The organism is Acinetobacter sp. YH12040, from assembly GCF_013420005.1.
Taxonomy (GTDB): domain Bacteria; phylum Pseudomonadota; class Gammaproteobacteria; order Pseudomonadales; family Moraxellaceae; genus Acinetobacter; species Acinetobacter amyesii.
On the sequence record NZ_VOZB01000013.1, the window covers coordinates 1 to 57671 of the forward strand.

At 37.5% G+C, this 57671-nt stretch carries 42 protein-coding genes and 8 pseudogenes (1 of these 50 running past the window's edge); 24 read left to right on the plus strand and 26 right to left on the minus strand.

The window, feature by feature from the left end; genetic code table 11:
• Positions 1–703 precede the first annotated feature (703 nt).
• Complete coding sequence (locus tag FTT99_RS13615; RefSeq protein WP_180161608.1) at positions 704–2095, plus strand: hypothetical protein; 1392 nt, start codon at positions 704–706, stop codon at positions 2093–2095.
• Between the two features lie 93 nt (positions 2096–2188).
• On the opposite strand, the gene FTT99_RS13620 is transcribed toward FTT99_RS13615, so the two are convergent.
• Positions 2189–3121, minus strand: coding sequence for an Abi family protein (locus FTT99_RS13620; RefSeq protein ID WP_180095405.1), 933 nt, complete (start codon positions 3119–3121; stop codon positions 2189–2191).
• A 96-nt stretch (positions 3122–3217) separates the two neighbouring features.
• Complete coding sequence (locus FTT99_RS13625; RefSeq protein WP_257225954.1) at positions 3218–3757, minus strand: helix-turn-helix domain-containing protein; 540 nt, start codon at positions 3755–3757, stop codon at positions 3218–3220.
• Between the two features lie 247 nt (positions 3758–4004).
• On the opposite strand from FTT99_RS13625, the gene FTT99_RS13630 reads away from it, so the two are divergent.
• The 3 genes from FTT99_RS13630 (at position 4005) to FTT99_RS13640 (ending at position 8164) form a co-directional block, all read left to right on the plus strand.
• Positions 4005–5087: a hypothetical protein gene (locus FTT99_RS13630; RefSeq protein WP_180095402.1), complete on the plus strand. Its 1083-nt coding sequence runs from the start codon at positions 4005–4007 to the stop codon at positions 5085–5087.
• Positions 5088–6592: 1505 nt separating this feature from the next.
• Positions 6593–7534: a replication initiation protein RepM gene (gene repM / locus FTT99_RS13635; RefSeq protein WP_373684808.1), complete on the plus strand. Its 942-nt coding sequence runs from the start codon at positions 6593–6595 to the stop codon at positions 7532–7534.
• A 63-nt stretch (positions 7535–7597) separates the two neighbouring features.
• Entirely contained in the window at positions 7598–8164 is a 567-nt protein-coding gene (locus FTT99_RS13640) for a plasmid replication DNA-binding protein (RefSeq protein ID WP_180095444.1), read from the plus strand.
• A gap of 219 nt (positions 8165–8383) precedes the next feature.
• Here the strand turns inward: FTT99_RS13640 and FTT99_RS13645 are convergent, their stop codons facing one another.
• Entirely contained in the window at positions 8384–9952 is a 1569-nt protein-coding gene (locus FTT99_RS13645; RefSeq protein ID WP_159124549.1) for an ATP-binding cassette domain-containing protein, read from the minus strand.
• Between the two features lie 343 nt (positions 9953–10295).
• Here FTT99_RS13645 and FTT99_RS13650 point away from each other — a divergent pair, with 343 nt between their 5' ends.
• Both FTT99_RS13650 and FTT99_RS13655 read left to right on the plus strand, forming a co-directional pair.
• Complete coding sequence (locus FTT99_RS13650) at positions 10296–10541, plus strand: type II toxin-antitoxin system RelB/DinJ family antitoxin (RefSeq protein ID WP_000246755.1); 246 nt, start codon at positions 10296–10298, stop codon at positions 10539–10541.
• Positions 10531–10823, plus strand: a pseudogene (locus FTT99_RS13655) (type II toxin-antitoxin system RelE/ParE family toxin). Before FTT99_RS13650 ends, FTT99_RS13655 begins: the two are co-directional and overlap by 11 nt.
• Positions 10824–10950: 127 nt before the next feature.
• Here the strand turns inward: FTT99_RS13655 and FTT99_RS13660 are convergent.
• Positions 10951–11280, minus strand: coding sequence for a four-helix bundle copper-binding protein (locus FTT99_RS13660; protein ID WP_016658833.1), 330 nt, complete (start codon positions 11278–11280; stop codon positions 10951–10953).
• A gap of 782 nt (positions 11281–12062) precedes the next feature.
• Here FTT99_RS13660 and FTT99_RS13665 point away from each other — a divergent pair.
• Positions 12063–12420: pseudogene (locus FTT99_RS13665) on the plus strand (type II toxin-antitoxin system RelE/ParE family toxin).
• Positions 12413–12715 carry a helix-turn-helix domain-containing protein gene (locus FTT99_RS13670; protein WP_096902794.1) on the plus strand — a complete coding sequence of 101 codons (303 nt, stop codon included), beginning with the start codon at positions 12413–12415 and terminating at the stop codon, positions 12713–12715. Before FTT99_RS13665 ends, FTT99_RS13670 begins: the two are co-directional and overlap by 8 nt.
• A gap of 43 nt (positions 12716–12758) precedes the next feature.
• Here FTT99_RS13670 and FTT99_RS13675 read toward each other — a convergent pair.
• Positions 12759–13915: pseudogene (locus FTT99_RS13675) on the minus strand (IS4 family transposase).
• Between the two features lie 207 nt (positions 13916–14122).
• Between FTT99_RS13675 and FTT99_RS13680 the strand changes: the two are divergent.
• Positions 14123–14320 carry a hypothetical protein gene (locus FTT99_RS13680; protein ID WP_096902802.1) on the plus strand — a complete coding sequence of 66 codons (198 nt, stop codon included), beginning with the start codon at positions 14123–14125 and terminating at the stop codon, positions 14318–14320.
• A gap of 116 nt (positions 14321–14436) precedes the next feature.
• Here FTT99_RS13680 and FTT99_RS13685 read toward each other — a convergent pair whose 3' ends face one another.
• Both FTT99_RS13685 and FTT99_RS13690 read right to left on the minus strand, forming a co-directional pair.
• Entirely contained in the window at positions 14437–14715 is a 279-nt protein-coding gene (locus FTT99_RS13685) for a helix-turn-helix domain-containing protein (RefSeq protein ID WP_000361155.1), read from the minus strand.
• Positions 14708–16012 carry a type II toxin-antitoxin system HipA family toxin gene (locus tag FTT99_RS13690; protein WP_000816116.1) on the minus strand — a complete coding sequence of 435 codons (1305 nt, stop codon included), beginning with the start codon at positions 16010–16012 and terminating at the stop codon, positions 14708–14710. Before FTT99_RS13690 ends, FTT99_RS13685 begins: the two co-directional genes overlap by 8 nt.
• Positions 16013–16228: 216 nt before the next feature.
• Between FTT99_RS13690 and xseA the strand changes: the two genes are divergently transcribed.
• Together xseA and xseB are read left to right on the plus strand one after the other, a co-directional pair.
• Positions 16229–17497, plus strand: coding sequence for an exodeoxyribonuclease VII large subunit (xseA, locus tag FTT99_RS13695; protein ID WP_000004127.1), 1269 nt, complete (start codon positions 16229–16231; stop codon positions 17495–17497).
• A complete protein-coding gene (gene xseB, locus FTT99_RS13700) occupies positions 17487–17681 on the plus strand; it encodes an exodeoxyribonuclease VII small subunit (protein WP_001058302.1) in 195 nt (64 codons plus the stop codon). The genes xseA and xseB overlap by 11 nt, the downstream gene beginning before the upstream one ends.
• A 253-nt stretch (positions 17682–17934) precedes the next feature.
• Here xseB and FTT99_RS13705 read toward each other — a convergent pair whose 3' ends face one another.
• From FTT99_RS13705 to FTT99_RS13725, 5 genes and pseudogenes are all read right to left on the minus strand, one after another.
• Positions 17935–19233, minus strand: a complete 1299-nt coding sequence (locus tag FTT99_RS13705) for a Y-family DNA polymerase (RefSeq protein WP_000100479.1) — start codon at positions 19231–19233, stop codon at positions 17935–17937.
• Entirely contained in the window at positions 19230–19802 is a 573-nt protein-coding gene (locus FTT99_RS13710) for a LexA family transcriptional regulator (protein ID WP_000193118.1), read from the minus strand. Before FTT99_RS13710 ends, FTT99_RS13705 begins: the two co-directional genes overlap by 4 nt.
• 436 nt (positions 19803–20238) lie before the next feature.
• A pseudogene (locus FTT99_RS13715) lies at positions 20239–21572 on the minus strand (ISNCY family transposase).
• 341 nt (positions 21573–21913) lie between these two features.
• A protein-coding gene (locus FTT99_RS13720; protein WP_154320140.1) for an IS3 family transposase occupies positions 21914–23073 on the minus strand; the annotation gives its coding sequence in 2 pieces (ribosomal slippage) (positions 21914–22839 and positions 22839–23073; 1161 coding nt in all).
• A gap of 23 nt (positions 23074–23096) precedes the next feature.
• The gene (locus tag FTT99_RS13725) at positions 23097–23543 is read right to left on the minus strand and encodes a Wadjet anti-phage system protein JetD domain-containing protein (protein ID WP_228291712.1); all 447 of its coding nucleotides are present in this window, start codon (positions 23541–23543) and stop codon (positions 23097–23099) included.
• A gap of 31 nt (positions 23544–23574) precedes the next feature.
• Between FTT99_RS13725 and FTT99_RS13730 the strand changes: the two are divergent.
• Positions 23575–23883, plus strand: a pseudogene (locus FTT99_RS13730) (transposase); the annotation flags it as partial.
• Positions 23884–23932: 49 nt separating this feature from the next.
• Here FTT99_RS13730 and FTT99_RS13735 read toward each other — a convergent pair.
• The 9 genes from FTT99_RS13735 to FTT99_RS13775 form a co-directional block, all read right to left on the minus strand.
• Positions 23933–24457, minus strand: a complete 525-nt coding sequence (locus tag FTT99_RS13735) for a hypothetical protein (RefSeq protein WP_154320138.1) — start codon at positions 24455–24457, stop codon at positions 23933–23935.
• 494 nt (positions 24458–24951) lie between these two features.
• Positions 24952–28191 (minus strand): type I restriction endonuclease subunit R, encoded by a 3240-nt coding sequence (locus FTT99_RS13740; RefSeq protein WP_154320137.1) that lies wholly within the window; start codon positions 28189–28191, stop codon positions 24952–24954.
• An 84-nt stretch (positions 28192–28275) separates the two neighbouring features.
• Complete coding sequence (locus FTT99_RS13745) at positions 28276–28752, minus strand: hypothetical protein (RefSeq protein WP_070153126.1); 477 nt, start codon at positions 28750–28752, stop codon at positions 28276–28278.
• 28 nt (positions 28753–28780) lie between these two features.
• Positions 28781–29314, minus strand: a complete 534-nt coding sequence (locus tag FTT99_RS13750; protein ID WP_167846516.1) for a DUF2939 domain-containing protein — start codon at positions 29312–29314, stop codon at positions 28781–28783.
• 55 nt (positions 29315–29369) lie between these two features.
• Positions 29370–30485 carry a restriction endonuclease subunit S gene (locus FTT99_RS13755; protein WP_104915058.1) on the minus strand — a complete coding sequence of 372 codons (1116 nt, stop codon included), beginning with the start codon at positions 30483–30485 and terminating at the stop codon, positions 29370–29372.
• Positions 30482–32029, minus strand: coding sequence for a class I SAM-dependent DNA methyltransferase (locus tag FTT99_RS13760; RefSeq protein ID WP_154320136.1), 1548 nt, complete (start codon positions 32027–32029; stop codon positions 30482–30484). Before FTT99_RS13760 ends, FTT99_RS13755 begins: the two co-directional genes overlap by 4 nt.
• 227 nt (positions 32030–32256) lie before the next feature.
• On the minus strand, positions 32257–32535 hold the full coding sequence (locus FTT99_RS13765; RefSeq protein WP_070153138.1) for a hypothetical protein: 279 nt from the start codon (positions 32533–32535) through the stop codon (positions 32257–32259).
• Between the two features lie 105 nt (positions 32536–32640).
• Complete coding sequence (locus tag FTT99_RS13770; protein ID WP_070153141.1) at positions 32641–33552, minus strand: ParB/RepB/Spo0J family partition protein; 912 nt, start codon at positions 33550–33552, stop codon at positions 32641–32643.
• 13 nt (positions 33553–33565) lie between these two features.
• The gene (locus FTT99_RS13775; protein WP_094069344.1) at positions 33566–34339 is read right to left on the minus strand and encodes a ParA family protein; all 774 of its coding nucleotides are present in this window, start codon (positions 34337–34339) and stop codon (positions 33566–33568) included.
• A gap of 856 nt (positions 34340–35195) precedes the next feature.
• Between FTT99_RS13775 and FTT99_RS13780 the strand changes: the two genes are divergently transcribed.
• Entirely contained in the window at positions 35196–36368 is a 1173-nt protein-coding gene (locus FTT99_RS13780; RefSeq protein WP_094069347.1) for a replication initiation protein, read from the plus strand.
• A 485-nt stretch (positions 36369–36853) separates the two neighbouring features.
• Here the strand turns inward: FTT99_RS13780 and FTT99_RS13785 are convergent.
• From FTT99_RS13785 to FTT99_RS13805, 5 genes and pseudogenes are all read right to left on the minus strand, one after another.
• Positions 36854–37965: pseudogene (locus FTT99_RS13785) on the minus strand (IS66 family transposase); the annotation flags it as partial.
• 61 nt (positions 37966–38026) lie between these two features.
• The gene (tnpA, locus tag FTT99_RS13790; RefSeq protein ID WP_257229519.1) at positions 38027–38344 is read right to left on the minus strand and encodes an IS200/IS605 family transposase; all 318 of its coding nucleotides are present in this window, start codon (positions 38342–38344) and stop codon (positions 38027–38029) included.
• A 329-nt stretch (positions 38345–38673) separates the two neighbouring features.
• Positions 38674–41862: a tyrosine-type recombinase/integrase gene (locus FTT99_RS13795; protein WP_154320135.1), complete on the minus strand. Its 3189-nt coding sequence runs from the start codon at positions 41860–41862 to the stop codon at positions 38674–38676.
• Positions 41846–44158: a hypothetical protein gene (locus FTT99_RS13800; protein WP_180161610.1), complete on the minus strand. Its 2313-nt coding sequence runs from the start codon at positions 44156–44158 to the stop codon at positions 41846–41848. The genes FTT99_RS13795 and FTT99_RS13800 overlap by 17 nt, the downstream gene beginning before the upstream one ends.
• A complete protein-coding gene (locus FTT99_RS13805; protein ID WP_070153154.1) occupies positions 44103–44540 on the minus strand; it encodes a hypothetical protein in 438 nt (145 codons plus the stop codon). Before FTT99_RS13805 ends, FTT99_RS13800 begins: the two co-directional genes overlap by 56 nt.
• A 953-nt stretch (positions 44541–45493) precedes the next feature.
• Here FTT99_RS13805 and FTT99_RS13810 point away from each other — a divergent pair.
• The 11 genes and pseudogenes from FTT99_RS13810 to FTT99_RS13860 all read left to right on the plus strand — a co-directional run.
• Entirely contained in the window at positions 45494–46717 is a 1224-nt protein-coding gene (locus FTT99_RS13810; protein WP_004974297.1) for an efflux RND transporter periplasmic adaptor subunit, read from the plus strand.
• Positions 46718–46727: 10 nt separating this feature from the next.
• Complete coding sequence (locus tag FTT99_RS13815) at positions 46728–49811, plus strand: efflux RND transporter permease subunit (protein ID WP_004974298.1); 3084 nt, start codon at positions 46728–46730, stop codon at positions 49809–49811.
• Complete coding sequence (locus tag FTT99_RS13820) at positions 49804–50127, plus strand: DUF3240 family protein (protein WP_004974301.1); 324 nt, start codon at positions 49804–49806, stop codon at positions 50125–50127. The genes FTT99_RS13815 and FTT99_RS13820 overlap by 8 nt, the downstream gene beginning before the upstream one ends.
• Positions 50127–51434: a TolC family protein gene (locus tag FTT99_RS13825; protein WP_004974304.1), complete on the plus strand. Its 1308-nt coding sequence runs from the start codon at positions 50127–50129 to the stop codon at positions 51432–51434. The genes FTT99_RS13820 and FTT99_RS13825 overlap by 1 nt, the downstream gene beginning before the upstream one ends.
• A 72-nt stretch (positions 51435–51506) precedes the next feature.
• Positions 51507–52169, plus strand: coding sequence for a response regulator (locus FTT99_RS13830; protein ID WP_154320134.1), 663 nt, complete (start codon positions 51507–51509; stop codon positions 52167–52169).
• Positions 52170–53534: an ATP-binding protein gene (locus tag FTT99_RS13835; protein WP_004974307.1), complete on the plus strand. Its 1365-nt coding sequence runs from the start codon at positions 52170–52172 to the stop codon at positions 53532–53534.
• Between the two features lie 368 nt (positions 53535–53902).
• A complete protein-coding gene (locus FTT99_RS13840) occupies positions 53903–55579 on the plus strand; it encodes a phosphoethanolamine transferase (RefSeq protein WP_154320133.1) in 1677 nt (558 codons plus the stop codon).
• 1 nt (position 55580) lies between these two features.
• Positions 55581–56144, plus strand: a pseudogene (locus tag FTT99_RS13845) (response regulator transcription factor); the annotation flags it as partial.
• A 110-nt stretch (positions 56145–56254) separates the two neighbouring features.
• A pseudogene (locus tag FTT99_RS13850) lies at positions 56255–56362 on the plus strand (helix-turn-helix domain-containing protein); the annotation flags it as partial.
• A gap of 467 nt (positions 56363–56829) precedes the next feature.
• On the plus strand, positions 56830–57120 hold the full coding sequence (locus FTT99_RS13855; protein ID WP_070153163.1) for a helix-turn-helix transcriptional regulator: 291 nt from the start codon (positions 56830–56832) through the stop codon (positions 57118–57120).
• Positions 57110–57671, plus strand: partial view of a type II toxin-antitoxin system HipA family toxin gene (locus tag FTT99_RS13860; RefSeq protein WP_154320132.1) — the 5' portion only. 788 nt of this gene lie beyond the right edge of the window; only the first 562 of its 1350 coding nucleotides appear in the window; it begins with the start codon at positions 57110–57112; its stop codon lies beyond the right edge, outside the window. Before FTT99_RS13855 ends, FTT99_RS13860 begins: the two co-directional genes overlap by 11 nt.

The window sequence follows — 57671 nt, forward strand, 5'->3', positions numbered from 1 at the left end:
AATTCTCTTATCTACTCAATAAATAATAATACTATAACGATTTTATTGGTGGTTTTTTGATTCTATTTAACATAATAGAGCTTATACGAAATGCTTTTTAAAATATCCTTGTTTTTCATATAGTTAAGAAATATTCATCCCCCTGAAAAACCACAAAAAACCGACTTGGAAACAAGTCGGTTTCTTTTTAAGCAATTTTGATAGTTCTTGCCAATAAAATTGATCAATATTTAATCAATTTGTCATTTTTCTCTGCGTTATCAACCCAGCGCTGGCTTAAATTATCCCCAATTTCTGCGGACAACTCTTGGGATAAAAATTCACCAATTTTGTACGCCTGAGCGCACATGAATTTAGGGGTTTTGCGGATATTCAGAATCCCTTGTATTCAATATCATGAAGTCATAAGAGAACAGGATGTTCCTCAGAATAAAAATAAATAATCGCACAAGGATCGGCGGCATGACAGGAGTTATGCCAAGCGAACCAATACGAAAAAGCCCGACAGGATGTCGGGCTTTTTTATTTAAATCAAACTATGGGACAGTAGTATCTTAAGATGCTAACTTCAATTAATTCTTACTAAGTTGGGTTTATTTAAAAACATTGAATATGTTTTAAATAATAAAAAATCTTAGCTTATTGTCATACTTTAATATTGATTAGAAATATCCATGTTTTATGATTTTTTAGGCACTTAATAATGAAACTCGAATTAAATTTTCCAGATGATTTTCCTAGACAATTAATAGATATGCTTCATGGACTGCACCCACGACTCCCTAAAGGCTATCCAGCAGAATTTATTTCTTTGGATAAAGCTATAGGTAGGAGAGTTGCAGAAAATGTTATCGCTTTAAATGATTACCCGGCTAAAAATTTATCAAAATTTGCCGGCTGGGGAATAAATTCGCATATGACTCAAAATATCAAAGTAAATCACTTTTTAAAAATTAATAACATGTATTTTTGGGATGCAGAGCTTTATAGATCCAAAGATATATATCAAATTGATTACAAAGAAGATTCTATTATTAGGCTTCCTAAAAATATCGAACTACCTTCTGAAATAGATGCTGTTATTCAAGAAGATGATAGTAGGTTAGATCTTGAAGATCCCTTTTCCTATAAGGTTCTTTCACCAATAGAAAAATTTGAAGGTGTGATAAAAAAAGGAAGCATTATTCAACAAGATGAGTGTTTGGTTCAAAAAGATGAAAAAATTAATGCTGAAAAAGTAATCGTGTTATCGAGAGCTGGTTTAAGAGAAATTGAGGTATATAAAAAACCTAAAATCATTATAGTTAGTATGTATAACTATGATAATGAAGAAAAAATTAGTGAAGAATGTATTTATGTTCAAAATATTTTGCAGCAATGGGGTTACGATGATGTTGGAGTCAAAATCTTAAAACCAATTAGATTAGAGCATGCTTTTAAAAGTGAAATTGAACAAAAAAATCCTATTATTAATCCCGCTTTAACATCTTCACAAGAGCAGTTTACTGATGAATTTCGAGTATTGGCAGCAGAGTACGATTTAATTTTAGTTTGCAGCGCTAGTTCTTCAAGTGGTGGTATTTTAACTTTACCTAAACTTGCTACTTTTGATCAATCATCAACTAATAGTCCAATCAACATGCTCACGTTAAATGAGGAAAAATTTAAAGTTTTTAGAAGTGATCATCGTTCACATCCAATCAATAAAATGGAAAAAATATTAGATACCCAAGGTCATTATAGAGGTTTAAAAACTCACACTATTGAAGACAAAGCAACTATCGTGAACCTCCTAGGAGATGTTGATGATATTGCGATGACGATGAATGTCGGAGTGAGATATATTTTAAATAGAACTGACCCTAATTTTATAAAAAATAATTTTCACAGAGGATTCATTAAAAATTATGAAACTACCGATAAAATGCAATTATTATTTGGAAATTATACACAGGATGACTCTGGAAAATTCTTGATTGATATTGCTGAAGACACGGGAAATCATAAGTTAAATAAATTCACGTACTCTAATTGTATTGTAGTCATTCCAAGCCAAGCTGATGTTTCAGAAGTCTTCTTTATAAAACTTTATTAAGAATAAAGATGAAACTAAAAGGACTAAGCCCTGTAGCATACAGAACTCAGTCCTTTCGTATAATCTGTATTATGTTAATTGTAGAAGAACTACTTAAACTTGGAGATGAACTGTTGAATTATGCTTCGCGTTAAATTGACTTAATAAAATAGGTAATAAATAGGAACTTGTATCACCACCAGAAATTTTTAACACTTCTAAAATATTTACATCTAACAAAGTATTAAGGAGCATCCAATACTGTGTTTTTTTAACTTCTGTTAAGAAAGCAGGATTAATATTAACTAAAAATATTTCAAGCAAGTCCATCAATCTTTTTAAGCTAACAATCAGATGTTGTGGTTTTTTCGGAATAAACTCACGCTGAGGATACTTTGACTCTGGTGTTTTTAAAATACTATCTTGATGACTAATTCTATTGCGGATGTTTTTTAGTCTGAATAATGTATCAACCTGTTCATTCAATAAATTTATGTCGAAATTTCCCTGAAAACTAGGAAAAATTTCACGCAAAACACTACTCAAACTATTGGTATGATGCGGGTGTTTCAAACCATTCATTAAACTTACCCAGAAGCCAAAACTCAAATTAGCCACAATGTCGTCAGGTAAGGGGAAATGTCTCCGATTTTTTTTTAATAAATCCAAAATAGCATTAATAACCATACTTTGACAGTCAGGTGATAACTGAAATGGAGATGAGAACCTTATAGAATTTTTTAATGTTTTTAGTTGAGTCTTGCTTGGTTTATGAGGTAATCCTTGGTACTGATTATAAATATTAGATAAGACAGCATGATCAATAAACCAATATTCACTATGACTTGTTGGCTGCACATATTTTTTAGATAAACAAATATGTAGATGACTCCGAAGCATGACTTCAAAATCACCAATCATTAAAAATAATTGTGATGATATTAGGCGACACCAACTATAAGCTCCATTCAATGCAGATGCATTATTGGGAACATTGAAAAAGCTTTCGTACGATGCAAATCTGATTGAAGGGATTGAATATGACACTTGCAAATTTTCCTAATTCTTTTAGAATGTAATAAGAAAGATATAGAGAGTCTCGATTTAGAGGCGACTCTATTATCAAAAATGAGCTAAACCCCGCTATATAGTGGGGTTTTTGCTTTCTAGTTTCAGGCGATCATCGCCTCCTCTTCTTTCCACTGCTTTTTTAAGCTCACGAGTTTCTTTGAACTCAGGAGCTAATTCGTTTAATTTTTCGACTAAACCAGATAAATCATATCTATTTGTAGTTCGTCCTTTTCCTGCAACGATTCTTGCTTCTCTTTTTATTAAACCAGCTGTTTCTAAGTCTGCTAAGTAACGTTGTACTTGTCTGGAACCCAAGCCAACACGATTTCCTAAATCTTTTTTACTAGGGAAAGGTTTGTTTCCTGCATCCCACCAATAATCAAGAAGTTGTATTAATAAAATTAACTGAGAAGGGTTAACACCTATACGCTTTTGCGCGCGTAAGAGAATAGAAGGAACAATACAGAAACCTTCATCAAGTATCTCTTTGCTCCATTTCTTTTGTGTTCGTTGGAGCGTACTTTTTTCAGCTACCATTTTTTGATACCAAGTCATATTTGTGATAAAATTTATCACTAAAATCATATATATGAAATCAAAAACTATAGACATATATTTCTATAGGCTAAAGACAAATATGTCCATAAGTTAGAGTCAGATCTGTCTCCTGAATAAATACCCATTTACCTAGTACCTAGGAGATACCATAACAATAGAACAATTTGGCTATAGTCTATAATGACTATAGGTGTCTTGATAAATTTAAAATTAATTAGAAAAATCTATTGAAAACATAAGTCTTAATACCCATAAAAACTTGATTGATTAAAAATTACACTTTTTATATTAGAGATAATTCATGAACGAAAAAACGAATCCTCAAGATGATATTGATGCTTTAAAGAAAGATATTCTATTTAAAATTGATCTTCTCAAACGTCGGGGAACACTATGTGCTGAAATAAACACTAAGTTTACTAGTATGGGTTTTAGCAACTCTAATACCTTTAAAGCTCTGAGCGCTAAGATTAAAAACTTGGATTCAGGCGACGTTAAAAAACAGCTTATTCAAGTACAGGAAGCTTTAGATAAGCAATTAGCTGATCACATAAAATTTACAAATAAAAGAGCTTATTTTTATGCTCTTCCAAAAGCAGAACTGGAAAAGATTTTTTCTCTATTACAGCAACCTAATGATTTTTTTCTTTTAGGTGAAAATAATACATCTTTCAATCTTGATGAAATTACCCACAATTCAATCGAAACCAGTTTGATCGTTGAAGATAATGACTTCAAAGTTGTCTACTTAAAAAATGCAAGGAATCGCAGAGATAACATCAGAATAGCAGGAGAAATTTCAAAAATAAAATCTGTAGAGAATGAGGAAATAATTGATTTAATTAAAGTAATTCAATATTCAATGAATGCTTATGACTTTATAGCTTTTGATTTGAATAATGAGCATTTAATCATTGGAGGAGATTTGAATGAAATCTTTCCTCGACAAGAAACTGAAAAAGCAATTGAGAAAATACAAATCGCCATACGTAAACTCGGAAAATTATCTGATTTAAAGAAAAATAATTTACGTAATTGCGTAGAAAATTTAGAGAAAGAAGAAAGTGGTGATGTATTAGATCATGCATTCATAACAGCAGATGGTGGTTATAACCATGCTGGAAAAAGCATAACTAGTGGACAAGATGTTCGAAAAGACAATTTTCACGCCGATGGAATAAAGGGTAAAGAAGCTGACTACTATGGGATAGTCAAAGCATATACTCTTCAAAATGAAGAAAAAGTAATTGTGAAAATTAAAATGACGTTTCGAGACTATAAAAAGGTTAATGTTCCAATCAGATTTGCAGTATTAGATGGTATTCAAACATTTAATGGACTGAAATTTTCCATTAGAAAAGTGATCCAACATAACCATAATTAGTATTCATAAAGTATGTGAAGCAAGTGCTTCACATACTAGCCATTTAACATAAAATCTCTTATACGAAACTCAGGTTAATCCTGAGTTTTTTGTTCATTGGTAGTAAACATACTGGGATTGGTTATCGTGATATTTTCCTGACATTGAGAGCAAAGCATTAGCCCAGCAAATAGCTGAACATTCTGCCTATTTCCACAAAGCGTACATGGTTTAGAAAGCTGAATAATATTGTCCATCACTTAATTCTCTTTAAAAAATTTCGTTATGTATACTGAGTTTTTTTAATTTTGCACACTACTAATATTCGCTTTACAAGCAATAATGTAAAAAAAATCAGCGCCCCTTTATTTGTTAATATATATCAATTGCTTATTTAATTTTTTTCTAAAAAACGGGGCTATGGTCTATATTTATCCATAGCCCCTAATTTTCATTTTATAAAACAAATACTTATTCATGTTTTCTCACATTTTTCAGCCCTTCTTAATGGGCTGATGTTTTTCCTTTTTTTTCAAATAGATACACTCATATTTCGCTTTTTTTCAGCCCCGTTTTTTTTACCTGTTAAAAATCTGTGTATGCCTTATCCTGTAAGGGTTTGAGGGTTGTCATCGATAGATGCGTGGTGTGTGACAAAAATATTCGGCATGTGCCGAGATCATAAACGGTTTAACTGGCTAAATTGACGTACAGTGAATGCTTGGTAAACATCTAAATTTTGTTTCTTCAAAGAGAAACGCGGAAGCGTGCATTCTGATCTGCTGACCAGAAATGAAAAATTCAAAAACATCAAAACAAGGCTATCGCTCTAAATTAGAATCGAAGAATTTTCTACATCGCTATAAAACTGCCTAGAATCGCACTGAAGCGCATTTCTTCGAAAAAGAGGGAAATCTATGTAAACAGGGCTAAAAAGGCCAATAAACGCAAAATAGGCTTATTTAGAATGAGAAATGCAACTAGGCTAAAAAATCTGTAAAACAAATAACAAATTTCAGAAAGCAGTTTTCCATCTTAGACTGATATAGAAAAAACCCGAACGAGTGTCTACGAGTGATTAAGATTAATCAAAATTTCGTCTCGCTTTTTCTCTGATTACAGGCTCCCTATCCATTAATCACTTTGATTTCAGAGCATCCCGAATGGGTGCGAACAATTAATATTGGCTGCTCGTTCGAGCGAAGCGAGCATAAAAAACTCATGAGCGTAGCGAATTCCGAGTTGCTTTTGATTTTTTAAAGTCACAACGAGATTAGCTAAAAATTGCCCCTCGAATCGAGCGAAAGCGAGATTCAATAGAGTTTGAGCGAAGCGAAAACATAGGGCAATTTTTCAAATTACCTTTTTTAATTATTTTAATTATTTTAAATCTTTTAGGGTGCCTGTATTCCTTATGTATCAATAGTTTCAGCGACTAACTATGACGGATTGACTACTAACTATGACGGATTGACTACTAACTATGACGGATTGACTACTTAACTATGACGGATTGACTACTAACTATGACAAGTATATATTTGTCATATATTAAAAAAATTAATGGTTTTATTTTGGATAAGAATCAAGTTGTAAAATCAAATCAAGTTATAGAAGCTTCATATCAATTGAGTGCCGTAGAGCAACGTATTGTTTTAGCCGCAATAGCACGTATTCCTAAGAATAAACCCATCACAGATGATGAGTTATATCCTGTAAGTGTTGGAGAATTACAGCTCTTAGGAGTACATGAAAAAACAGCTTACAGAGATTTAAAAGAGGGTATTAATAGACTTTATGAAAGGTCAATTAATCTCAGTATCGACGATAAATCTATCAAAATGAGATGGGTACAAGAAATCCAATTTTTAGATAGCCAAAGTGTTATTGGTATCCGTTTCTCAAAACCAATCTTGCCTTTTATTTCTAACTTAAGTCGAGAGTTTACTAAATACGCACTATCAGACATTGCTGGAATCAATAGCGGGTACGGTATCCGTATTTATGAGCTACTAGTGCAATATAGACAAATCGGTAAACGTGAAATCTCAGTAGATAATCTAAGGACAATGCTAGAACTAGGTAAAAAATACCCACTATTTGCCGACTTCAAAAAACGAGTGATTGATACTGCTGTAGATCAAATAAATGAATACAGTCCTTTAAACGTGAGATATGAGCAGAAAAAAACAGGCCGTAAAGTTACTCACATCATGTTCTCTTTTAAAGAAAAAGCTAAAAGTATTAGTCACCAAAATCCAAATATATCGAAGGATTTTTATAAGCTAACAGATGCTCAAATCAATATGTTTGGGAATCAGCTATCTCGACTGCATGAACTGTCTCACTTAGCACTACAGGGCGAAAGCTATGAAATACTAGCCTCAAAAATAAAAGATATGCTAAGAGATCCTAAACAACAAAAGCAGTTTTTACCTTATTTAAAGAACTTAGGCTTTAAACCTTGAGAGTATTAGTGAATACACTTATTGTATTCACTAATACGTATCGTAAATACATAGCAATACATTATGAAAACAAGTACAAAATACAGTGTTAGTGATGCAGCAACACTGTATAAAAAATCTCGAGCTACACTTTATAAAGATATAAAAAACGGTGTATTAAGTCGTGACCATGATGGTTCTATCGACTTTTCAGAATTACTTCGTGTATATGGTGAACCTTTTGGTAGAACAGATACAAAACGTCTTGATACATCTATAAGACAAAACTCTGATACACCTGAATACACTGATAATACAGTTGTTGAACTCAAAAATCAGATTGATTTTTTAAAGAAACAATTAGAAAAAGCGGAAGATCGTGAAGCTAAAGCTAATTCTCGTATTGATACCTTGCTTACACTCATAGAGATGAAGCCTCCTCAAGCTAACATGACTACTTTTTCTGATGAGGATGCTATACAACCAAGTGCATCTAAAGCAGATCGTGAGCCTAATTTGGCTAAACCTAAAGATGACGGATTGACTACTCCGGAGCAGGCAGAAAACAAGCGTATTCCAGTACCGGAACATGTTGAACCGGAGCAACCGAAAAGAGGCTTTTGGAGCCGTTTTTTTAGACCCTATGATTAACCACGATTGTTTAACTGATATGAACAAAGTCGTGAAACATTGATCAAGTAATAGGCGTGGAACGATAAAAATCACGTAAAAAGCCCAATCGGGAAGGATTGGGCTTTTTACATCAACATAAAACACTGAATTTTAAAGAGAAATGAAGAGCATTTCGTATAAGGTGTATTATGTTAATTTTAGTAGAACTAATAAATCTATATATTTGAAAATGTCATTTTACTCAATTAAATACTCTTCAGATATTTCACACTGTTCAACAAAAAAATGATCATGTGAAACTAAAATTACAGCGCCCTGATATTGGCTAATAGCCTGCGATAGAAGCTCTCTAGACTCAATATCTAAATGATTTTCTGGTTCATCAAGCAATAATAAATCAATACCATCAGGATAGTGACTCATTGCTAATAATGCGACTTTCAATTTTTCACCACCACTCAGTTCTGATAGTTTTAATAAAGCTTTTTCACGACGAATACGTAACTGACCTAACAAATTTCTCCACTCAACTTCAGTAAGATTGGAGTTATAAAGTGCAAGGTTTTCGATTACGGATAAATCATTATTTAATAAACTAAAGTTTTGATCTAAATACAAACATGTTCCACTAAAGAAAATATCATCACGTTGATGGGTAGAAATCAATTTCAATAAGGTTGATTTACCAATTCCATTAGCACCTTTAAGATGGATTTTTTCGCCAGCTTTCAATGCAAAATTAATTTTATTTGTTGCTGTATGGGGTAGCTTTAAATCATGAATTCTTAAAATCTCTCCTTGCTTCGTACTCTGTAAGTGGAATTCAAACTTCTGAGCTTTGATTTTTTCTACAATGGTCTGCCTATTAATCAGACTATTTTTCAAATCATCAGTTTGTCGAGTTTGTTGGGCACGTAGCTTACCTAAGCTTTGTCCAGCATTTTCCTTTTTGAAATCTAGAAAAATCTTTGCTTGAGAATTAGAATCACGAAGTTCATTGCCTTTAGATTGACGTTTATTCGCTTTCATTAAGCTATCATGTTGCCGTTGTTTTAACTGCTTTAATTCTTTTTTCTCATTATTAATAGACTGAGTTAATGCATCCATGTGTAGCTGATGCTGTTGAATGTAATGCTCATAATTACCTTTGTAGTGTTGTAAGCCTAATTCAGTTAAAGCATAAATATGTTGGACTTGATTGAGTAATTGGCGATCATGACTAATCAGGCATACACCACTAGGGTGTGCCAAAATACTCTCAATTAACCATTGTCTAGATGTTGAGTCTAAATGGTTGCTTGGTTCATCTAAAAGTAGATAGTGATCCTTTTTTAAAAACAAACGACATAAAGCCAGCTTTGTTTTTTGTCCTTCACTCAGTTTTTCTGTTGGAAAGTTCAAATCCGTAGGTAAGTCAGCATTTTCAAGTATATTTTGCCATTTTTGTGGTAAATCCCAGGTATTTTCAACTAACTCATAATCATCAAAACTAGCTGTATTGTTCTCTATACGCCGAAAAGCATGATGTAAATGATCTACCTCTAATGCTTGTGCAATATTTTCAGCATTAAGGCGTTCTAATTGTGCCAAATAATCATGTTGGATATTCCATGAAACTTGACCACTATAATGAATATCTAAAGCTTGGCTTTGATCTAATATTCTGAACAATAGGGATTTACCTAAACCATTACGTCCAATTAATGCAGAAACCTGTCCTGATAAAAGCGTAATGTTTAGCTGATCAAACATTTTCTGTGTAGAAAATTCTAAATTTAAGTTTGAAGCAATACATGCATGTTGCATAAAAAATTCCTCATGTAGAGGATATGCAAAATAGTGAAGATTAACTTATAAAAAACAATATATTATTTAGGATATAAAGTAGAGACCAAGAATATATAGCCACAAGTAGAATCTATTTTGCACATCAAAAGTTTAAAAATAATGATGAGAAAATGACTTACTTCATTGGCGTTACTCTTGGGAGGATGATTTGAATAAGGTTATTTTATAATGATAAGACAATCTGTCAAGCTTGTACTAAAGCTTCTAAAAGTTATTTAACATAATGGCTGTTATGCGAAGTCGACTTGTAATGCAATTTGCATTACAATATTCCTAGTACATTAAATACTTGGGAAATATGATGGCTACTGTTAACTTCAGGATCGATGAAGCCCTTAAAGAAAAATCTTATTCAATCCTTAAAGAGCAAGGTATTGCACCTACTGATTTCTTCACTAGTATTCTTGAGTATGTTGCTACGACTGGGAAACTGCCTGTCAAAAAAGCTTTGCTTTCGGAAGAAGATGAAGAATTATTAGCTCTTGTCCGTAAGCGCATTAATGATCCTAAAGAGATGTTTGAGGAAGTCACATTAGATGACTTATAAGCTTTTACGTCACAAGGACTTTACAGCAGAATGGGAAAACTCCCTGTTGCTATACGAGATCAATTTAAAAAGAAACTAGCCAAAGTCATAGAGCAGCCACATATTCCAAAGAATATGCTTAGAGGCGATCTTGCAGGTTGCTATAAAATCAAATTATTAAAAGCTGGTGTCCGACTTGTCTATCAAGTTAAAGATGATCAGGTAGTTATCCTGCTCATTACCGTCGGAAAACGAGCTGATAGCATAGTTTATGACGAAGCGAAAAAGCGAATTAAAGACTAAAAATGGGAGCTTAAAGCTCCCATTTTTGGCTTCGTATAAGGTGTATTATGTTAATTTTAGGAAAGGCTCTAGACTAGCAGAATGATTATGTTAGTCTAGAGCATATAATTAACATTATTGAAGTATTTTACATGGCAATTTTTCGACATTCTTCTGCACACTGACGGCAAGCCTCAGCACATTTTTTACAATGATCATGTGAATGTTTTTCACACTCTTCCGCACAATATTCACAGATCTTAGCACAAAGCTCACAAATCTCTTTGAGGAAAGGTGAGTTATGTTGTTGCATACGCACACATAACTGACAAATATCTGCACATTCTAGACAACGTTGAATACATTCACGCATCATCTCTAAATCTTTTTCTTTTAAACAAGAAGTTGCACATTCAGTACAAATAAGTGAACAGTTTGTACATGCAGAAATACACTTTGAAAATTCCGTATTAATCATTTTTTACTCTCAACTTATATAATCAAAGAAATAATTAAAACATAATTTTTTTCTACTAATTATTTTAAATTATTAGTAAATGTAATACATAATGTTAATTTATATGAATAATGTTAATTTTAACTAAATCTTATTTATATTCCAAATTATTAAAAAACAGTTTTTAATTAGGATAGATGATCAAGTATCAAAAGCAGCTATTCTTAAAATAACTGCAATAATTTTATCACTTTAAAAATAGATTTTCCCTCTATTTAACATAATGGCGATTATACGCAATACACTTGTATATTAATATAAATATCAGATACTTAATAAAACCAGAAAAATCTAAAAATGCACAAAAAGCCGATTTTGAAACAAGTCGGCTTTTTTATGAGCGGTTTTGATATTTTTTGCCAACATTTTTGCTCAAAAAACACTCAAAACAGAAAATCACCTACAATCTATAAGGCTTTCAACCTGAAAAAAATCCACAATTTATGGGGATAACTCTGGGGCTATTTTTAAGCCATTTTTGTACGCTTTGACGTACAGTAATTTAAGGAATCTGCTTCTAGCTGATCAAAGCTTTATTTCTTATGATGTAGTCAAGGAAAGCAGGAAGCTCCAAACAACAAGAATAAGAAAGATCAGCACAAGGATGGTTAGGTACGACAGAAGTTATACCTTGCAACCAAACACGAAAAACCCCGACAGGATGTCGGGGTTTTTTATTACCATTTGAAAACTGACTAAGTTCACTATAAAATATAGACTATAATCTATATTTTGGTTGTGATATGTGGACAGTCATCACAACAGATCTGTTTAATGAGTGGCTTGAGCAGCAAGATGAATCAACACAAGAGAAAGTCCTCGCAGCTTTGGTCGTTCTACAGCAGCAGGGACCTAGCTTAGGTCGCCCTTTAGTGGATACCGTGTATGACTCTAAATTTACCAATATGAAAGAGCTACGCGTTCAGCATAGAGGTAAACCACTTAGAGCCTTTTTTGCATTTGATCCATTACGACAGGCCATTGTGCTTTGCATCGGTGATAAAGGCGGTAAAAAGCGTTTCTATAAAAGAGATGCTGGACATTGCAGAACAGCAATACGAACTTCATCTCTCAACCCTAGGAGAACAATCTAATGGCTAAAACCTTACAGGAATTATTGGTTAGTCGCTCTCCAGAGAGCCAAGCACGTATTAAAAAAATGGCTGATGAGCTACTGTTAGAGACTCAGCTCCATCTTATTCGAGAAGAGTTAGAGATTTCCCAAAAAGAACTTGCTGAAACTTTGGGAATAAAACAGCCATCACTTTCAGCAATTGAAAATCGTGGTAATGATTTAAAGATTTCAACCATGAAAAAGTATGTTGAGGCAATGGGTGGTAAGCTCCGTATTGATGTGGAGCTTCCAACAGGAAAACATATAGGATTTAATGTGTAACGATAAAAAAGGTAGCTATAAGCCACTGCTGTCCCACAATTTTTCACAAGAGGAAGCTTAAATAAGCTTCCTCTTGTTTAATGGGGATTTTATCGGGTGAGAATAAAGCTTTTAACGTTTTTCTTTCAAACAAATTCACTTGAATGATTCTGAGTAAGCGCTGCACTGTCCAGCCTTCTTTCCCCAGATGTTGAGCGAAACTCACCAGCAAATAGGCGATTAACGCGATCCAAATTTGAGTTTGTATGGCATTACGGCTTCGGCCTAGAAATGACTTTAATTTTAAATTCTGTTTAAGTGCTTTAAAGAACAGCTCCACTTTCCAACGGTCTTTATAAATTGCAGCAATCGTTAATGCTGCCAGATGAAAGTTATTACTCAGAAACTCAAACGTCCTGTTCTTATCGGTATCATAAAATTCTATACGTCTTAATAATTTGGGAGCACCTCTTTTCTTTGCATAAGCACTACTTAATTCAATCCATTCATCCGCAATAATACCTTTAGATGCTAATACGCTGCGGCTAGATTTCACTTGATAAACTGTCTTTGGGCGCAATCGGGTGACAAAACTGACCTTTTGATGAGTCAATTGGGCAAACCATTGATAATCAATATATCCTTTGTCAAATACGACAATACTGCCAGCAGGAAATTTGAATGCTCTGCCTTGTACCATATCATTTTCAATGCCATCCCCAAGCGCCACAAATTCAGGAATGGTATTGCTGTAATTTAAGCCAACGCTAAGTTTCATGCTGGCTTTGGATTCATGCACTTTGGCCCATTCACATAAGGAAAATGACAGATCAATATGGCTGGCATCCAGGGAATATAAGGGATTCTTAAAGCGGAATTTATGAGCTACTTTTGAGTGTTCATAAGATTTAAGCAAGGTGTAAAATAGCTGTTCATACAAGGCTGCAGGCTGTTCCTGATTGATTCGAGCCAGTGTACTGCGAGGGTGATAGACTTTGCTCCGAGAGCATTCAGCTTTTCTTGTTGACACTCTAGATTAGATTGAATATCCCGCAGACTTTGTCTGCAGGAAAGTTGAGACATCAGTATGGCAATGAACTGATCCCATCTTGAAGCGGCTCTAAATTTCTGACCGACATGATGTATTTGAACAAGACGTTCAAAATCTTGTCGGAGTATGGGTTTAATCAATTGATGAAATACGGTATTCTGATATGACAAAACCTGAGTCCTTGGTCGTTAAAGTGTTGGTTCGCACTTATATTTTAACGATTCAGACTCAGGTTTTTTTATTTAAATCAAACTATGGGACAGCAGTGAGCTATAAGCTCCCTTTTTTGTGTTAGAAACCATTTAAAGTGTCTGTATTCTCACCATTAAAAATGTCTGGTTTATGATGATCTAAATAACTTCTCAGGATATGACTCTATGAACGACACTGAAAATCAAAAAAAACTCCCATTCTCAGAGGATGAATTACTCGAAAATATAGATGAATATAAAGCACATGCAGATGAAATTACTGTGCTTACAGAAACCGAATTCGATTATTCATATTTCAAACACTCTACTCCATTTTTTCAAAAACAAATTAATTACTGTAGAGACAAAACCCTTGCTACATAAGGTTTTGGAGTCGTTTGTCTAAAAATAATCATAAAACAACCTAGAGCCTGTTTATTTCCTCTTTGTATCCTTAAACGGATAAGATTTTAGAAAAACCGATGGCTCAGAATTAAAAATCATTTAACTTTTATTTGTAATTGTAAACCGAAAGTATCGAGTAATTTCTGCATGGATTTCAAAGTAGGATTGCTCCCTGGTTGCTCCATTTTTTGCAGTGTCTGTGGCGCAATCTTAGTAATTTTAGCCATATCATTCAGTGTTAAATGTAGCTCTGTTCGAATAAATCGAGCAACTTGATAAAAAGACCAGTCTGGATGATTATTGATGGTTTCAAGCACAGATAGTCTTTTTTCCATTTGTTGAATAGGGGTCAATGGTTTAAAACGTTTATCCATGGCTGATCTCCTCCAACTGCTGGCAAATATTGATTATTCGATATTGGCTATTTTCCAGAATTTCATCCGCTACTTGAAGAGCCTGCATCTTTTCTAACAATCCCCGATAAATTGGTAACTGTTCAATTAATAAAGTTTTAATTTCTTGTGGACCAATCGAAGTGCTTTCAGCTATCTGCTCAATCACAGAACTCAAAAGTGGCATACCACCATGATCATCTCTTTCCCAACGAGTAGTACGTGCAATACCATCAGGATGTAACCACATTGGCGCAAAATCAAATAATGGTGTGAGCTGAATTTTACCATTATTGAAGCGTTGGATTGCTGTATTGCGAGTATGGTTATCTTTATTGCCTAAGGCAACATTTGCGAGATCACGCTTCAAATACTCAAATACTTCCTGCTTTGGTTCGGTACAAGCCTCCATAAGCAGGGTACATATTTGATTATGGGTCATTCTAACCCCAAAGCCCGCCTTCCCACCTAGAGATGCAAGGCTTTCCTGAGCAATTCTTTCAACTTTGCCATTAATTACTTTGCGATCAAATCTTGGAATAAACAAAGTCTTGCCATGTAGCTCAAGATCCCGGTGTACACGTAGTTGCAAGTACTGAGCGACTTTCATATACAAAGCTTCGTTCATCAGGATTTTATTCAAATTTTGATCACTGCCGCGGCTAAATTTAACCAACCAATGCTGCTTAACTTGATCATCTGGAAGAGTATGATCTAGATAGAAAAGATCATCATAACCTTGTGTTAACAACAATTTTGGCCACTCACCCTGAATACCAGATGAACCAGCAATAAAAAGTCCATAAGATGCGAGCGATTCAATAAACTTCTCTTTACGTTCAATAATTTGGCTTAGGCTAAATCCCTGATTCTGCAGCTTTGGGAAATGACTTTGTAACCACTCATGAGCCTCTTTGACTCGCAGATTCCCAATTGGATTTCCTGCGCCTGCTTTTAAAAGCGCCCAGTCCGCTTGTTCCTGAACATTCTCAGAAAAATCAAGCTGTATTAGTAATTCTTTGCGGCCGTATCCTTGAGGTAATAGATCCATAAGAAATGCTGGCCAAGTTGATTCCAATCTATTTTGAACGTTCACTGGTAAGTCATAAGCAAGCGCATGACCATCTCTTAGATCCATATATGAAATAGCATATTCGAACAAATATGATGTACGTGTAGCTGCCTGCCATCCAGCATTTTGATCATCCGTAACCTCAACCAAAGCACAGTCATGCCATTCATAGTCTTGGTAGATTTGCAGTGTACAGTATTGCTTCATAATTTTATTAAAATAGTAAAATATAATGATTTTATTGATTATATATCTATTTTAATATAAAAGTATAATTAAACTAAAAATCTCAATGATCACTCTAGGTGTCTAAGAAGAACTTATACATTTCTCAAAATTGCAATAAACTCATCTGATTTGCAGTAGAATTGATCAATATTAGGTTAAATCTCACCTCCTTATATTTTAGCTATCCTTTACATCATGTCAGAACGTCAACAACTCAGCCTTAGTGAATACCTTGCCACTGTACAGGAAGTCATCCATCTGACTTTTGATGGGGCAGTGTGGGTCAAGGCTGAGATCCGTAATTTAAGTATTAAAGGCGGTCACTATTATCTTGAGTTGGCTGAGAAAGATGAAGAAAGCCATAAGGTGATCGCTAGTTGTAAAGGCACCATTTGGAAATTTACGGCACAAAAAATAGTTCTAAAGTTTGAACGAGAAAGTGGTATTGAACTGTCGAAAGACCTGAATGTACTGATCAAGGTCAAAGCTAGATTTGATCCGCAATATGGCTTCTCGGTCAATATCGAAGATATCGACTCTAGCTTTACTCTAGGAGACATCGCCAAACGCTATCAGCAGATTCTGCTGCGACTGACTGAGGAAGGCCTGCTCAATAACAATAAACAGTTGCCGGTACCCTTTGATATTCAGAATGTCTTGGTCATTGCACCGGAAAATGCTGCAGGGTTAGGTGACTTTAAAAAAGATGCGGATGCCCTGGCTCAGGCTGGTGTCTGCCATTTCGTTTATCATTCAGCAACTTTTCAGGGTAATACTGCTTCTGCCAGCATCATTCAGGTTTTGGGCCGTGCCTTAAGACAGTGGGCTCAAGATTACTTGATAGCACCAGACCTTATTGTGATTATCCGTGGTGGTGGAGCCGTGAATGACCTAGCTTACCTGAATGATTATGATCTGGCCGCACTGCTGTGTAAAAGAACTGTGCCTATCTGGGTCGGTATTGGCCACGAGAAAGACCACACTATTTTGGATGAAATTGCACACCGTTCCTTTGATACTCCGAGTAAAGTGATCGCAGGGATCCGTAACCTGATTGTGGAGCGAGTCAATGAAGTTAGTACTGCTTTGCAGACCATCAAGCTACTGTCACAGCACCAGTTGATCACCTACCAGAGCCAGAGTGATCAGTATCTGAAAACTATCAAAACTCTGACACAGAACCAGATCAATGAAGCCCAACGTAGAGTTGATATGCTGAAGAGTGATACTAAGTATCTTGCTCAACAACAGATTAAACTAGCTTCACAGCAGGTAGAGTCATTGATGAGGGAAACCTTGCTACAGAATCCACGTAATGTGATGGCCAAGGGCTATGCAATTGTCCGTAGCCAAGGCAAAGCCATCCGTTCCATACAGCAGATTACTGACCAGCAATTACAGATTGAACTTAAGGATGGCACCATTGATGCCACCGTGACACAGGTAAACGCACATGAACAATGAAGAACTAAGTTTCAAGAAAGGTTATGAAATTCTCAAGAAAAATGCCGAATTTCTTGAATCTCAGGAAGAACCGGATATTGATAACCTTATGGCGATCGTTGAAGAGTCCATGACTGCCTATAAAGCCTGCAAATTACGTATTGATGCTGTGCAACAGGCGTTGAATGACACCTTTAAAGAATAAAAATTCTAGGTCGAGAAAAGTCTAGAATGTTCTAGAAATAAAGGACATGAGATGGTGAAAACTGACAGTTAACCCAATAAATTTGCTTGAGCAGAGTTTTATTACTAACCACCTTTTCCTCGAGAGGTGTTACATGGATCCCAAACAACATACTTACGTTGTTAAATGGTTGACTGAGGATCAAGCCTGTGTCGGCTTATGTGTCGAGTTCTTCATTAAGCTGACTTAAACCAAATAGGTGAGGCTAATTAATTTAATGGCTGATCTTTAATAATCCCTGCCAGCTGAAATAGTTTTGGGTCAAATGGGTACGATTCATGGACCACTTTCGTTGTGGCAAGTAGCAGCTGCCAACAGCTAATTTAGTTTTCCCATATCTCGCCTGTACCGCTTCTAAAGTCTGCATGAGGCTTTCATTACTTTCACGCTGGCTGTGGTCCGTCAGCAGGTCAGGAGTAAAGCGCTGCTTAGCAATTAAATCCGTCAGAATTACACCACACTTTTTATATTTCACGTCAGATTTATAAATGTGTTCCAGCAGTTGCATAGCTGTTTTAATCAGATCCAAAACACAATCCGTCGGTTCAGGAAACTCAAAAGCCAACGATTTACTGTAATAGGGAACCTTTGAATCAAAAGGATTCGATTGCACAAAAGCAATGACACATCCACATAAGGAAGCGTCTGCTCGTAAACGTATGACCGCATCCTGTACATACTTGCCCATAGCCTCTTTGAGATCATCTTGCTCGGTAACTTTTTCACCAAATGAACGACTTGCTATGATTTGCTGTTTGGGGGGAGGGGCATCATCTAACTGCATACAAGAAACACCTTGCAGCTCCAATACTGTTCTTTGCATTACCACAGAAAAAAGGCTCGCCATGCGATGAGAATCTTGCATCACTAAATCCAGTACCGAATAGATTCCCATGGCATTTAGTTTTTTAACTAACTTACGACCAACGCCCCAAACTTCACCGACCTCAATGTCTGAATAAAGCATTTCCTGATCTAGGAAATCCATATTGAGTAAGTTACACACACCCTTGAAACCCTGTCTTTTTTTGGCAAGATGGTTGGCCATTTTGGCTTCAGTTTTACTACGCCCGATACCAATCGAGACGGGCAAGCCAATCCAATCCAACAATCGTTGTTTCATGTGATGCGCATACTGAGTTAAGTCAAAATTTTGTGCATAACTGGTCAGGTCTAAAAAACACTCATCAATTGAATAGATTTCCTGTTCAGGTGGCGCAACAAAACTAGCCAAAATTGAATGAAAACGCTTGGACATTTCAGCATATAAAGCATAGTTACTGGATAACACCACGACCTGATGTTGCTGAACAATATCTTGTATTTGAAAGAGAGGAACGCCCATTTTGATGCCCAGCGCTTTGGCTTCATTACTTCTTGCCACAGCACAGCCATCGTTATTGCTGAGAACAATGACAGGTTTGTTGTTTAGACTGGGATTAAATACCCGCTCACAACTGACATAACAGTTGTTAATATCAATCAGGGCATAAATCCGCTCGTAACTGCTCATCTGAACTTCTTGATCACACTGGTAACCACACCCCAAATCAGCATGGTTTGATTATCTTTCAAATAGATATCAGCAAAATCAGGATTAGCCGCCTGCAACCAGCATTGATTACCCTCAATCATTAAACGTTTAATCGTAAAATCATTGTCTATCAATGCCAGAACAATATCCCCATGCTTGGCTTCAATACTACGGTCAACGATTAGCTTGTCATTCAGATCAATCCCTGCATCACGCATGGATAAGGATTCCACTTCAACGATAAAGGTTGCCTGTTGGTTTTGAATAAGAAACTCGTTTAGATCAAGGGTCTTATCGATATAGTCCTGAGCAGGGGAAGGGAAGCCTGCAGCAACTTTTTGCAAAGCAACAGGAATCTCATAATGTGTTTTTGTCTCAAGCAATGTAATAGAGGAAATATCGTTAAACTTTGGAGTGTCATTTTTTTTCAGGTATTTCTTGATTTCCAATACACGAGACTCTGGCACCCGAATGACCTTGGTCGGTTCGTTATAGACAAAAGGACGGCCAGAACCTTTGCGTGCACCACCATGCTTATTTTGCGTCATTTTTATTATCAATCTTGATTATGTAACATAATTAAGATTATAGAAAACTCAGAATATAAAAACAAGATTGTCCGTTCTTTAATAAAGTATTATCCCAAATCTTGGGATTGCCATGATATTAGCAAAGCCACAAGATCAGTCAGACGACACAATAAAGATTGTCTAATCCTTGATCGTAGAGACTTTATATTTGAAGCAACAGAAGACCTAAAGGGCTTTACTGGTATCCATTGATTGTTCAGCAACATTAAATAAAACCGTGGAACATTGATTAAAGAATAGGCGTGGAACGTGAAAAATCATAAAAAAAGCCCACTCGAGGGTGAGTGGGCTGTAAACTAGGTGTTAGCATACTGAATTATAACACAATTTAAAAAGCTGTTGTTATTCACCAATTAAAATGTCTATGCGATAAACCATTTAAAATGTCCTGTTTTTAACTGCAAGAGTCAAGAACAGGATTTAAATTTCTTTGTTCATTGCTAGCTTTCTGAGCTTTACGACTCGGCATACTTTTCTTGGCACGGGAACGTTTATTCTGTTTTTCCAACTCTTCATGCTGTTGTTGGATATGGGCCAGAACTGCGCCTAACCGTTTATTCTCAACCACTTCATTCTGCTGCAGTCCAGTCAGTTTATTGAAGATACTGTAGTTGATCTTCCGTCCTTCATACATGATCGCAACAGTGCCATCCGGGTACTCCAGAAATGAAATGTATTGTCCAACTAATTTCTGGTTCAATTCAGTCGGTTCAAGCATATAAATACATTTGTCATACGTCAGGGTTAGATTCTTGGTGACCTTACGTGGTTCCTGCCAGGTAAAAATATCATCCAGTTCAAGATCAGATTCGGTTAATGGTCGATGTAAATTCTTTGAGTTACGCGCACACTTGGCGAACTTCTGATTGAACTGCTCAATGAAGCAGGGTAGCCAAGCATTGGCTTCAGCAATCGAACTGATGCCTTCCAGACGCATCTCTTTGATCAGACGATCCTGAAGTGTCCTGTTAGCACGTTCCACACGTCCTTTGGCCTGTGGTGAGTTGGCAAAAATAATATCGATGTTTAACTCATTCAGAATCCGCCCAAATTGCGTGATCTTGCTGTCTTGGCTCGATTTCTGATTCACTCGGAATACTGAGTGTTTATCGCTATAAAAGGCCAAAGGCTTGCCATATTGCTTAATGTAGGCTCTCGTGGAAAGCATATAGTCGAAGGTCGTTTCAGCCTCACAAAAGCGCAGATGCAACAGCTTTCCAGTGGCGTCATCGATATAAACCAGCAAACAGCATTTGGCGGATCGTCCTTCAAACCAGTCATGATAGGAGCCATCAATCTGGATCAGTTCACCGAAGCAATCACGGTTATATCTAGGCTGATATGGACGTTTCAGACGCTTGGATCGCGGAATCCAGAGCTCATTGGCAGTCATCCAGCGACGAACTGTTTCCACAGGAATATTCAGCTCAAACATGCTGCTGAGCTTCTCATGCGCCAAGGTGGGCCCAAAGCCCAGCAGATGTTCAGAAATAATGGAAAGGCACTTTGCTTTTAACAAGTCATCATGGCGACGATGGCCAGGTTGACCACGACTGGCATGAGCCAGACCTGAAACACCATCTTGATTGAGCTTCTGCAATAACCGGGTAATTTGACGGGGGAAAGATTCAGGATTTCAGCAGCACGGACTTGGGTAATACGATGATCTCGAACGTCTTGCAGAACCGCAAGACGTTGAATTTCTTTGTCAGACATAGTGATCAGCATCTATATTTCATATCCAGTCCATGATGGTTAAATCATCATAAACTAGACATTTTTATTGGTGAGAATACAGACACTTTAAATGGGTTCTAACATCTGTATTTCGTATAACATTGATTATGTTAAATAGAATAGAATTTGAACGATAAAAAATTAACAGTCATACATTATCATTAACAAATAATAGGGGACATTTTTTATGGGTGATAAATTGAAAGAAATACCAGCACTTACTGGGTGTTTTATTGCGGGTACTCTAGTGCGTGTACAGAGGGATCTAAATTTACCACGGAGAATTTGGAAAAAAATCGAAGATATACAGGTAGGTGATCTAGTTTTTGATCCTAGACAGTATCGTGGACAACAAATCCCTCTAAATTCTTGAAATATTTCTGTTCAAAGGCTTCTGGGCTTAAACAGCCGTTTGCAGAATGTCTTCTGATTCGATTGTAATAAATCTCAATATAGTCAAACAAGACAGCATTCGCTTCTTTTCGAGTGGCAAATACACTGCCATGGACCACATGAACTTTCAATGTATGAAAGAAGCTTTCGGTCACTGCATTATCCCAGCAGTTTCCCCTGCGTGACATACTTTGAACGCAGTTATTCGTCAATAATAGCGCCCTAAAATCACGACTACAGTACTGTGAGCCTTGGTCCGAATGTACCATGACACCCATTGGATACCCCTGACGAGCCATTGCATAATGAAACGCATCACATACCAATTGACGGTCTATTCGATAGCTGGTTTGCCAACCGACAATACGACGGCTGAATAGATCCAGCATCACACATAAATACAGCCAACCTTGCTTAGTACGGATATAGGTAATATCTGTTGTCCAGATCTTATTGGGTTCATTGACCGTAAATTGACGATCTAACAAGTTAGGTGCTGTAGGCAAACGATGGTTTGAATCAGTCGTATGCTTGTATTTACGTGCAATCCTGCTACGTAAACCAAGCTTTTTAAGCATTCTTCCAACGGTTCGTTCGCTCATGCTGTAACCTAAATCATGCATGTCATGTACCAATGAAGGTGCACCCAATCGTGCATGATGCTGCCAATATACGGCTTTTAAATCATTATATTTCTGCGCTAGATTGGTCTGGCGCTTTCGCCAGGCATAATAGCCTGAAGTGCTGACACCCAGGCATTTACAGACAGAAGATACAGTGACTTCATTCACATCCAGATCTTGAATTACCGTGTACTTTTCTTGGCATGATCTGTCAGAAAGTACACATGCGCTTTTTTTAAGATGTCATTGACTTCCCTAAGCTGTTTGACTTCTTTCTCTAATTCCAATATCCGCTGTTGTTCTGGTGAAAGTTGACGTTTGCTTGAACCCACTGGATTGGCTTCACGAATCCATTTGTCTAAAGTTGAATAACCCACACCTAATTTCTGGGCGATTGCAGCTGTAGGCTCGTGTGAGTTTGAAAGTGCATAATCAATTGCTTGCTGTTTAAATTTGGGATTAAAACGTTTGGCCATTTCTTGGATCTCCAAAGTTAACGTTACGTTATCTTTAGAGGGAAGTACTGTCCATTATTTTGGCTAGGATCAACATGATGAAATAGCTCTCTTAAAATCAAAGGTTCAGCTTGATCAAATGCAATATCCCTAGTCTGAACGATCTGCTTCAAGAATTTATTCACATTGTTGTCGATATGAGTGACTGTGATCTCCTGCCAGATACTAGGCACAATCAGGGCTAAAGGACGTATTTTATAAAAATGAGAGGCAATATTAATCCCATACGGATCAAGATCACCATAAAATGCCAACAAGCAGTTATCCGATACTTGTTCTAATAATTTAACTACTGTTTTAATGTTGGCCCCATGCCCACGATAGACAAACAGGCTCGACTGCCACTCAAGAGGCAACTGCATATACCAATCAAATACCCTATTCATCATGGCACCATTTTCAATAATAATGATGCGCTGTATCGATTGTATGTCATCCCTGGATGAATTTGGTCAAAAGTGAGACGATAAATATCCTCAAATCAGTAAATCATGGCTTGCCAACTGGTCGAATCTCAACACGTTCTTTGCCTATCCAATGGACATTCGCAAGGCGATTTATACCACCAATGCAATTGAATCCTTGAACAGTGTCATTCGCCATGCCACCAAGAAAAGAAAAATCTTCCCAACCGATGAATCTGTGAAAAAAGTGGTATATTTAGCGATTATGGCAGCAAGCAAAAAATGGACGATGCCCATTCAGAATTGGAAAGCTGCCATGAATCGTTTTAGTATCATGTTTGATGAACGTGTAACCAAGTATTTTTAAAACCACATTTACACAGAATTATTTACACCCTCATTAAATAGTGTAATTATCAGTAGATACCAAATTTACAATCTTCAATGGCTTGCATTTTTTTAGTAGTTGACTCAGCCAACGTTTTACGTTGCTCTTGAATTGCAGGGTCACGAGTAAAAATAGGTAGTTCTTTAACTTTAGTCCGATATTCTGTTTCAATTTCATGACACACTTTAATATTTTCTATTGTTTTATTGACAAAATTTTCATCTACTTTTTTGTACTGATTTTTAGAAATACGTAATGTTTGACCATCATCAGATAAATGTAAGGGCATAGCAGCTAAACCATTATTAACCGCTAAAGTATCATCTTTTTTTTCCAATACGAGAGAACTTCCCTCTTTACCATTCACCACATTACTACGAGCAACCACATTTTCTTTAAGAATATAACTATCTTTACCCTCTTTAAAAATTTGCATAATGCGCTTTCCTTGCACATTTTCTAATTGCCAGTAGCCAACCATTTTGTCATGTTTATTACCACAAGCTGATAAAAAAACCGTCGACATTGATAATAAGATTACTAACTTTTTCATAAGTAAACCTCTGAAAATAATAAAGATTCTTCTAAGCACAACTTTTTATAACTATCACTAGTCGTTTTTAGGTTAAACTGAAATATATCAAAAAATAAATAAAATACATACATTTATTTTTAATTGAATTATTTCAAGTGGAAACTACACCCCAAATTTGCTAAATAGGTTTTCCAGCGTTTCAGTTATACAATGTTTTATGAGATCTGGACTAAATTCAACAGCATCATGAAAAGTTAGAACAACAAAATATCCGAAACTATTCCCAAAAGATGTCAAACAGGAAGCCCATTTGAAACTTTACTTAATGGAAAACGAATTTGGGCTGATAAGAATTTAGCCCAAATTTAACCTGACAGGCACAATAAAAAACGGGGAACTGTCAGATCAGTTTTGAGCTAGTATAAGTGAAGGGTTGTCCTTGTTAGCAGCAGTGTAAAAATGCCCCCTTGGTTATGGTTAATATAGCGGTCTTTTTGAACACTATCTGTACCCTATTCTTTTGAACTGGAAAGCTCTTCAGCCAACTGCTCAGCCTGTTCCAATACAGTTTCTGTAGCCAATAAAGCCATATCAGGTGGATAGCCATACTTCTTCAGCAATCTCTTCACGATGACTCTTAACTTTGCTCTAGCAGCTTCCTTGATCGTCCAATCCAAAGTCACATTCTTACGAATAGAATCAGTGAGTACGACTGCAAGTTCTCTCAATATGTCTTTCTGCATCAATTCTCGAGCACTGTCATTGTCTGCTACTGCTGAGTAGAACGCATATTCGTATTCAGTCAGGTTGAGTTCTTCAGCCAGTTTGTCTGACTCCTGAATTGTCTTAGCTAACTTGATCAGTTCATCAATGACTTCTGCTGCAGTAAGTACCTTGTTCTGATAACCCTTAATTGCTGAAATCAACATATCCATGAGCTTCTTACCTTGGGTGACACTGCGTTGCTCTCGTACCTTAATCTCATCACCAAGTAACTTCTTAAGTGTTTCAAGCGCAATGTTCTTATGCTTATAGTCTTTCATCTCCTGCATAAACTCATCAGAGAGAATCGAGATATCTGGTTTCTGAATCCCTGCAGCATCGAAGATATCTACCACTTGCTCTGTGACTAGAGCTTGGTCAATGGTTTGCTTTACCTTGGCTTCAAGCTCAGCATTACTTAAGCCAGAAATCTTGCCTGTACCATCACTAAACTTAGCAAGACGTGCTTTGACTGCTTGGAAGAATGCCACCACTGGTGCAGCTTCCATAGCATGTGGATGAGGTACAGCTAATGCGAATGCCTGTGACATCGCTGTGACTGCTGTCAGGAAGCGAGTCTTCCCTTCTCCTTGATCTACACCAAGGATATGCTCTTCCGCTTCTAAAATGATGTTGAGCTTACGAGAAGTATCTGCAGTGAAGTACTCTTGGTAGTTGAAGCCATGCAAAATGCCATCAAGCACTTCTAGCTTTTCTTGCAGGATCGTTGCAGCTTCATCCTGCACCAATGCAGGATCACCTTTACCACCTGCTTCTGAGTAAAACGATAAGGCTTCTTTCAAGTCAGATGCGATACCAAGATAGTCCACAACCAAGCCACCAGCCTTGTCTTTGTAGACACGGTTGACTCGTGCAATCGCTTGCATGAGGTTGTGACCTTTCATTGGTTTGTCGATGTAAAGGGTGTGCATACTTGGGGCATCGAAACCAGTCAGCCACATATCACGAACAATAACGAGTTTGAGCTTATCATCATTGTCTTTCATACGATCTGCTAAGCGTTGGCGCTGTTGCTTGGTAGTGTGATGTTTAGCAATCACCTCACCATCTGAAGCTGAGGCAGTCATCACAACTTTGATTACACCATCATTCAGATCATCACTGTGCCACTCTGGTTTGATCTTTACAATCTCGTTGTAAAGGTCTACAGCGATCCTGCGAGACATGCTGACGATCATGCCTTTGCCTTGGTTTGCATTGGCTTTAAGACGCTGCTCAAAGTGTTCTACGATGTCCTTTGCAATGGCTTTGATACGTTCTTTACTGCCGATCAAACCTTCGACTCTTGCCCACTTCGCACGTTCTTTTTGAGTTTGGTTTAAGTCATCTTCAGTAAACTGGTCATCAAAGTCTTCAATCAGCTCTTTGCCTTCCTCACTGATGGCAATCTTAGCTAGGCGGCTTTCATAGAAGATACGAACAGTTGCACCATCCTCCACTGCTTGCGAGATGTCATAGATATCTACATAGTTCCCGAAGACTGCAGGTGTGTTTACATCCGTCTTCTCAATTGGTGTTCCTGTGAAACCAAGGTAAGTAGCATTAGGAAGTGCATCACGCATGTACTTGGCAAAACCATAGACAGTACGTTTACCGACAACCTTGCCATCTTCATCTTTGACATCGACTTCCTTGGCATTAAAGCCATACTGAGAACGATGTGCTTCATCTGCAATCACGACAATGTTGGTTCGGTCTGACAGTTGCTCGTAGACGCTAGTGCCATCATCCGGTTGGAACTTTTGGATGGTGGTGAAGATCACGCCACCTGAACCCACCTTGAGTAACTCTTTGAGTTCTTCTCGGCTGTCTGCTTGTCGTGGTGTTTGTCTAAGGAGTTGGCTTGATGCAGCGAATGTACCAAAGAGCTGATCATCTAGATCATTACGATCTGTGATCACAACGACTGTTGGATTATCCAAAGCCAAGACAATCTTGCCTGTGTAGAAAACCATAGACAAAGACTTACCTGAGCCTTGGGTATGCCATACCACACCGGCTTTCTTGTCACCGACTGCTTGTTGCTGTACCAATTCGAGCTTACTTCTACCTTGATGTTGCATGGCAACTTCTGCTGATTTCGAGTCCGAGTTCACTGCAGACGCACGAATAGTCGAGAGGACTGCTGCATTCACTGCATAGTACTGATGATATGCAGCCATCTTCTTGATGGTCTTAATGGTGATTAAGCCATTGGTATCCTCGTGCTTCGTTGATTCATAGACAATGAAGTGTCGAATCATGTCGAGTAGTGTGACTGGATTCAGTAAACCATGAATCAGGACTTCTAGCTGTGCTTGTGTCTTCTTGGCTTTGGTTTGACCATTGTTTGTCTTCCACGCCATGTAGCGACTGTAGTCTGCTGAGACAGTACCTGCTTTCGCCTCTAAACCATCAGAGATGACGTTGAAAGCATTGTAGGTAAACAAGCTAGGGATTTGGCTTTGATAGGTCTGTATTTGCTTGTATGCGCCTTCTACAGTGGCATTCTCGTCTGTTGCATTCTTGAGTTCAATGACCACCAAGGGTAAGCCATTCACATACAAGATAATGTCTGGTCGTCTTGTCCAGCGATCTTCTTTGATGGTTACTTGATTGACGACAAGGAATTCGTTATTGGTTGGATTCTCAAAGTCAATCAACCAAGCATACTCACCTTGAGTGTTACCCTCTTTGCTCACCTCAATGTTAATGCCCTCAGTGAGCAGTCGGTGGAATGCTTGGTTATTACTGAGTAGATCAGGGGATTGAATATTGGTGACTTGCTTTAGTGCTTCAGTACATTTGTCTTGGCTTAAATGAGGATTTAAGCGTTGTAATGCATCAAGCACTTTGTCTTCCAAGATGACCTGCTTATAGCTTCGTAGAGGGTTAGTGCCCTTCGATTCAATCTCAGGTCCATACACATAGGTATAGCCCAATCCCTCTAGTTGCTCTATCGCCATCAGCTCAATGTCTGATTCGGTCATCTTAGTCACTTGATTATTTCCCCCTAAACTTATCCATATAACCTGGACTCATTAATTTTTTATATGATGTAAAGCTAAGAAACCTTATTCATCGTCCTGCACGTTATAGCCATACTTCTGCACAGCATTCTCAATAGCGCCCTCAAACTTATGGCAAACATATAGATAGAGTTCAGCATCTACCATCAGTACTCCAGGAACACCTAAACCATCATTGAGTGGAATCAGAGTCTTTTGTGAACCAATCTGAACTGTTGGTCGTTGGTATGAGCAATTCACAGTGACTTTATGTGGCGATCTATTCCAGTCAATTTTCTTGGCTTCCCACTCACGACTACCGCCCAGCAAGGTGACTTGAATCTTGGATTCAGTCGCTGTCTTATTCAGTTGTTTGTAAGAGACAAACTTGGCGACTGAACAAGGAGAGTGATAACAGGTTTCTATGACTTTACCTTTTTGTATGCCGCTATGATTGAATTTAGCCGGTGCTGCTTGAACGGTTGCAGCAAAGCTAACTACAGCAATCAAGCCAAATCCCATTTGAATCATGCGCTTTATCATTCTGTTTTTCCTCTTTGTTCTCTTTTACTTAATCCATCGGCACAGCGATCTTATTCACTTTCCAACTCAAACCATCACGAACCATTTTGACAGTGACGGCTTTGGAATCATTTGGATGTTGGATCACAACCTCAAAGTCACTGAATGAGGTATAGCGAGTTTTGTACTCTGCTTGATCTTCTTCTTTGGTTTCTGTTGTTGATGCTCCCTGTGATGAATGTGCTGCATCTTTAAGGTCTTTGCCTTGCATCATCATGGTCATCCCTTCAGGTGTGACAAAACCATCAATCATCTTGTCTACCATGGTAGATGCAAGCATGGCACCTAGTGCTGCGAAACCATCATCTTTATGGGTTGCCATCTCTTTCATCATCATGGCATTCATTTGATCTTTGAAGCTCTGACGCACACTTGGATAGTCGATGTACTTGGACACCTTTTCGCTATCACCTACTTGTGCAGCATTCTTGATGTTATTGATGGCAATGTATGGCGAAGCATACAAGTAGCCACAGATCACTACGACTAAGGCAATGATTGCCCCTATAATTTTTTTATTCAATTCAGCCCCCTGAATGTAAAAAAGGTGAAGCCATCAAATGACTTCACCTCAAATGTTATGCAACTTCTTCTGTTTGGTATTGGACTCTGACTTCGCCGCTCATCAGCTTAGGAAGCAAGGTATCTCGTAGTTGTTCAAGTGTTTGGATTTGCTTCTTGTTAGATGAAACCTTTTGCATCGAAGGAGTAATCAACAGCGAATACTCTTCAAGGTAGTCTAAACTTGGAGTCTTAAAAGAGATATTTAACATATCTTCTGGCTTAACCCTTTGATGACTGCCACTGGTTCCCGAAGCACTCATTGCTAATTCATCAATAACATCTCTTGAATTGAATAAGCTATACAAGAACATTAAATGAGATCCTACTTTAGGCTTCAAATTCTGAAACTCTGTTGAACATACATAATTATCTTTGACATCAGTTAATAACCATATACGAGGCACTCTTGGATTCAGCTTTGAGACTAAAATTGAGTTCTCACATACTCTGTACTTATTACTCAGAATTTCCGCACCCAATTCAATAGTAGGCTTTTCTCCTGAATCAAAAGCAGGCAAACTAAAATGATAGTATGTCTTAAGAGGATCTTTTGATGGGTTCACATTGTCTTTGATATGAGTAGCTATATCACTTACTAGTAAATCATCCCAATCCTCTTTCGCTTCCTCAATAAACCATTGACGAAACAGTGTTTCAGCCATGGCTTCCAAAGTCTTGTTCTGACAGTGCAGTAAGTCGATCTTGTCATCTAATGATGAAAGGATTGAGGCTATGGCTTTTTGTTCAGGGAGAGACGGAAAGCATATCTCTTCTTGATGAACATCATTACGGTTAACTCCAGGCACCGCACTTTTGTCACTAAATTTTTCCCAATCCAATGTTTGCAAAAAGTAGTAGATGAACTTTTTGTCATTCCCCTTAAAGTCGTTTACATAAAGAGATGTGTTTAATGGCCAAAATGGTACATCACTGAAAAAAACTGAACCAATGGTTCCATATCGGCCCGTCACAACACCTGATTCATTTACTTTGGCTTCATTATGAAAATCAGCAAAACCTGAAGAAGCAATGATGGGAACACTACCAGAAACACGAGATTGCTTTGGTAAGTCATAACCACGTTTTAGGGTAAAGAAGCTATCTAATCGCCCAACCTGCCACTCACTCATACAACCACCTTTGCTAAGTTCTCAGCAATGGCTTGGTTTAGCTTGGCTTCCTCAGCAAGCTGTGCTTCAAACTCTGCCTTTAAGCTTGTAAAGCGTACCTTGAAGTCGAACTCATCTTCATCATCAGCTAAACCAACATAACGACCTGGCGTCAGTACATAATCAAGCTCAGCGACTTTCTCAAGTGGTACAGATGCACAGAAGCCTGCAACATCCTCATACTCACCACCCTTGTTACGCCAATTGTGGTAAGTGTCTGTGATGAGCTTAATATCTTCATCAGACAAGACTTTGGTTCTGCGGTTAATCAGATGACCTAGGTTACGAGCATCAATGAACAGAATCTCATTGCTACGATCTTGGTATTGGCTTGAGTTAACACGGTCACGACGCATAAACCATAAAGCAGCAGGAATCTGTGTGTTCAGGAACAGCTTGGCAGGTAGGTTCACAATACAGTCGATGACATTGGCTTCTGAAACCAAGGCTTTACGAATCTCACCTTCACCACTGGTCTTAGAGGTTAATGCACCTTTAGCAAGCACAACGCCTGCCTGACCTTTAGGACTCATGTGATACAAGAAGTGTTGCATCCATGCGAAGTTCGCATTGCCTGCAGGTGGTGTACCTAGAGACCAACGAGCATCACCCACTAACTGCTCACCGCTCCAATCAGAGACGTTGAATGGTGGATTAGCAATGATGTAATCCGCTTTCAGGTCTTTGTGTGCATCATTCAGGAATGAACCCTCAGAGTTCCATTTCACATGCTCTGAGTTAATGCCACGAATGGCTAAGTTCATCTTGGCCAAACGCCAAGTTGTCTGGTTACTTTCTTGACCATAGATGGAGATGTCGTCCACTAAACCCTGATGCGATTCTACGAATTTCTCAGACTGTACGAACATACCACCTGAACCACAGCAAGGATCGAATACACGTCCTTTGTATGGCTCTAGCATTTCAACCAATAAGCTCACGATGGATTTAGGCGTGTAGAACTGCCCACCTTGCTTACCTTCAGCTAAAGCGAACTCACCTAGGAAGTACTCGAATACGTGTCCTAAAACGTCGGCAGAGCGATCTTTTGCATCACCTAGGGCAATGTTACCAATGAGGTCTATCAGCTCACCTAGGCTCGTAGGATCGAGATTTTGACGTGCATAGACTTTAGGTAGTACACCTTTGAGCTGAGGGTTCTCATTCTCAATGGCTTCCATTGCATCGTCTACAATCTTACCAATGGTGACTTGCTTTGCTTGGTTTAACAGGTATGACCAACGTGCGATCTCAGGAACGAAGAAGACGTTGTATGCAGTGTATTCATCACGATCTTCAGGATCAGCTCCTGCAAACTCTCCCTCACCTTCAACCAATAGGTTGTAGTGAGCTTCAAATGAGTCAGAGATGTACTTGAGGAAGATCAAACCAAGGACTACATGCTTGTACTCAGCAGCATCAATGTTCTTACGAAGTTTGTCTGCAGCTTTCCAAAGAATGACCTCAATGGGTTCTTGTTTGGTTTGCTTTGGAGTACGTGCCATGGAATTGTCCTGCAATGAATAGGTTATCTAGTTTTAGTTAAACCAATAGTACCCAATAATACGCTCGTGTGTAAGTATTGATACGTCATTTCTTGTCGTACAATTTAAGTATTAAAAAAGTGTAGCAAGTTGCTACACTTTTCAGACTAATCACAAACCCCACTTTAGCGATCGTTAAAGTGGGGGTATTTTCTAAACTTCTATCGCTTATTCATAGTGATTTATTTTTAAGCGTATTGATGGCTAAAAAATACAATAAAAATTAACTTCGATAAGTGCAAGGCGATTTTCTTCAAGTTTTGTGCTGTAACTGACAGTAAACATTGCTGCGTTACTTGCATAACAGAGACCCTGTAATTATTTTGCAACGGCAAAATTCGTTCAACAGTCTCCTTATCGGGACAATATAGATGCGCGACACGTTCATGAATGATATTGAGATCAATCGCTTTGTCTATTTTACGTATAAGATAATTTTTAGGAATAAACTCTTCTAGCGTAACCATATCAATTTCAGTTTGGGTGGTATAATTTTTCGCATGTGATAATTATAAAAAATTCTCACGTAAGTGTGAGAGTTTTATGAGCAAACTGAAAAGTGTAGCAAGTTGCTACACTTTTTCACTTTTCTGAATAAGCTGTTTTAAAAAATCTTCTAGTTGTAAAAGACTAGCTTCATCAATTTCTGAAATTTTAAGAGAGATATTGAGCTGTTTTTGATTCAGTTTGATATTTCCAGCAACCTTACCATCATATTCGATTTTTCTTACCACTGATGTCGTGGTTACTTTTTCTGGATCTTGACTCAATAGTTTTTCAGCATAAGAAGTAACTTTGCTTTGCTCCAGTTTTTTTTCTTTTAATTTCTCCCAAGCACCGAGTAAAGCTGTTTCCGCCTCCGAAAGTTGCTCTATATGATCCGATAAAAATTTCTTGAACGCTGTTGCAGCAGTACGACCGACTAGACCTGGCTCCAAATCCAGGTCATTCAACATTGCTTTAGGCAGCTTTTCATACGATAGATATTTGTACATATCTTCGCGATTTAAACCCAATGAATTAGCTAAACGTTGCTTGTTCTTCTTCAACTTTTCATCAAGTGAGTTCAAACCAATAAAAATTTCATAATCTGTCAGATCTTGACGCTTTAAATTTTCAGCTAGGGTTAACAAAGATGCTTCTTCATCATTAGCATCAATGATAATGGCTTCAATCACCGACTTGCCGAGTAATTGATGCGCCCGTAAGCGTCGCTCGCCTGCAATCAGTTCATATTTCAGATTATCAAGTTTACGCACTGTAATGGGCTGCAAAAGGCCGATTTCATTAATAGAATCCGCCAGTTCTTTTAATTGAGAATCTTCAAATACTTTACGCGGTTGGTTGGGACTGCGACTGATATCCTCAATAGGAACATTACGTCTAAATTCTTTTAGCTCTTTAATATTGTCTTTCTGTGCTTGCTGATGTTTTTCTGTATTTTGTTTCAATTTTTGAGCTAAAAGCTCTTTAGTGCTTGCCATAATACTCTCAGGTTTAAACTTTCGCTACAATTTCATAAGCAAGGCTTTCAAAAGCCTTACGTACTTTTGAATTTTTTTCTACTTTCAAAAGTGGCTGTTGCAGAATTGCTGCTTGATTAACTTTAGTACTTTGAGGAATGGTAGTTTGTAAAATTTTTCCAACCTGTTTTAAAGCTTCATCCCGAATCAATTTACAAACATTCTGACGTTCATCATGTTTAATCAGTAAAGCGCCTAAAAGCTCTAAATCTGGATTAATACGTTTTATCTTTTCAAGATGGTTTAAAAGATCTGTTACCCCATACAGTCCATATTGTGATCCAGATTCGATAGGGATAATGACATGTGTTGATGATGCTAAGGCATTACTGGTTAATAGTTTAAGACTAGGTGGGCAATCAATTAATATGAAGTCGTAAAGATCTTTTAACAGTTCTAGCTTGATGCTTAATTCTTCTGAAGGACGAGGAGCTTCTTCTTTAAGCTGGTCTTCAGTTTTTCCTAAATTTAATGAGCCATAAATTAATGATACTTTTTCAAAGTTTGTTTCTTCTTGTAATGCATCAGCTAATAATGAAATATCACCAACGAGTAATTCTGCTGAAGTAACAACAATTTCGCTTGGATGTTGGATCCCAATGTGTAAACTTGCGTTTGCTTGAGGATCTAAATCAATGACTAAAACTTTATTGCCAAGATTTGCAAGTTCAGAGGCTAGATGTACAACGGTCGTTGTTTTGCCACATCCACCTTTGTGGTTAGCAACCGTAATAATTTTTGCAGACATACGTGTCAGATGCTTCCGTATTTGAATGTTTAACAATATAAATAACTTTCACTCATCATACTATAGTTTTTAAATTTATAAATCTTATTTATTTAGGTGTAAAACAACTTAAAAAACTAATTTTTAAATAAGCTAGCTTAATTAATAATTAGTATAATTATTTATTTAGCTAATTAATAATTAAGACTGTTTTTTTGCTATATAAAACAAATGCTTATAAGTTTAAAAGTGGAGGGCTTGTCACCGTAAAGTGGAAGGTTTGTCACTCAAAGGTGGAAGGTCTGTCACTCAAAGGTGGAAGGTCTGTCACTCAAAGGTGGGAGGTCTGTCACCGTAAAGTGGAAAGTTTGTCACAAGAGTGGAAGGTTTGTCACTACTATTTTTAAAAAGGTTATATTTTTTAAAAAACTCTTGCAAAAATAAATACTTAATTTGTTGATAAAGTTGGCTAAACAATCTTTAAGGGTGGAAGGTTTGTCACTATGTGTTAGCACCCTGTGGATAAATTTTTTTTATTGGATATTTCCTGATGATTATCTATTCATTTATACCTTTCAAATCTAATGAAAGGTGGAAGCCTTGTCACATCTAGGTTTCTATCTGACATAGCATACCTAAATTTGGAAGAAATAAGTGAAAATGGGTATTTTGAACTGTTAGTTTAGAGCTAAAGGTGGAAGGTCTGTCACTATATGGTGGAAATAATATATTTCATTCCACTTTAAGGACAATAAATCGTCAAAAATGCATATTTCTGATGACAAGCCTTCCACTCTTAGATTCTTGTGGTGAAAGTCTTGAAAGTTTTTCCACTTTTGTATATAAAAATAGAATTAAATATATAAATATCACGGTTATGACAGAATCAGAATCATTGCAAGAAGAATTGAATCATATTCCTTACTGTATAGGCAATATTCGTCATAATGGCGTTGTTAGCACTAGTAACCGCTTAATTCGCCCAATTGAGTTATCAGCCAATGAATATAAGGCGCTCCTATATGCAATGGCTGTTGCAAATTATAGTGAGAAAAATAGGGTAAATGGTGAAATCACAGAACAAACCTATATTTATCTGTATAAGGATGATTTGGCAGATTTACTAGGATTGAATAAACGCAATTCGATTAATGTTGCAATAGACCGGATTTATAAAGAACTTTCATCTAGGGTGGCTCATTTTATTATTGAGGAACCTACTGATGATGGTAAGAGAAAGACTAAAAAAGTACATTCTGTCGTTCCTATTATCCGTGAGTTAAGATGGGAAGATGATTCTAAAAATGCCATTCAGATTCGTTTTACCAGTGAGGTGTTACCGTATTTCACGCAGTTGGCTGGGGGGAATTTCACCACCTATCAATTGAAACATCTGTTTGCCTTGGATTCTGTTGCTAGTATGAGTCTTTATACGTATTTCATTAAAAATGAATTCAAGTACGCAAGCCAAAAGAGTTATGAAGTCCCAATGCTTTTAGAAAACTTGAAAGCTCTGATTGATATTAATGAAACTAAATATGATCGCTGGGTAGATTTTAGACGCTATGTATTAGATAAAATAGTTGCAGAAATTAACGAAAATACAGATCTACAACTAGAGTATGAAACCATAAAAAAAGGGCGCCCAATTGTGGGGGTGAATTTTAAACTGCATCAGCGTATTACTGATAAAACACTAAATGAAACTGCTGTAATTGAAAAAATTTATCTTGATGTTCCATTTGAAGAGAATGCATTAGTAAAAGAATTGGGGGCAAAATTCGATACGAATGTACGTTCCTGGTACATTTTTAATAATGATGAAAAGTATTCGCAGTTCAAGAAGTGGTTTAAAAAAATTGGTTGTCTCACTGACTCTCAAGCAAATATTGTTATTAATGACACTTTATTCCAAATGGATTTTGCTGAAGTTGGTATGAGCTTGAATGACTTTAAACGTAATATGAAGCATAAACTAAAAAATAATCCGGAATTTGTACAAAGTATTCGTGATAGGCTGAATGATATTTTTGGTAAAGAGCTTGTCTAAGGAAAAGTGTAGCAACTTGCTACACATTTTTTAATGTATCACTGAAGAATTCAAGTACTAAGAAAATTGGATACAAAATATCTGTGTGTATAGCTGAATGAAAAATAGTTAAAAGAATAGATATTATTTTTAGATTTTACACTTTTGTTGTTCCTCATATATTTTTGCAGAAAAAAGTTTTTCAGTGCTCAAAAAATGGTGTGGTTAAGATAGGGAGATCAACCAAGTTTTAAGTATATAGAGTAATTTAGATAAAAAATTACTAAATATTTTTATAGCCTTTGTATAAAGCAGCGGATCATGAAAACTATTAAAATAGCCTAAGCTTATTAGCTTTGTTGTAAAAATTTACTCTGAGATGCTTCTTAAGCTAGATATTTGATGCTGTTGCGTCTAGCCACAAATGATAAGCTAAAGACCGTTTTAGCTAAAGATGATGACGATCAACTTGGCGATACCATTGATTTGTAAGTGTCCTCTAAACTCTATGCCAATCTTTTAATTTGGATCACTTTGTATGTCGGCAACTTTTGCAGTACACCATTTAAATAGGCATACAGATCTAGACCATTCAACTTTGCTGACTGGATCAATGTCATGATGTTAGCAACTCGCTGACCACTGCGCAGTGATCCAACATACAACCAGTTCTTACGACTTAAAGCCCAAGGGTGCATTTGGTTCTCCACCAAATCATTGTAAATAGATAGATTACCATCATCTGAATAGCGGCTTAAGGCTTGCCAGCGCTTTAGAGTGTAATTGATTGCCTTAGCGGTGGTAGAGCTTGATGGCACCATCAGATGATGTTGGTTGAGCAATTCATATAGTTGTTGCATCACTGGTTGACTATGCCGTTGCCGGTATTCGCAGCGTTGTTGCGCTGTACCGTCGGTCTTGTGCCTTAACTCTGCTTCTATCGCATACAATTTCTGAATCAGCACCAGTGCCTGTTCAGCAATCTGACTTTTCCCAGTGATATGCAGTTCATGGAATTTACGACATGCATGTGCCATGCAACCTACTTCAATGATCTGACCTGATTTGAAATGTGCTTTATAACCACTGTAATCATCACAGACCAGATGTCCCTGCCAGCCATTCAGGAATTCTTCTGCATGCAGACCTGAACGGTTTCTTGAAAGTCATAGATCACCCCCTTGCTGCAGCACCACCTGTTTTAAGGCATTGACCAGAGGTTCAAGTGTCTACACCACAGCGACCAATCCAATCTGACAGGGTGGATCTAGATAGATCTACACCTGCGCGCAGAAAGATCTGTCGCTGACGATACAGCGGTAAGTGATCAGCATATTTGGATACCAGCACATGGCTAAGTAACTCAAGTGTCGCAATACATTTATCGATCACATAGGCAGGCATCGTTTGCTGAGTCAGGGTGTCACATTGATCACAAACCCATTTACCACGCACATGCTGTTCTTTATAGAACTGCGCTGGTCTGAAATTCAATTTTTCACTGATATTCGCCGATACGACGCAGTGTGCACCCACAGATGTATTGCGTTGATGCAGATTCATGCTCAATACGTACGGTTGCTAAATGATCTGGGAGTAGTCGACGTTTATGTTTATTTATCCAATGAGCCGTAAAACACCCTCATTTATGGAGGTGATATAAGGCTCGATTTTTAATTCTAATGAGGTGATTGTTGTTGCTCGATGTATTGTTTAATAATTTCTAATGGCGCACCACCGCAACTTGAAGCAAAGTAACTTGGCGACCATAAAGAATCACCCCAAAGTTTGTTTTTAATTTCAGGAAAGTCTTTTCTAAGGTGGCGACTAGATAGACCTTTTAAGCTATTCACTAAATTTGAAATAGCAACTTTTGGTGGGTAATTAATTAATAAATGAACATGATCATCCTCCCCATTAAATTCAATCAATACAGCATCAAAATCCAAAGCCCGATATTGGCAATAGTCACCAACATAATATACATTAAATTGTATAAATTGCTGTGTATATAAGTACAATGAAATAAACAACTTACGTTTTCAAATATTTTTTATTGGAATTAATTTTTATTAAGATCGTTTAATTGTGGTCACATAAGTTTTTAAAAATTTACCAAATTATCACCAACATAATTTTGTGATGATTAATTAGGTAAACCGAATGGTAAAAAATCAGGTTGATGGAATTATATATGGCCAGCCTAGGCTTTTATCAGCATTAATTAACTGTATAACCCCCAAAAAAAATTAAAACAGACACTCACCATTAAAACTTAGGTGTAGCACGAGAGTTAAGCAGTATCCGTTACGATGATTTATTGAAGTCATTTTATTTCTAACTGCAATTGAGCAGGCCTACCAATGCAAGCCAGATGTAAACAAAATTTAAAAGCCGGTAGTGCTTTGCCTTGTTTTAAGGAATATAGCTGTAAGCGTGCATTATTTTCTTTTGTTGTTGGGTAACCTTCTAGTTTCTGATTTGCCTTGGCAAGTTTGAGTAGATTCGGCGTAATTTCTTTGTTTAAAAAATTAACCATATCTATTCCAAGTAAATGCCACATGTTGGCAGGAAACAGATCTTTGGCCGCATAGTAGAATTTTTCCAGATTCTGAATATTTTTCCGCGTTGAATGTAAACCTGTATGTGAAGCAGTTACGTGATTAATAAAGAATTCTAAGACATACCTAATATTTTCAGGTGACTTTTGATAGCAGGCTTGTAGATAGTTAAAAAAATGTGTGACCAATAAAAGGTCCTCATTAGTATCAATCATTGACGGTTTGATGTATTGCAGTTCGGTTATATGAAAAAGTCTTGGATTGTTTTTTCTAGATTTAAGTTGTTTGAGTTGGATTGCATTGTCATACCAATACTTGATGAGCTCATGAGATAGGCAAAGTTCTTGTGCTACGCGCTCCGTATCATATTTGTATAACTCTAATAAGCAGAGTGCCTTATAAAATAGATCAAGATCGATTTTAGATTCTGGAGTCGCGACAAAATAGTCAAAAATACAATGTTCTTGCGTTTGATTTACCTCTAATTCTGCATGTAGTGTGTGAGCATTGCTCGCTATCCATTTTTCTTGATTGTTTAGAAGGAGTTTACAGAGCGTTGTAGCATGCATTTCAAAATTGAATTCAGACTGATCATTGAGCGATTTTAGAAAATGTAACTCTTGTGTTGAATTGCTTATCCCCAGCATTTTCTTAACCAAACCATTGCTTAGTAATGGGCGATATTTGGAAAATTGATAACCTGCAATAAAGTAAGCTACATGAATATAACTTTTAAAGGTCTCGATGGGTTCGAGATGCCCCAAAAGATGTGCGATGATAATCCAATGATTTTGATCAATTGAATTACGTAATAACTCAGCCCTGAGCTGATTATATTCAACTTCCGTATAGTCTGTGAGGCTATCAGACAAAAAATGATAATCACATTTAAAAATTAATGCTAAATGATTTGCTGCAGAATGTCTAAATGAATGAAATGTATAGTGATGTTGCTTGAATAACTGATCCATAAAATTTTTAAAGGGTGCAGTCAGCATGTGCTGGCTGAGTTTCTTATTCTCATTGAACTGACTGAATAAATAATCATTCGGTTTTTTTGTTAACCGCTGTTTGACAACATATTGATGAAATTGTTGATACTCAGATGCTTTGAGTAAGCAATACACGGGCACGCTACGTTGCGCGCTGTCAGTCTTTAATCTGTGTTCATTGCCTATTTTTTCTGACCCATATGGCTTGACCAATAATGATATTCTGTTTAATCCTTCAGTATCTTTGATACGTAAACCAATCATTTCATTAATTCGCATCCCAGTTCTGTAAGCAAGCGTATAAATAAGACTAAGATTTTCATAGTCATGTTGAGAGATGATATTTTGTAGATGTGCTTGTTGAAGTTTTTTGATTAACAGTTGAAATGTGACTGGGCTGATAATACGTGTGCGTGGTCTGGTTTGTTGATCCAGCGTCTCTAAAGTGAATGCTGGGGCATCGAATAGTTGTTCTTGAAATTGATGAAAACGTTTGAGTGTTTTTACAATTTGAGCAGCCGATTTTTTAACAGTATCTTCGAGCAGACTTTCAGCAATACAGTTATTTTGATAAATCTGTGCATATATTTTTTGCAGGCGTGTTTCTTCATCGTCCTCAGAAAATTGATATTGTAAAGAATAGATTAGCCAAGGCTCACCAATTCGAGTGTAGTATGTGTAAATTGAGCTTTTGGCTAACTGGCTATTGTTGGAAATGATTTTAGCAAAAATTGTAGCGCAAAAATCAAATCTCTGAGCTAGCAGATCTATATCTTCTTGAGGTGGTTTAAAGAGACTAATTAACCACAGGGTGATTCGTTTACTGTATTCATTAAAGAGTTTTGCATTCTCCATACAATAATCGATCATGAGTTGATAGATTGGGGCATCTGTTTGGCGAAGACGAATAATTTTTAATAAGTCTTTATGAATTTTTAGTACATCTTTTAGTGCATCTTGCTCATGATGCAAATAAACAGTTTGTGGAGGTAAATTCTTAGACTGATGAATGACTTCAGTAGTGAGCTCATGCTTATATTTAAATTTTGGTTGCACAAAACGCTCAAACTCTTGTTCGGGTAAACCACAACTGAGTAAATTCCCGATGAGGCATTCAGAGAGCGCCGGATCTATATCTACGTTGGGAAGCTGTAACCAGTTGTAGCGAGCATGCTGAAGTAAATGCGATAAGCTATTTTTTTTAAACTTTTTCTTTATTTTTCGAAAGATATACTCAAGATAGCCCTCTACGGGAAGATGAACATGTCGAATATCTCTCAGATTAAAATGTATTAGCCACAGACGTGTGACGGGGTCTGGAATAAAATTTCTAGATTTTCGAACAGTATATTCATCAATAAAAATATCGCCATAATGATTAGAATGGGATTCTAAAAAAAGAATATTAAGGTCTTTATAATGGCGTACTTTTACTGGATTTCTGAGGTGTTCAAGCAAGGCATTAAGTTCAGCTTTTTCATTTAAGCCACCAAATAGAATGGCAGACAATATAATATTGCCCACGATTTCCTCATTTGAGAATGAGTCACAGCTTTCAGCCAATTCCCAATAATTATAAAGCTGTTGTACGAGGTCATTTATTTCATGACCATCGGCATTCCAGCTCATGGTCACGATAGGCTTATCTCTTTTAATATCTAAAACAGCATGAGGCAGCTCTAAATCCAAGCGATGCTGAGCATTTAACTCTTTGATGTAATCTTCAAAAAAATCATATGCAAACTTGATCCACTTTTTACTCGTAGAGTTTTTCTTGATGTGGCTATAAACCTCGCCGTAATCACCTAGCAAATGTGGATTCTGATCAAACTGCTGTTCTGAAAAATATTTGCGGAGTGAAGCATGAACTTCATTTTGAATTTTTTGTTCATTTAATTGTCGAGTAAGTTCTCGTTTCTTTTCGGCAAACAGTTGATCTGCTTTTTTAAGCGATGAGGACATTTAAATTCACTCCAATAATTTCAAAATATTCCTGCATTTCATTTAAATGTGTTGCGAGCGCGCGATATTGGTTCAGAGACAAACTAGAAAATGGATGTGCGGCTTCCTGTTGGAAGGCTTCATGTCCAAAAAGTGCAAGTATTAAAGGCTCGGGGATTTGTTTGTTGGTGAGAAAGGCACGTGTTGTATGGCGGTGCCAGTTGGGATGTGCTAACCCAACTTCAGGATGAAAGTCACGCACATTGGAAGGTGTAAGCGGAGTGAGTGTGCCATTTTGTAAAAGATTTAACAGAGGCTGTTCATTATTAAATATGGCATCAATTTGGGCTGAGATTTCGCGGTTAATCGCCATGTAATGTTGTTGGATATGTTCGAGGAAACGAAGATATTTCTTTAATTCACCGATGAGAAATGCACAAAGTGGAATCAAGCGTCCAAAGCCACGTCTACCACCGACCTCTTTGTCAGACAGCATAATTGTCTGTTGCTGAAAACTTATATTATTCAAAAAACCTGGAAAGTCCCGAACAGGTCGTGCAGCGGTAAACAAAAGTAGGATATGCCACATCCAAATGCTATAAGCATTAAAACTTTCTACCCAGTCGTTATCTGAAGTCGTATAAATTTTGGTGTAAAGATAGAAAAGGATGTCCTTTATGACATTTTTACTTGGTGCTTTTTGGCTACCAAAGCAGATGGACTGATCACTATAGACAATATCACCGTAGTCATTTTCAGCGAGCTGTGTACATAGTTCAGATAAAACTTTGACATAATTTTTTTGTAATTTATTTACATTGTAATGGCAGTAAGAGCTTGAAGAAGAGTGACTTGCATCTACACCAGTGATGATGTCAGCAAGTTGCCTATTGCCTGTTTTTTGCAAAATAACATGATGCAGTAATGAGCTAGTTTTTGATAAGTTCAGCTGAGGAATTTTGACTTCATCTTTTATTATTCTAATTTTTTTCTTTAGCTCATCTTCAGTGATGATTGGTTCTGCTTTGATACGATCAATAAAGTGATTTGGGATAGGGATATCTAAATGAACGGTGTTATTGATCAGTGACTCCGGATATTCAAACGTTGCATCTTCAAAAATGCTGAATTTGGTTGAGAGATAGTATTGGTCACTTTGCAATTTAATGACTTGGCGATGATTTAATCTTTTTACACGCCTTTTTTGAAAATTTAACCAGTCTTTAAAGCCAACGCCTGTGATTAAGCAAAGTAATACAACGAGCACGCTTTTATCATTATGTTTTTTATCATCATGATACAGGTATGTAATTAGGTCAGAAATAGTATAAACACTTGGGAGTAAACAACTTGCAGTGAGCAAATGATCTTGTCGTTGCATATGTTTTGGAATTAACGAAAGTGCCATACGTTGGGCATTTTTAGAATGTCTGGCAAGTGGTGTAATCTGATCTGCTTGAACAATAACAGAGGGGTCTTCTTGCTCGTCAAGGGCTTGCTCATTAGCTAAACCTCTATTACTTTTTTTAGTCTCAATGATTTCGTTAATAGTTCCATCGGTATCCCATGTACGATATTGCAGTTTACTATCTACACTTGATTTGGCAATTTTTGGACGGCTTTTTAGTACATAATTGAATGCAATACGTAATTCATCACAGAAATTTTTCTGAAAATCATTTAGTTCTTGATCTGCTTCAGGTTGAAGAGCAGACTCTACAAATTGCTCTAATGATAGAAATAAAGCAGGGAATTTAAGAGTTAAGAATGCTTGATAATCTAATGCGTGAGCATCTTTTTTTTTTGCAAAAAAAGACTTGTTTGCAACGCGGAAACGCTGAAATAAGCGCTTAATCGTATTGAGATGCTCTGTATGTTGTTTTTCAAATAAATCTGGTTTGATCTGCGGCAATGCTAATAAATATAGTGCTGCTTTAAGGACGAGCACATTCCAGGTGAGTAGTTCCGTGTGCGCATGATAAATGCTGGCAATACTGTTGATGTAATACGTGATTGGGGAATCACCAATTTTAGATTTTCTAGACGCTTGGAGAGTAGCGGGAATGCGAGGTGGTGAACTTGTAGAAATATCAGATTCAATCTCACTGAGAACAAGCCCCTTAAGATAATCTGAGCAGTCATGGTAAACCAATAGATCTGCGATAAAGTTAATATGTGCATGAAGACACAAATCCTCTGCATTAAAAAGCTTTTTTAATAAGTCTGATAATAAAATTTTGGGTTGAGGAAGGGGCTTAGTTTCACTTTCGTGCATATGAACAATTCCAAAAATCTGTTGGATTTGGTGAAAAATCATTTTGATTTAAATAATGATCGACGACTTTTGATTGCTTGCTGACTTCGTCAAGTAGATGCTGGCGACGTGCATGGATTTTTCTGTTTCTATTGTGGAGTTGTGTATGGCTAAAATTGAGTAACTTACCAAGCCCCTCAAGACTGAGCGTTTTATGTGCTTTGAATGAATGTAAGCGATTAAAGTCGAGTAAAACTTCAGTCGAAATATATCGGTTGATCGCTTGCTGAAGATGCTGCGGATTTAAATTGTGTATATCAAAAGTATTTGCTTGCAAAAAACTTAAGAATTCAAAGCTTGCATAGTGTTTGAGTTGTTGTTGTAAGTTGGCATCAGGTGGGAACGTATATACATGTAATTCCTGAGGTGAAGGCGGAAGCTTCATGTGATGCAGGTACAAATCAAAATTATCAGCGATCCAGAAATTGGATATTCCTGCTATAGACCAAACATTGAGTTTGTTTGATGCTAAACGAAAATGAGAAGTTAATCGTAGAGCTCGAAAGGCCATGTGATAGCAGTGATGAATGCCAGCAAAATCTGGATGAGTGTTTAATGCGAGTTTAGAAAGATCTCGCTTGAAGATAATTTTGGGGTTATCAAAATTAAATGAACATTCAGAAGTTACTTGTTTACGCGTTCCACGGCACATATTTAGATTATTAAAATATAACTATGATACATTTCTACTATTTAACTGTTTACTTTTCAAGTAATCTAACGGTATTTATTGTGTAAGTGTTGAAAAGTAGACACAATTTATAGTTTTGGTGTGCATAATTTAATTTGGTTCTATTTTTATTAGTAATATTTTTAAGCTATTACCGAGGTTGGGATTGATTGATTGTATGGCTGTGATTCCTGCTACAAAGTAGTAAAAGTTAGATCATAAAAATTTACCCCAACCTTGGCAAGGTCACCGAGATTTATTCCATTAAATGACCTTAATTATAAGTATATGATTTGATTACTGGTATATAGTTTTTGGTGGAGTAAAATTTTGATCAATTTAGATCATTTAATGTGGTTTTGGTCACTTCATTTTAGACATTTTAGTTTATAAAAGTCACCTATGTTTTGATGCTGATTTTCGTGAGAAATAATAACAATATATAGTTTAATATAATGATTATTAATAATTTATAAATCGACTACAACATGTAGTAGCGAAGATGCTCAAAATGCACTTACTACGTAACATCAGTTAAATAAAAGTCTCCCACAAACCCAATACGGTTCACTTGGGCCTATGCAGTCTGAAATAGGTTTATAAACTTAATCTGATCTTAAGAACTTAATCTTAGCTTTGTAGAGAAAATCTCTTGAAGGATGAAACGAGTGGATCAGCGAGTAGATGTACTAAATTTTAAAAAACTATTATATCTAATGAGCGTCTTGATCTTGATTAGCCTTGGGCTATGGTGGGGAAGTAAGCTGCTCTCGAATAAAAATATAGAGGCTAAAGTAGAGAGACAGGTTTCAGAGGCTGAGAGGAGTCCTGAAGTCTCAGAGCAACAAATCTTAATTTCTTCAAAACAAATTGAGCAAGTTGGGATCAAATTACACACATTAGGTGCTTCTTCTACTAACATACAAAAACAAATTATTTTACAAGGGCAAGTACAGTGGTCACCAGAAAGCAAAGTTGTACTGACTAGTCCTGTTTCAGGAATGGTGCAGCAAGTTTTGGTACAACCCTTGGCAGAAGTTACCCGGAATCATCATGTACTTGCTGTACATAGTCCAGATTTAATTCAGATTCAAAATGAAATATTGCAGCTTCGTGCTCAACAACAATTAGCCCAGCAAAATTTAACACGTGAACGTAGCTTATATGCTGAAGGCATTATTGCCGAGAAGCGTGTGCAAGAGGCACAGAATCAAGTACAGCGTCTTAATATTAACTTAGGTGCAAAACAGCGAATGCTGCAATTTATGGGAGGAGGGCAGGTAAATAGTCTAAATTCCATTGTCTATGTTAAAAGCCCAACAAGTGGTTATATAGAAAACTTACAGGTTTCTACAGGTCAGTATGTTGAGGCTGGTACAGTATTAGGTCAACTTGTAAACGCTGATTCACCGTTACAATTGTTATTACAAGCTAATTTAGCTGACAGTAAATATGTGCATATTGGGGATGTTGTTCAGGTTGAAGGTTGTGATATTACAGGGCATATACAAAATATCGCTCCAGCACTTGTAGGGAATACACAAACTCAAAATATCATCGTACAAATGGATACCAAACATAATTGTTTGCGGGTGCAACAATTTGTCAAAGTTCATGTTCAAAGTAAGCAGCCAACAGTAATTGCAGCATGGCCAGTACCAAGTACTGCCATAACCTCACAAGATGGTAAACACATTATTTTTGTTAAAAATCAGAAGGGGTTTGAAGCTGTAACGGTTGAAGTTCTATCAGCTGATCAGCAGCAAAGTTATATTACAGCTGAAAAATTAAAACCCAAAATGCAACTTGCTATCAGTGGTGTAGAGCGTCTCAAGGCGGTGTGGTCTGGCTTTGGTGCAGAGCAAGCACCTATTAGCACTACAGAACGTTGAGGTGAGACATATGTTAAAACGTCTTATCGCCTTTTCACTTAGTCAGCGCATTTTAATATTATTGCTCACATTGGCGATCAGTGTGGCAGGCTACATTGCTTTTACGAAACTACCAATTGATGCTTTTCCTGATGTGTCAAGTACGCAAGTACAAATTGTGATGAAATCGCCCGGCATGACGCCCGAAGAGGTGGAAAGCCGTATTGTTGTACCCATTGAACAAGAAATGTTGGGAATATCTCATCAGACAGTAATGCGTTCGCAATCTAAATACGCGATTGCGATTATCACATTAGACTTTGCTGAAGGCACTGACCCTTATTGGGCTAGACAACAGGTGAATGAACGTTTAAGTAATGTGATGTCTGCATTACCAAGTAGTACGTCAGGTGGAATTGCACCCATGACGACCCCATTAGGTGAATCTTTTATGTTTACCTTACATGGGCCACTCAGTGATATGGAAAAACGAACTCTACTTGATCGGGTGGTTCGTCCACAACTTCGTAAAATTGAAGGGGTCGCCGATGTTAACGCTTTGGGGGGACTTGTTCGTACATTTGAAGTGACCCCTAATTTAGAGGCCCTGGCGGCACGAGGCTTATCTTTAACACAGCTACAACAGGCAATCGAGCTAAATAATGCCAGTGATGGTGCTGGGCGGCTTAATGAAAATGGAGAGTCATTACTGATCCGAAGCGATAGCCGCGTCAGAAACCTTGAAGAGTTAGGCGATATTATTGTTTCTAGCCATCAAGGAACATTGGTGCGGGTTAAAGATGTTGCACAGGTACATACTGGAGCACTCACACGCTATGGTGCAGTGACTGAAAATGGCCAAGGTGAGGCTGTCCAAGGTATTGTATTAACTTTAAAAGGTGCGAATGCACGTCAAGTCGTTCAACATGTTCGTGAGCATTTGTCCGACATTGAAAAAACTCTGCCACAGGGTACAACGATTGAACCATTTTATGATCGTGGTGAGTTGGTAAACCGAGCCATTCATACCGTAAGTAAAACGTTATTAGAAGCTATTGTCTTAGTCTTGATTTTACTTTTATTGTTCTTAGGAAACCTAAGGTCTGCTTTAGTGGTTGCGGCAGTTTTACCATTATCTGCACTAAGTACTTTTTTGATGATGCACCATTTTGGTTTAAGTGCCAATTTAATGTCTTTAGGTGGTTTGACGATTGCGATTGGTTTATTAGTGGATGCTGCAGTTGTAGTGGTTGAAAATATTGAAATGCAACTTGCTGAAGCAAAAGAGTCACCGCAACGTTCTTTTTTACCGCCATTAAATATGATTTACCGCGCAGTGTCTGAGGTTGCAGTACCAGTCACAGCAGGCATGATCATTATTATGTTAGTGTTTATTCCATTGGTCACGCTTGAAGGATTGGAAGGGAAGCTCTTTTCACCTGTGGCTTTAACAATTGTATTTGCTTTATCAAGTTCACTAATTTTTTCTTTGACAGTGATTCCTGTACTGTGTTCATTCTTTCTAAAACCGAAAGCACATCACACACCCTTTTTAGTAGCTAAATTAGAAACTGGTTACCGAAAACTTTTGAATCTGAGTTTAGCCCATCCTAAACAGATTTATGTCTTAGCAGGTGGTACCTTACTTCTGGCTGCATTGATTTTCCCATTCATTGGAAAGTCATTTATGCCAACCATGGATGAGGGAGATACTATTTTACAGTTAGAAAAAATCCCTTCGATTAGCTTACAAAACTCAATTGCATTAGATCTGGATATTCAAAAACGTATTTTGGAACAAGTGCCTGAAGTTGAAAGAATTGTGGCACGTACAGGTTCTGATGAATTGGGATTAGACCCTATGGGGTTAAATGAAACAGATAGTTTCATTGTGCTAAAACCACAAACGCAATGGCAAGTCAAAAATAAAGAGCAAATTTTAGAAAAAATTCGTCTTGTACTTCAAGATGTTCCTGGCGTGAACTTAACATTTAGTCAACCCATAGAGATGCGCACTTCAGAAATGTTGTCTGGAGTACGAGGAGATTTGGCTGTCAAAATTTTTGGAAGTGATTTAGACCAGCTTAATGATTTATCAAAGCAAATTGCAATAGTTCTACAAGGCATTGAAGGCAATGAAGATGTCATGACACTCGAAAATTCGGGAGTACAGTATCAAGAGCTGCGAATCCATCGTGATATGGCTATACGAAATCAATTGGACAGTCAAAATGTTCAAGCCCAACTCAAGATGCTCGTGGAAGGCAAAGAAATAGGTTCCATTATTGAACAGGGGCGCCCTGTTCCATTAATGATGAAAGGGGATCCACGTTTGGGAGAGTCGAGTTTTGAATTTTCCAATATTGCCTTGCCAATTGAGAATGCAGCTGCAGTGCCATTGTTATCTTTAGCAGAAGTGGTTAAGACTGAGGGTGTCGTAAAAATTGATCGTGAAAATGCATCACGAATGTCAGTGGTACGTGCCAACGTACGTGATCGTGATTTAGTTAGTTTTGTAGATGAAGCAAAACAATTGGTTGCAGAGAAAGTCAAGTTACCAACCGGCTACTCACTCAAATGGGGGGGGCAATTTGAAAACCAACAACGTGCGGCTGCTCGCTTAATGCTTGTTGTACCTGCTGCATTAACAATGATCTTCTTTTTACTATTTACGACTTTGGGTTCGGTGCGTCAAGCCGTATTGGTTTTCGTCAATATTCCCTTTGCGTTAGTCGGTGGAGTATTTGCATTAGCATTAACAGGTGAGTATTTATCTGTTCCTGCATCAGTTGGTTTTATTGCCTTGATGGGGATTGCTGTACTGAATGGTTTAGTGATGATTAGTTATTTTAATCAACTGATTTCTCGTGGTGTTGCAATTGAGGAAGTTGTTCGTGAAGGTGCTATGCGCCGTTTACGTCCAGTCATGATGACCGCGAGTATTGCAGCTTTAGGTTTGATCCCATTGTTATTTACTACTGGCCCTGGTGCCGAGATTCAACGTCCATTGGCGATAGTTGTGATTGGAGGGCTTATTTCTTGTACTTTGCTGACTCTGATTTTACTTCCTAACTTGTTTAAAAAATTTGGTTTAGCGCGAGATCATCATGTCTGAAATATGCCAACTCTCTATTAACGTGTCCTCTGATATTGCTGAAGAACTTATGGAGCATTTGTGGTTAATTCCTGAGTTGATTTCAGGGTGTACTTGTGTCAACGCACAAGGGTTTGGTAATCGCCAACATTATCGTAATGTTCAGGAAAAAATTCGCGGAGCAACTGAACGGAATCTTATATTGCTGATTGTACAACACGAATCTGTATCATTGGTTTTGGCGCATATTCAGCAAAAATTTAAATCAAGTGATTGTTTTTATTGGGTCATACCTACATTAATTTCTGGTTATATGAGCCAAGGAGCACTTGACTAATGACATTAAATATCAAATTTAAATCAACACTTCTAGGCCAAATTTGGTATCTGTTTGGGTTGGGCTATTGTTTTACAGTGGCTTCGACAGCAATTGCAAAACCTCAACTTGAAGCTGCTTTGCCACCACTTGAAGCAGTACAACAGAGTCTAGTAGAACATCCGAATGTGCGTGCTGCAATATCAGAGCAAGATTATGCAGACTTTGCCCGACAAGGATTAAAAGTAGGGCAAAATCCGTGGACTGTTACAGCCGGTATGCAAGTACGTAAGACGGATACACAACTAGAGCGAAAACAAGCCAATAGTTATGAACCTAGTTTGGGGATAGAAAAACAAATACGTTTGCCTAATAAATACCGGCTAGATCAAGATCTAGCACAACGTATTTCAAGTATTGCAGAACTGAAGTATGAGAATGCTCAACATCAAGCATCTAAAATGTTGTTAAATAGTTGGTTTGCTTATATGCGAAGCACATTGCATTTGAAGCGACTGCAAGAACAGCTGGATCAAATTCAGCAATTTATCCAAGTGACTGAACAACGTATTCGAGCAGGAGATGCACCACGACTTGAGCTAATGCTCTTGAAGAATGAGTACCAACAACTTGAGGAACAATATATGCAAGCTAAAGCTGCATATATTCAAGCTCAGCAATTGTTGGCCCGCGATTATAGAGGAAAGATCCCTGAACAGTGGAGCAGCGATGTTATACAGCCTAGCCCTATACAGTATAGTCAAGCAGAGTGGGTACAGAAAATTTTGTCAGTTAATCATGAGTTAGCACTCGTAAGGATGCAAGCTACACAGCAATACGCAGTATTAAAAAGAGAGCAGCTTAATAGACTGCCAGATCCTACGATTGGTTTTGGTTACAGTAGGGAGCAATCGGGAGAGGAGAATTTATTAGGGGTTAGTGTTTCAATTCCTTTGACTGCGCGACAAGTCGGTATTGCTTCAGGAATGGCAGCGGCAGAAGCAAAAAAAGCGGATTTGGAGGTATTGCGTGTAGAAAAACGTCTGCGTCAAGAAATACAGGGGTGGGTGATTCAAATGGAGTCAGCGACTGTACGGAATACGAAGGCGCAAGAAAACTTACAACTGTTGCAACAACAACATCACTTGATGCAAAAAGCGTATAAATTAGGTGAGTTGAATCTCAATGAGCTTTTGTTGCATTCGCAGCAATTGATTGAAGCACGTAGCCGAGTCGATCAAGCTAAAGTAGATTATGCAGAAAGTATGAGTTCCTTATTACTTGATTCTCATCAATTGTGGCCTTTACATGAGATGGATAGAATTTAACAGTAATATTTACGAGCATAGTAGGGATTATAAATTTGCGCTGTAGTTTGGTAAGCAAGAGAAAAAGGTGTTATGAGAGTTCTATTGGTAGAAGATGATAGCTTGTTGGCAAAAGCAACTGCACGTGGTCTAGATCAAATGGGCTTTGTAGTTGACATTGCGAGCACAGCAGAGCAAGCGTACCATTTTTTAGTGAGTTATCATTATCACTTTATTCTACTAGACTTAGGTTTGCCTGATCGAAATGGGATTGAAATTTTAAAATCACTACGTCGCAAAAAGAATCAAGTTGGAATTATTATTCTGACTGCTCAAGATCAAGTTGATGATCGTATTACAGGTCTAGAGGCAGGAGCTGATGATTTTGTTGTTAAACCTTATGATTTACATGAGGTCGTAGCAAGGATTCATGCTGTATTACGCCGAATTTCAGGAGAGGTAGGGGACCTAATTCAGGTTGGAAATATTAGTATTAACAAAGCGAGTAAACAAGTACTGTTAAATCAAGTCGAAATTGAGTTGACACATAAAGAGTTTCATTTATTGGAGTTATTTACTCTCAATCGTGGTCGTGTAATTTCGCGTGAAAATATAGAAAATTCATTTTATGCTTATGACGTTGATGTGAGTAGTAATGTTGTACAAGTCCATATTCATAACTTGCGTCGGAAATTAGGTAAAAATATTATCCGTACAGTACAAGGTTTTGGATATATCATGGATGAACAGCATTAAATGGCTGATCCAATTCGCAGCTATTCATTAACCCAGCGCTTATCTATAATTTTACTGGCAATTACCACTAGCGTTTGGTTGGGTAGTTTAGGAAGTATTTATTGGGGAATGCAAAACACTGCCAATAATATTTTTGATAAGTCATTAGCAGAAACTGCTCATGCTTTATTGTCTACGACTCTAAGTACCCTAGATGGAAAAGTACCGCAGCATACAGTGATTGAAAAAGCTAAGGGTGAGCATTATGACCAAATTGTATTTCAAATTTGGCATCGTGATGGACAATTAATTTATCGTTCTATTGGTGTGGAAACACAGCCATTTGTTCAGCAAGATAATTTTGGTTGGATTAAACTGAATAATAATACTTATCGTAGTTATTCTGTTTGGGATAGTACGCATACAATACAGGTACAAATTGCGCAGGTTTGGACAATTCGAAAAGATATTCAGCAAGATATGTTGCTGTTTTTGATTTTGGTTTCAATCATATTTTTGCCATTATTATTATGGTTGATTATTTGCACGATCCGTCGTCATTTATTGGCTGTATATAGCATTAGTCAAAACTTAGAAAAACAATCCATTGAACATTTAAATCCAATTAAGCCAGTTGTACCGAAAGAAATAGAACCTTTAGTGAGCTCTTTAAATACCTTACTTAGTGAGATTGCTGAAAGTATGCAACGTGAAAAACGTTTTACCTCAAATGCCGCTCATGAACTCCGTACACCATTAGCTGCTATACGCTTACATGCCCAAGTACTTCAAAATGCACGTTCCAATGAGGAGTCTAAGGAAGCTGCACAGGACATTATTACAGGAGTAGACAAAGCATCAAGAATGATTACTCAGTTGCTTACATTAGCGAGGCTTGAACCGAATGCCACACAAAACAAAAGCAATATTGATTTGGTAGATATTGTTAAAGGTACAGTTGAAATGATGGGTATTCAGTTCAGAAAAGCAGGTGTAGACTTACAATTGCATCTCACCTCAGTGTGCGTTTGGGGGCAGTCAGATCAGTTGGAAATTATGTTGAGAAATATACTCGAAAATGCCATTCTTTATCGTAGTTCAATACATAAACCTATTATTAAAGTCAGTTGTGGAAGTATTGGAAATGGTAGTTTTATACAGGTTGAAGATAACGGCATAGGTCTAGATGAAGCACAAATCCCATTTATATTTCAGCGTTTTTATAGAATAAATCAAGCCAGTTCTGTAGTAGGAAGTGGTCTGGGATTATCTATTGTGAAGCAGATTATTGACTCTCATTTAGGCAAGATTACTTTACAACGTGCAAATGCAGTTGGAGGATTGATTGTCAGAATTGAATTTTTCAAAAAATTGAATATTTATTAAAACGATAGTCAAAAAAATAGATTTTATCATATTGATTTATAAATTTAATTTAAATGCTGGCGTATATCGTTGTCCACTCATAATGTTCTCTCCTATGCAAAAAGAATAGACGAAATTTGTCTAGGAGAATGGTGGCAGTCCAGGGCCTGGTTCAAGCATGACTTGAGTAATACTCGGGCTGTGCTCATGATTTGCTTGAGCATTACTTGCGGATTTTCCCCAACGTGCTTGGGCTGCATTTTTGGTTTTATCAGATTTGATTTGAAATCAAAATATGTATAAGTTTTTGTAGCTCTCAGATTATTTTAAGTCATTTTTAAGATTCAAATTTTAGGCTAAAGCATATTAAAGTCTTTGAACTAAAAAAAATGCTTAAGCTGCCTTCTTTTCCCGGTCTACGCCAGATCAAACCCCTCAGCCTTGCACGCTTCAACCTGTTACTCGCCATTTGGCTGGGACTGGTCTTAAACTTTGCTTTCTATCAGAAAATCCATCAACTGACGCCTTATACCAACCTCAAGGCAGACGCATTATTGGCGGCTACAGTCTTGGTAGTTATCGGCTTGTACAATCTGGTCTTGCAGTGGCTGAACTGGAAATGGAATGCCAAGATACTGGCCAGTGTGCTGATCATTCTGGGCGGTTTTAGTGCTTATTTTGTCAATAGTCTGGGGGTTGTTATTACGCCGGACCAGATCCAGAATATGCTGCAGACCGATGCCCGGGAAGTCCGTGATCTCTGGTCAATACGGCTGGTGATCTGGACGCTGGTCTTTGTGATTTTTCCTTTGTGTATCGTCTGGATGCTGAACATTCAGCCTGCATCTTTCGGGCGTCAATTGTTGCATAAAAGCCTGAGCAGTCTGTTTTCGGCCGTATTGATTCTAGGACTGTTATTCTGTTTTTATGTCGATTATGCAGCCATCTTCCGCGAGCACCGCGATCTGAAGGGCATGATTTCCCCGCAAAATAGTATTGCATCCACCGTATCCTACTATAAAAAGAAAGCACCTAAAGCCAATTTGCCTTTGATTCCTTATGGTGAAGATGCCCATCTGCTGCAGCAGGCTCAAATACAGAAACAACCCAAATTGATGGTGCTGGTGGTTGGGGAGACTGCACGTGCCGAGAGTTTTGCTTTAAATGGTTATGCACGCAATACCAATCCTGAACTGAGCAAGTTACCGATAATTAATTTCAATCAAGTCAGTTCTTGCGGAACTGCCACAGCTGTTTCAGTACCGTGTATGTTTTCAGGGATGACACGTCAAAACTATAATGAACAGTTGGCTAGCCACCGAGAAGGTTTGCTGGATATTGCTCAGCGGGCCGGTTATCAGGTGACCTGGATTGATAATAATTCGGGCTGTAAAGGTGCCTGTGACCGCGTACAAAAATACCAGATTCCAGCCCAACTGAAACAGAGATGGTGTGATGCTGGTGGTGAATGTTTTGATGAAATCCTGGTGGATAGCCTGAAAGATTATCTGGCGCATCTGGATAAAAACAACTCGAAACCGCAGTTAATTGTACTGCATCAGATGGGCAGTCATGGCCCCGCATATTTCAAGCGCTCCAAAGCACCATATCAGCCATTTCAACCGACCTGTAATACCAATGCCATTCAGGGCTGCAGTACAGAAGAATTAAAGAATAGCTATGATAATTCGATTGTATATACAGACCATGTTCTTGCCGAGATCATTGAAACTTTAAAGCAACAGACTCAATATCAAACCGGTTTCTGGTATCTGTCTGATCATGGAGAATCTACCGGAGAGCACGGTTTATACCTGCATGGTGCTCCTTATAGCATGGCGCCCACGCAGCAAACCCATATCCCAATGCTGATGTGGTTTTCTGATACCTGGCAACAGTATAATGCCCTGCAGCTAAACTGTTTAAAAACACAGACCGGACAGGCACGCAGTCACGATCATCTTTTCCCCAGCTTATTAAGTATGCTGGATATAAAAACGCAAGTGATTGAAGCTAAAAATGATATGCTTGCACAATGCTCATCATCATTAAAAAACAGAGCTTGAAATGCATAAAATACTGATTATTGAAGATGACTTTATGATTGCCGAGTCGACTGAAACATTGCTTAAACTGCATCAGTTTGAGGTGTACTGGGTCAATAATGGGATTGAGGGTTTAAAACAATTACAGCAGCAGGTCTACGATATTGTGCTGCTCGATTTAGGTTTGCCAATGATGGATGGCATGTTGGTGCTAAAAAATATCCGGCAGAAGTTTCCGAATTTACCGGTATTGATTATCTCTGCCCGGGATCAATTACAAAACCGGGTAGATGGGCTGAATCAGGGAGCTGATGACTACTTGATTAAACCCTATGAGTTTGACGAACTGCTGGCCCGTATTCATGCCTTAATCCGACGTGCCGGCTTAAAAAATACTGTGACAGATATGAATAAGAAATTATCACACAGTGGGCTGGAACTGGACCTGGAACAGCACATCGTATGCTTTAATGGTGAACCGATCGAGTTGTCTAATCGGGAATGGTCTATTCTCACTGCACTCCTCATGCATCCTAGCAAAATTTTTTCTAAAAACGATTTAGAAGACAAACTTTATGATTTCGATAAGTTGACAAAAATAACTAATCATGCGAAAAAGTTTTTTTAGTTAACAGATGTTCACACATGCCTCGAATTGTTTCTGTACCACTTAGTTTAGAACAGCGAGAATGACTCATTTTTCTGGCCAAGCATGCAAAACATTGGCGTGAAAGACAACGTGCCCAAACTATTCTCTGGCTTTCTGAAGGTAAAAGTGTTGCGGAAGTTGCCACTCTACAAGAAACCCCAACCTTGGCAATAGTCACCAACATAATTTACATTAAATTGTATAAATTGCTGTGTATATAAGTACAATAACATCAATAACTTACGTTTTAAAATATTTTTATTGGAATTAATGTTTATTAAGATCGTTTAATTTTGGTCACATAAGTTTTTAAAAATTTACCAAATAATCACCAACATAATTTTGTGATGATTAATTAGGTAAACCGAATGGTAAAAAATCAGGTTGATGGAGTTATATATGGCTGAACCGTACCGGGTTTGTCGGAGACTTTTTTATTTAAGTTAGGCCACCTGACCTAACGGGTTAATCTTATGCTGCTGTTAGGGTCTAAAAATAGCAGTTTTGAAGGGCTTTATCGAGTGATTTTTTCAACACTCTACGCAATTATGGATATCATAGTATCCACTTTATGTTTTATTTCGCTATAATGGATATAACTGTATCCATTTGGTCTTTGCGGATGAATTTTACCTTACTTGATGATACCGATGTAAGCCAAGCTTATGCGGCTTATTTACGTGAGTTACGCAAGCAGGCAAAGCTGTCGCGCGCTGCATTGGCTGAGCGAAGCTGCGTACCTGCGGCCACCATTAAGAAATTTGAGCTGACCGGGCAAATTTCATTTCGTCAATTGCTGTTGCTATGGCAGACACTTGATTCGCTAGATAGGCTTTATCAGCTCACGCAACTTAGCAAAGAACGCGCTGCTATACCCATGAGTATTGATGAGGTGCTAAAAGATGAGTTTTAAACCGATTCAGAAGCTTAATGTTACTCGTACGCTAAGCTCAGGTGAGCAGATATCTGTTGGAGTCTTGGCGCAGAATCGGCAAGGCGTTTTTTTTCAGTATACTGACGACTATTTGCAGCAGTTTGGCAATTTATCACCGTTTACCTTGCAAGCGAATACGCTAGTTCAAGCCGCACCTAAAGCGCCGCACCAAGGTGTACATGGCGTATTTGGGGATTGTTTGCCCGATGGCTGGGGCATGTTGTTACAAGATCGTATTTTCCGGCAAAAGGGCATCCTACCTAATCAATTAACGGCGATGGATAGACTGGCCTTTGTCGGTGATAAAGGCATGGGAGCGCTGTCTTTTGCTCCGGTGTCTGAGTTTTCAGCCACGACATACGCGGACATTGATTTAGCAACCTTGGGCTTAGAAGCACAAACGCTGTTCGATGCTTCAATGTCAGATTATATGGATGATAATCACGATGAGTTAGATGGGCATACGCAACAGGTGTTGGCCGCATTAGTCGCCGGTGGTAGTTCGGGTGGAGCAAGGCCTAAGGCGCAGA

Coding starts and splice junctions, on each gene's coding strand:
- FTT99_RS13835 (WP_004974307.1), top strand. CDS start 52,170: ATGGCTGATCCAATTCGCAGCTATTCATTAACCCAGCGCTTATCTATA.
- FTT99_RS13745 (WP_070153126.1), bottom strand. CDS start 28,752: ATGATAAAGCGCATGATTCAAATGGGATTTGGCTTGATTGCTGTAGTT.
- FTT99_RS13775 (WP_094069344.1), bottom strand. CDS start 34,339: ATGTCTGCAAAAATTATTACGGTTGCTAACCACAAAGGTGGATGTGGC.
- FTT99_RS13800 (WP_180161610.1), bottom strand. CDS start 44,158: ATGATTTTTCACCAAATCCAACAGATTTTTGGAATTGTTCATATGCAC.
- FTT99_RS13795 (WP_154320135.1), bottom strand. CDS start 41,862: ATGTCCTCATCGCTTAAAAAAGCAGATCAACTGTTTGCCGAAAAGAAA.
- FTT99_RS13815 (WP_004974298.1), top strand. CDS start 46,728: ATGTTAAAACGTCTTATCGCCTTTTCACTTAGTCAGCGCATTTTAATA.
- FTT99_RS13615 (WP_180161608.1), top strand. CDS start 704: ATGAAACTCGAATTAAATTTTCCAGATGATTTTCCTAGACAATTAATA.
- FTT99_RS13770 (WP_070153141.1), bottom strand. CDS start 33,552: ATGGCAAGCACTAAAGAGCTTTTAGCTCAAAAATTGAAACAAAATACA.
- FTT99_RS13690 (WP_000816116.1), bottom strand. CDS start 16,012: ATGAAGCAATACTGTACACTGCAAATCTACCAAGACTATGAATGGCAT.
- FTT99_RS13830 (WP_154320134.1), top strand. CDS start 51,507: ATGAGAGTTCTATTGGTAGAAGATGATAGCTTGTTGGCAAAAGCAACT.
- FTT99_RS13705 (WP_000100479.1), bottom strand. CDS start 19,233: ATGAGCAGTTACGAGCGGATTTATGCCCTGATTGATATTAACAACTGT.
- FTT99_RS13650 (WP_000246755.1), top strand. CDS start 10,296: ATGGCTACTGTTAACTTCAGGATCGATGAAGCCCTTAAAGAAAAATCT.
- FTT99_RS13660 (WP_016658833.1), bottom strand. CDS start 11,280: ATGATTAATACGGAATTTTCAAAGTGTATTTCTGCATGTACAAACTGT.
- xseB (WP_001058302.1), top strand. CDS start 17,487: ATGAACAATGAAGAACTAAGTTTCAAGAAAGGTTATGAAATTCTCAAG.
- FTT99_RS13670 (WP_096902794.1), top strand. CDS start 12,413: ATGGCTAAAACCTTACAGGAATTATTGGTTAGTCGCTCTCCAGAGAGC.
- repM (WP_373684808.1), top strand. CDS start 6,593: ATGACAAGTATATATTTGTCATATATTAAAAAAATTAATGGTTTTATT.
- FTT99_RS13755 (WP_104915058.1), bottom strand. CDS start 30,485: ATGAGTGAGTGGCAGGTTGGGCGATTAGATAGCTTCTTTACCCTAAAA.
- FTT99_RS13710 (WP_000193118.1), bottom strand. CDS start 19,802: ATGACGCAAAATAAGCATGGTGGTGCACGCAAAGGTTCTGGCCGTCCT.
- FTT99_RS13765 (WP_070153138.1), bottom strand. CDS start 32,535: ATGGTTACGCTAGAAGAGTTTATTCCTAAAAATTATCTTATACGTAAA.
- FTT99_RS13640 (WP_180095444.1), top strand. CDS start 7,598: ATGAAAACAAGTACAAAATACAGTGTTAGTGATGCAGCAACACTGTAT.
- xseA (WP_000004127.1), top strand. CDS start 16,229: ATGTCAGAACGTCAACAACTCAGCCTTAGTGAATACCTTGCCACTGTA.
- FTT99_RS13680 (WP_096902802.1), top strand. CDS start 14,123: ATGAACGACACTGAAAATCAAAAAAAACTCCCATTCTCAGAGGATGAA.
- FTT99_RS13760 (WP_154320136.1), bottom strand. CDS start 32,029: ATGGCACGTACTCCAAAGCAAACCAAACAAGAACCCATTGAGGTCATT.
- FTT99_RS13625 (WP_257225954.1), bottom strand. CDS start 3,757: ATGTCTATAGTTTTTGATTTCATATATATGATTTTAGTGATAAATTTT.
- FTT99_RS13780 (WP_094069347.1), top strand. CDS start 35,196: ATGACAGAATCAGAATCATTGCAAGAAGAATTGAATCATATTCCTTAC.
- FTT99_RS13645 (WP_159124549.1), bottom strand. CDS start 9,952: ATGCAACATGCATGTATTGCTTCAAACTTAAATTTAGAATTTTCTACA.
- FTT99_RS13840 (WP_154320133.1), top strand. CDS start 53,903: ATGCTTAAGCTGCCTTCTTTTCCCGGTCTACGCCAGATCAAACCCCTC.
- FTT99_RS13820 (WP_004974301.1), top strand. CDS start 49,804: ATGTCTGAAATATGCCAACTCTCTATTAACGTGTCCTCTGATATTGCT.
- FTT99_RS13740 (WP_154320137.1), bottom strand. CDS start 28,191: ATGACCGAATCAGACATTGAGCTGATGGCGATAGAGCAACTAGAGGGA.
- FTT99_RS13685 (WP_000361155.1), bottom strand. CDS start 14,715: ATGGATAAACGTTTTAAACCATTGACCCCTATTCAACAAATGGAAAAA.
- FTT99_RS13805 (WP_070153154.1), bottom strand. CDS start 44,540: ATGAAGCTTCCGCCTTCACCTCAGGAATTACATGTATATACGTTCCCA.
- FTT99_RS13735 (WP_154320138.1), bottom strand. CDS start 24,457: ATGAAAAAGTTAGTAATCTTATTATCAATGTCGACGGTTTTTTTATCA.
- FTT99_RS13855 (WP_070153163.1), top strand. CDS start 56,830: ATGAATTTTACCTTACTTGATGATACCGATGTAAGCCAAGCTTATGCG.
- FTT99_RS13630 (WP_180095402.1), top strand. CDS start 4,005: ATGAACGAAAAAACGAATCCTCAAGATGATATTGATGCTTTAAAGAAA.
- FTT99_RS13825 (WP_004974304.1), top strand. CDS start 50,127: ATGACATTAAATATCAAATTTAAATCAACACTTCTAGGCCAAATTTGG.